The organism is Azoarcus sp. Soil_N_20, from assembly GCF_057656155.1.
In genome coordinates this window covers 361,531-416,421 of the sequence record NZ_JBDGKX010000003.1, presented here as the reverse complement: position 1 = coordinate 416,421, position 54,891 = coordinate 361,531, and the positions used below count along the sequence as shown (strand labels likewise).

58 protein-coding genes and 1 pseudogene (1 of these 59 only partly in view) are annotated in these 54,891 nt (G+C 63.8%); 28 read left to right on the top strand and 31 right to left on the bottom strand.

Translation table 11 applies throughout. The annotated features are described in order from the left end of the window. The 3 genes in view from AC3A35_RS09230 to AC3A35_RS09220 are tightly spaced (at most 28 nt apart) and all read right to left on the bottom strand, a layout consistent with a single transcriptional unit that may run on beyond the window. A protein-coding gene (locus tag AC3A35_RS09230; RefSeq protein WP_487435743.1) for an alpha/beta fold hydrolase crosses the window boundary here: on the bottom strand, window positions 1–239 show its beginning. Its footprint begins 568 nt before the window's first position; only the first 239 of its 807 coding nucleotides appear in the window; its start codon is at window positions 237–239; its stop codon lies beyond the left edge, outside the window. 5 nt (window positions 240–244) lie between these two features. Continuing rightward, window positions 245–1,549 (bottom strand): O-acetylhomoserine aminocarboxypropyltransferase, encoded by a 1,305-nt coding sequence (locus AC3A35_RS09225; RefSeq protein WP_487435742.1) that lies wholly within the window; start codon window positions 1,547–1,549, stop codon window positions 245–247. A 28-nt stretch (window positions 1,550–1,577) separates the two neighbouring features. Further along, window positions 1,578–1,793 (bottom strand): YdcH family protein, encoded by a 216-nt coding sequence (locus AC3A35_RS09220; protein WP_487435809.1) that lies wholly within the window; start codon window positions 1,791–1,793, stop codon window positions 1,578–1,580. 349 nt (window positions 1,794–2,142) lie between these two features. Between AC3A35_RS09220 and greB the strand changes: the two genes are divergently transcribed. The 15 genes from greB (at window position 2,143) to AC3A35_RS09145 (ending at window position 17,402) form a co-directional block, all read left to right on the top strand. Next, window positions 2,143–2,703 (top strand): transcription elongation factor GreB, encoded by a 561-nt coding sequence (gene greB, locus AC3A35_RS09215; protein ID WP_487435741.1) that lies wholly within the window; start codon window positions 2,143–2,145, stop codon window positions 2,701–2,703. Between the two features lie 78 nt (window positions 2,704–2,781). Further along, window positions 2,782–4,710 (top strand): molecular chaperone HtpG, encoded by a 1,929-nt coding sequence (gene htpG / locus AC3A35_RS09210; RefSeq protein ID WP_487435740.1) that lies wholly within the window; start codon window positions 2,782–2,784, stop codon window positions 4,708–4,710. 226 nt (window positions 4,711–4,936) lie between these two features. Beyond that, window positions 4,937–5,704, top strand: coding sequence for an ABC transporter ATP-binding protein (locus AC3A35_RS09205; protein WP_487435739.1), 768 nt, complete (start codon window positions 4,937–4,939; stop codon window positions 5,702–5,704). A gap of 18 nt (window positions 5,705–5,722) precedes the next feature. Then, window positions 5,723–6,445, top strand: a complete 723-nt coding sequence (locus AC3A35_RS09200) for an ABC transporter ATP-binding protein (protein ID WP_487435738.1) — start codon at window positions 5,723–5,725, stop codon at window positions 6,443–6,445. Window positions 6,446–6,479: 34 nt separating this feature from the next. Then, window positions 6,480–7,694, top strand: a complete 1,215-nt coding sequence (locus AC3A35_RS09195; protein WP_487435737.1) for an ABC transporter substrate-binding protein — start codon at window positions 6,480–6,482, stop codon at window positions 7,692–7,694. A gap of 74 nt (window positions 7,695–7,768) precedes the next feature. Next, the gene (locus AC3A35_RS09190) at window positions 7,769–8,653 is read left to right on the top strand and encodes a branched-chain amino acid ABC transporter permease (RefSeq protein ID WP_487435736.1); all 885 of its coding nucleotides are present in this window, start codon (window positions 7,769–7,771) and stop codon (window positions 8,651–8,653) included. 22 nt (window positions 8,654–8,675) lie between these two features. Then, a complete protein-coding gene (locus AC3A35_RS09185; RefSeq protein WP_487435735.1) occupies window positions 8,676–9,626 on the top strand; it encodes a branched-chain amino acid ABC transporter permease in 951 nt (316 codons plus the stop codon). Window positions 9,627–9,995: 369 nt separating this feature from the next. Continuing rightward, window positions 9,996–11,159: a PAS domain-containing sensor histidine kinase gene (locus tag AC3A35_RS09180; protein ID WP_487435734.1), complete on the top strand. Its 1,164-nt coding sequence runs from the start codon at window positions 9,996–9,998 to the stop codon at window positions 11,157–11,159. Between the two features lie 9 nt (window positions 11,160–11,168). After that, complete coding sequence (locus AC3A35_RS09175; RefSeq protein ID WP_487435733.1) at window positions 11,169–11,804, top strand: response regulator; 636 nt, start codon at window positions 11,169–11,171, stop codon at window positions 11,802–11,804. 103 nt (window positions 11,805–11,907) lie between these two features. Beyond that, on the top strand, window positions 11,908–12,630 hold the full coding sequence (locus AC3A35_RS09170; protein WP_487435732.1) for a DJ-1/PfpI family protein: 723 nt from the start codon (window positions 11,908–11,910) through the stop codon (window positions 12,628–12,630). A gap of 42 nt (window positions 12,631–12,672) precedes the next feature. Then, the gene (locus AC3A35_RS09165) at window positions 12,673–14,034 is read left to right on the top strand and encodes a CmpA/NrtA family ABC transporter substrate-binding protein (RefSeq protein WP_487435731.1); all 1,362 of its coding nucleotides are present in this window, start codon (window positions 12,673–12,675) and stop codon (window positions 14,032–14,034) included. Between the two features lie 3 nt (window positions 14,035–14,037). After that, entirely contained in the window at window positions 14,038–14,880 is an 843-nt protein-coding gene (gene ntrB / locus AC3A35_RS09160) for a nitrate ABC transporter permease (RefSeq protein ID WP_487435730.1), read from the top strand. 5 nt (window positions 14,881–14,885) lie between these two features. Further along, window positions 14,886–15,821: an ABC transporter ATP-binding protein gene (locus AC3A35_RS09155; RefSeq protein WP_487435729.1), complete on the top strand. Its 936-nt coding sequence runs from the start codon at window positions 14,886–14,888 to the stop codon at window positions 15,819–15,821. A gap of 11 nt (window positions 15,822–15,832) precedes the next feature. Then, a complete protein-coding gene (cynS, locus tag AC3A35_RS09150) occupies window positions 15,833–16,276 on the top strand; it encodes a cyanase (protein WP_487435728.1) in 444 nt (147 codons plus the stop codon). Between the two features lie 313 nt (window positions 16,277–16,589). Then, window positions 16,590–17,402: a spermine/spermidine synthase domain-containing protein gene (locus AC3A35_RS09145; protein ID WP_487435727.1), complete on the top strand. Its 813-nt coding sequence runs from the start codon at window positions 16,590–16,592 to the stop codon at window positions 17,400–17,402. Between the two features lie 22 nt (window positions 17,403–17,424). Here the strand turns inward: AC3A35_RS09145 and AC3A35_RS09140 are convergent, their stop codons facing one another. Then, window positions 17,425–18,837: a chloride channel protein gene (locus AC3A35_RS09140; protein WP_487435726.1), complete on the bottom strand. Its 1,413-nt coding sequence runs from the start codon at window positions 18,835–18,837 to the stop codon at window positions 17,425–17,427. A 228-nt stretch (window positions 18,838–19,065) separates the two neighbouring features. Here AC3A35_RS09140 and AC3A35_RS09135 point away from each other — a divergent pair, with 228 nt between their 5' ends. Beyond that, entirely contained in the window at window positions 19,066–19,578 is a 513-nt protein-coding gene (locus AC3A35_RS09135) for a MarR family winged helix-turn-helix transcriptional regulator (RefSeq protein ID WP_487435725.1), read from the top strand. Window positions 19,579–19,833: 255 nt separating this feature from the next. Continuing rightward, window positions 19,834–20,604, top strand: coding sequence for an oxygen-binding di-iron domain-containing protein (locus tag AC3A35_RS09130; protein WP_487435724.1), 771 nt, complete (start codon window positions 19,834–19,836; stop codon window positions 20,602–20,604). Between the two features lie 70 nt (window positions 20,605–20,674). Here the strand turns inward: AC3A35_RS09130 and AC3A35_RS09125 are convergent, their stop codons facing one another. Continuing rightward, window positions 20,675–21,853 carry a vWA domain-containing protein gene (locus tag AC3A35_RS09125; RefSeq protein WP_487435723.1) on the bottom strand — a complete coding sequence of 393 codons (1,179 nt, stop codon included), beginning with the start codon at window positions 21,851–21,853 and terminating at the stop codon, window positions 20,675–20,677. Between the two features lie 30 nt (window positions 21,854–21,883). After that, a complete protein-coding gene (locus tag AC3A35_RS09120; RefSeq protein WP_487435722.1) occupies window positions 21,884–22,735 on the bottom strand; it encodes an AAA family ATPase in 852 nt (283 codons plus the stop codon). A 160-nt stretch (window positions 22,736–22,895) separates the two neighbouring features. On the opposite strand from AC3A35_RS09120, the gene AC3A35_RS09115 reads away from it, so the two are divergent. Together AC3A35_RS09115 and AC3A35_RS09110 are read left to right on the top strand one after the other, a co-directional pair. Continuing rightward, entirely contained in the window at window positions 22,896–23,216 is a 321-nt protein-coding gene (locus AC3A35_RS09115) for a c-type cytochrome (RefSeq protein ID WP_487435721.1), read from the top strand. Between the two features lie 17 nt (window positions 23,217–23,233). Next, window positions 23,234–23,545: a c-type cytochrome gene (locus tag AC3A35_RS09110; protein ID WP_487435720.1), complete on the top strand. Its 312-nt coding sequence runs from the start codon at window positions 23,234–23,236 to the stop codon at window positions 23,543–23,545. A gap of 12 nt (window positions 23,546–23,557) precedes the next feature. Here AC3A35_RS09110 and AC3A35_RS09105 read toward each other — a convergent pair whose 3' ends face one another. From AC3A35_RS09105 to AC3A35_RS09050, 12 genes are all read right to left on the bottom strand, one after another. Next, window positions 23,558–23,989 carry a DUF1841 family protein gene (locus AC3A35_RS09105; protein ID WP_487435719.1) on the bottom strand — a complete coding sequence of 144 codons (432 nt, stop codon included), beginning with the start codon at window positions 23,987–23,989 and terminating at the stop codon, window positions 23,558–23,560. Between the two features lie 36 nt (window positions 23,990–24,025). Next, window positions 24,026–24,658 (bottom strand): endonuclease III, encoded by a 633-nt coding sequence (gene nth / locus AC3A35_RS09100; RefSeq protein ID WP_487435808.1) that lies wholly within the window; start codon window positions 24,656–24,658, stop codon window positions 24,026–24,028. A gap of 11 nt (window positions 24,659–24,669) precedes the next feature. Next, on the bottom strand, window positions 24,670–25,383 hold the full coding sequence (locus AC3A35_RS09095) for an electron transport complex subunit E (protein ID WP_487435718.1): 714 nt from the start codon (window positions 25,381–25,383) through the stop codon (window positions 24,670–24,672). A gap of 10 nt (window positions 25,384–25,393) precedes the next feature. After that, the gene (gene rsxG / locus AC3A35_RS09090) at window positions 25,394–26,059 is read right to left on the bottom strand and encodes an electron transport complex subunit RsxG (RefSeq protein WP_487435717.1); all 666 of its coding nucleotides are present in this window, start codon (window positions 26,057–26,059) and stop codon (window positions 25,394–25,396) included. Further along, on the bottom strand, window positions 26,056–27,057 hold the full coding sequence (locus AC3A35_RS09085) for an RnfABCDGE type electron transport complex subunit D (RefSeq protein ID WP_487435716.1): 1,002 nt from the start codon (window positions 27,055–27,057) through the stop codon (window positions 26,056–26,058). The genes rsxG and AC3A35_RS09085 overlap by 4 nt, the downstream gene beginning before the upstream one ends. A 4-nt stretch (window positions 27,058–27,061) precedes the next feature. Further along, entirely contained in the window at window positions 27,062–28,765 is a 1,704-nt protein-coding gene (gene rsxC / locus AC3A35_RS09080) for an electron transport complex subunit RsxC (RefSeq protein WP_487435715.1), read from the bottom strand. Further along, window positions 28,762–29,313: an electron transport complex subunit RsxB gene (rsxB, locus tag AC3A35_RS09075; protein ID WP_487435714.1), complete on the bottom strand. Its 552-nt coding sequence runs from the start codon at window positions 29,311–29,313 to the stop codon at window positions 28,762–28,764. The genes rsxC and rsxB overlap by 4 nt, the downstream gene beginning before the upstream one ends. Window positions 29,314–29,418: 105 nt before the next feature. Continuing rightward, complete coding sequence (rsxA, locus tag AC3A35_RS09070; RefSeq protein WP_487435713.1) at window positions 29,419–30,003, bottom strand: electron transport complex subunit RsxA; 585 nt, start codon at window positions 30,001–30,003, stop codon at window positions 29,419–29,421. 84 nt (window positions 30,004–30,087) lie between these two features. Beyond that, window positions 30,088–31,107, bottom strand: a complete 1,020-nt coding sequence (locus AC3A35_RS09065) for a quinone-dependent dihydroorotate dehydrogenase (RefSeq protein ID WP_487435712.1) — start codon at window positions 31,105–31,107, stop codon at window positions 30,088–30,090. Between the two features lie 62 nt (window positions 31,108–31,169). Further along, window positions 31,170–31,901: an arginyltransferase gene (locus tag AC3A35_RS09060; protein WP_487435711.1), complete on the bottom strand. Its 732-nt coding sequence runs from the start codon at window positions 31,899–31,901 to the stop codon at window positions 31,170–31,172. Between the two features lie 32 nt (window positions 31,902–31,933). Continuing rightward, window positions 31,934–32,641 (bottom strand): leucyl/phenylalanyl-tRNA--protein transferase, encoded by a 708-nt coding sequence (gene aat / locus AC3A35_RS09055; RefSeq protein WP_487435710.1) that lies wholly within the window; start codon window positions 32,639–32,641, stop codon window positions 31,934–31,936. Further along, window positions 32,638–33,744 carry an ABC transporter ATP-binding protein gene (locus AC3A35_RS09050; protein WP_487435709.1) on the bottom strand — a complete coding sequence of 369 codons (1,107 nt, stop codon included), beginning with the start codon at window positions 33,742–33,744 and terminating at the stop codon, window positions 32,638–32,640. Before AC3A35_RS09050 ends, aat begins: the two co-directional genes overlap by 4 nt. Before the next feature lie 122 nt (window positions 33,745–33,866). Between AC3A35_RS09050 and AC3A35_RS09045 the strand changes: the two genes are divergently transcribed. Next, on the top strand, window positions 33,867–35,531 hold the full coding sequence (locus AC3A35_RS09045; RefSeq protein ID WP_487435708.1) for an ABC transporter permease: 1,665 nt from the start codon (window positions 33,867–33,869) through the stop codon (window positions 35,529–35,531). Between the two features lie 158 nt (window positions 35,532–35,689). Here AC3A35_RS09045 and AC3A35_RS09040 read toward each other — a convergent pair whose 3' ends face one another. Continuing rightward, window positions 35,690–36,712 (bottom strand): Fe(3+) ABC transporter substrate-binding protein, encoded by a 1,023-nt coding sequence (locus tag AC3A35_RS09040; RefSeq protein ID WP_487435707.1) that lies wholly within the window; start codon window positions 36,710–36,712, stop codon window positions 35,690–35,692. Window positions 36,713–36,847: 135 nt separating this feature from the next. On the opposite strand from AC3A35_RS09040, the gene AC3A35_RS09035 reads away from it, so the two are divergent. Then, entirely contained in the window at window positions 36,848–37,201 is a 354-nt protein-coding gene (locus AC3A35_RS09035) for a DUF2325 domain-containing protein (protein ID WP_487435706.1), read from the top strand. A gap of 25 nt (window positions 37,202–37,226) precedes the next feature. On the opposite strand, the gene AC3A35_RS09030 is transcribed toward AC3A35_RS09035, so the two are convergent. The 6 genes from AC3A35_RS09030 to AC3A35_RS09005 all read right to left on the bottom strand — a co-directional run bounded on the left by AC3A35_RS09030 (window position 37,227) and on the right by AC3A35_RS09005 (window position 42,916). Next, on the bottom strand, window positions 37,227–37,769 hold the full coding sequence (locus tag AC3A35_RS09030; RefSeq protein WP_487435807.1) for a C40 family peptidase: 543 nt from the start codon (window positions 37,767–37,769) through the stop codon (window positions 37,227–37,229). Window positions 37,770–37,872: 103 nt separating this feature from the next. Beyond that, window positions 37,873–38,517, bottom strand: coding sequence for a 3'-5' exonuclease (locus AC3A35_RS09025; protein WP_487435705.1), 645 nt, complete (start codon window positions 38,515–38,517; stop codon window positions 37,873–37,875). After that, window positions 38,514–40,412, bottom strand: coding sequence for a DUF294 nucleotidyltransferase-like domain-containing protein (locus AC3A35_RS09020; protein ID WP_487435704.1), 1,899 nt, complete (start codon window positions 40,410–40,412; stop codon window positions 38,514–38,516). Before AC3A35_RS09020 ends, AC3A35_RS09025 begins: the two co-directional genes overlap by 4 nt. A 120-nt stretch (window positions 40,413–40,532) precedes the next feature. Beyond that, window positions 40,533–41,960, bottom strand: a complete 1,428-nt coding sequence (locus AC3A35_RS09015; RefSeq protein WP_487435703.1) for a PhoH family protein — start codon at window positions 41,958–41,960, stop codon at window positions 40,533–40,535. A gap of 27 nt (window positions 41,961–41,987) precedes the next feature. After that, complete coding sequence (locus tag AC3A35_RS09010; RefSeq protein ID WP_487435702.1) at window positions 41,988–42,443, bottom strand: peroxiredoxin; 456 nt, start codon at window positions 42,441–42,443, stop codon at window positions 41,988–41,990. A gap of 92 nt (window positions 42,444–42,535) precedes the next feature. Next, complete coding sequence (locus tag AC3A35_RS09005; RefSeq protein WP_487435701.1) at window positions 42,536–42,916, bottom strand: Mth938-like domain-containing protein; 381 nt, start codon at window positions 42,914–42,916, stop codon at window positions 42,536–42,538. Between the two features lie 165 nt (window positions 42,917–43,081). Here AC3A35_RS09005 and AC3A35_RS09000 point away from each other — a divergent pair, with 165 nt between their 5' ends. Next, window positions 43,082–44,380, top strand: coding sequence for a pyridoxal phosphate-dependent aminotransferase (locus AC3A35_RS09000; protein ID WP_487435700.1), 1,299 nt, complete (start codon window positions 43,082–43,084; stop codon window positions 44,378–44,380). Window positions 44,381–44,444: 64 nt separating this feature from the next. Continuing rightward, the gene (locus AC3A35_RS08995; protein ID WP_487435699.1) at window positions 44,445–45,752 is read left to right on the top strand and encodes a homoserine dehydrogenase; all 1,308 of its coding nucleotides are present in this window, start codon (window positions 44,445–44,447) and stop codon (window positions 45,750–45,752) included. Window positions 45,753–45,830: 78 nt separating this feature from the next. Here AC3A35_RS08995 and AC3A35_RS08990 read toward each other — a convergent pair whose 3' ends face one another. Genes AC3A35_RS08990 through AC3A35_RS08980 form a run of 3 tightly spaced genes read right to left on the bottom strand, consistent with a single transcriptional unit; the run spans window position 45,831 to window position 47,147 of the window. Then, entirely contained in the window at window positions 45,831–46,109 is a 279-nt protein-coding gene (locus AC3A35_RS08990) for a hypothetical protein (RefSeq protein WP_487435698.1), read from the bottom strand. An 18-nt stretch (window positions 46,110–46,127) separates the two neighbouring features. Continuing rightward, the gene (locus AC3A35_RS08985; RefSeq protein ID WP_487435697.1) at window positions 46,128–46,403 is read right to left on the bottom strand and encodes a hypothetical protein; all 276 of its coding nucleotides are present in this window, start codon (window positions 46,401–46,403) and stop codon (window positions 46,128–46,130) included. A 9-nt stretch (window positions 46,404–46,412) separates the two neighbouring features. Further along, window positions 46,413–47,147, bottom strand: coding sequence for a dinitrogenase iron-molybdenum cofactor biosynthesis protein (locus AC3A35_RS08980; protein ID WP_487435696.1), 735 nt, complete (start codon window positions 47,145–47,147; stop codon window positions 46,413–46,415). A gap of 453 nt (window positions 47,148–47,600) precedes the next feature. Between AC3A35_RS08980 and AC3A35_RS08975 the strand changes: the two genes are divergently transcribed. From AC3A35_RS08975 to AC3A35_RS08965, 3 genes are all read left to right on the top strand, one after another. Next, on the top strand, window positions 47,601–47,780 hold the full coding sequence (locus AC3A35_RS08975) for a hypothetical protein (RefSeq protein WP_487435695.1): 180 nt from the start codon (window positions 47,601–47,603) through the stop codon (window positions 47,778–47,780). Window positions 47,781–47,790: 10 nt separating this feature from the next. Beyond that, window positions 47,791–48,264: a hypothetical protein gene (locus AC3A35_RS08970; RefSeq protein ID WP_487435694.1), complete on the top strand. Its 474-nt coding sequence runs from the start codon at window positions 47,791–47,793 to the stop codon at window positions 48,262–48,264. A gap of 266 nt (window positions 48,265–48,530) precedes the next feature. Continuing rightward, entirely contained in the window at window positions 48,531–50,327 is a 1,797-nt protein-coding gene (locus AC3A35_RS08965; protein ID WP_487435693.1) for a M61 family metallopeptidase, read from the top strand. Between the two features lie 112 nt (window positions 50,328–50,439). Here the strand turns inward: AC3A35_RS08965 and AC3A35_RS08960 are convergent, their stop codons facing one another. The 3 genes from AC3A35_RS08960 to AC3A35_RS08950 all read right to left on the bottom strand — a co-directional run bounded on the left by AC3A35_RS08960 (window position 50,440) and on the right by AC3A35_RS08950 (window position 53,824). Further along, a complete protein-coding gene (locus tag AC3A35_RS08960) occupies window positions 50,440–51,828 on the bottom strand; it encodes an MATE family efflux transporter (protein WP_487435806.1) in 1,389 nt (462 codons plus the stop codon). Between the two features lie 25 nt (window positions 51,829–51,853). Further along, window positions 51,854–52,402, bottom strand: a complete 549-nt coding sequence (locus AC3A35_RS08955; RefSeq protein ID WP_487435692.1) for a hypothetical protein — start codon at window positions 52,400–52,402, stop codon at window positions 51,854–51,856. Between the two features lie 150 nt (window positions 52,403–52,552). Next, window positions 52,553–53,824 carry an O-acetylhomoserine aminocarboxypropyltransferase/cysteine synthase family protein gene (locus AC3A35_RS08950; protein WP_487435691.1) on the bottom strand — a complete coding sequence of 424 codons (1,272 nt, stop codon included), beginning with the start codon at window positions 53,822–53,824 and terminating at the stop codon, window positions 52,553–52,555. 187 nt (window positions 53,825–54,011) lie between these two features. Between AC3A35_RS08950 and parA the strand changes: the two genes are divergently transcribed. Together parA and AC3A35_RS08940 are read left to right on the top strand one after the other, a co-directional pair. Continuing rightward, window positions 54,012–54,677 (top strand): ParA family partition ATPase, encoded by a 666-nt coding sequence (gene parA, locus AC3A35_RS08945; RefSeq protein WP_487435690.1) that lies wholly within the window; start codon window positions 54,012–54,014, stop codon window positions 54,675–54,677. After that, window positions 54,674–54,891: pseudogene (locus AC3A35_RS08940) on the top strand (hypothetical protein); the annotation flags it as partial. The gene parA and the pseudogene AC3A35_RS08940, both read left to right, overlap by 4 nt.

Here is a 54,891-nt window from a genome sequence, read left to right as displayed (position 1 = left end):
AGCAGCCAGGTCGCCATGGCGTCAATGTCGCGCAGCGGCTCACCGTGCGATCCGCCATGGCCCGGCAGGTCGGGTGCCAGCACGCCATAGCCGTGGTGCGCGAGGTGGCGGGCCTGGTAATTCCAGACGCTGTGGTCGTGTCCTGCGCCGTGGATCAGGACTACGGTCGGCAGCTCGCGGTCGAAGCTGCGTCCGCCGGTGTAGATCCGGGTGAGGTGCTGATTGACGGCGATGTCCATGCCGATCACCCCTTCGACAGCTTGTCGACGGCGGCCAGCCCGCGATCGAGGTCGGTGAGCAGGTCGCCGACATTCTCCAGGCCGACTGAGAGGCGCACGGTACCTTCGCCGATTCCGGCAGCCGCGAGATCGGCGGCCGACATGCGGAAGTGGGTGGTGCTTGCCGGGTGGATGACCAGCGATTTGGCGTCGCCGACGTTGGCCAGGTGCGAGAACAGTCGGAGTGCACCGATAAACGCCTTGCCGGCCTGACGTCCGCCCTTGAGCTCGAACGACAGCACCGCACCGCAGCCGTCGGGCAGGAGCCGTTGCGCCAGCGCGTGGTCCGGATGGGAGGCGAGGGCGGGGTAGGCGATTCTGTCCACCAGCGGATGAGTGGCCAGGTGGTCGGCGACCGTGCCGGCGTTGTCAACGTGCGCGCGCATCCGCAATGGCAGGGTTTCCAGCCCTTGCAGGATCTGGAACGCGTTCATCGGCGACAGGCAGGCGCCGAAATCGCGCAGGCCTTCACGGCGGGCACGCAGCAGGAAGGCTGCGACCGGCGACTCCTCGGCGAAATCCATGCCGTGAAAGCCCTCGTAGGCTTCGGTCAGGGTCGGAAACAGCCCGGAGGCCTCCCAGTCGAAGCGGCCGCCATCGACCAGCAGCCCGCCGACGGCGACGCCGTGGCCGCCGATGAACTTGGTGGCAGAGTGCATCACCAGGTCGGCTCCCAGTTCGAACGGGCGTTGGAGGGCAGGGCTCACCAGGGTGGCGTCGACCAGCAAGGGCAGGCGGGCGGCATGGGCAATGCCGGCCACGGTCGGAATATCGAGCACGTCCAGTCCCGGGTTGCCGATCGATTCGCCGAACAGCAGCCGGGTCTCGGGGCGGATCGCGGCACGCCAGGCATCGGCATCGCGGGGATCGACGAAGGTGGTGCGGATGCCGAAGCGTGGCAGGGTGTACGCCAGCAGGTTGTGCGAGCCGCCGTAGAGCGAGCGCGAGGCGACGATGTGGCCGCCGCAGCCCATCAGAGTGGTGACGGCAAGATGGAAGGCGGCCTGACCACTGGCAACGGCCACCGCGCCAACGCCGCCTTCGAGTGCGGCAATCCGCTCTTCGAGCACGGCATTGGTGGGGTTCGAGATGCGAGAATAGACGTGGCCGGGCTGCTCCAGATTGAACAGGGCGGCAGCCTGATCGGCATCCGGAAAAACGTAACTGGTGGTGAAGTGGATCGGTGTCGCGCGCGAACCGTGCGTCGCATCGGGAGATTGCCCGGCATGGAGCGCGAGCGTTTCCCGACCGTAGAGTCCGGGTTGGGTCATGAGTGCCGTTTCTGGTAGATGGCTCGTTTCAGGCCAGGTCGTCGGGCTCGACAAGACGCTCGATGATCGAAATGCGATCCTTGAGTGCCAGCTTGCGCTTCTTCATCCGCCGGATCAGGAGCTGATCGTCGGTGGGCGCAGCAATCAGCCTGGCAATCGCCTCGTCGAGATCGCGGTGCTCTGCGCGCAACGCTTCCAGGCGCAACTGCAGACTGGTTGCGTTGTCGAAGCTGTCGTCGTTCATCCTGTCGTCGTTCATCGTGAACCCGCTCGGGTGCTGGCGCGGCTGCGCCGTTTGTCGGTGAATCCCCTTGGAGGCTGTCGGACTTGAGCGATCGTCACGAGCCGAGTGGGAAAGCGAGGACCGATTCGGCCGGTTTTGAGGCGCATAGTCATTCTATGCAACGAAAAAAACGGGCGGATATGGACCGCTTCTCCCACTGGCGCAGTAGATCAGCCTCAAGTCCGACAGCCTCCTAGGGCTATGGTATGCGGCAGGTGAGTCGATGACAATGTTGACGGGGTACAGTCGTCGGAATTTGCCCGTTCTATCCATTATCATCACCGGTTTGCCGGCATTCGGGAAGGTCATCATGAACAAGGCATTCGTCAGGGAAGCGGAAGGTGACGAGGAGGAAGACGCGCTCTCGCCCTCGCTGCGCCTGCCGCCAGGCAGCAAGAACTATATGACCCGGCGCGGCTACCTTGCCCTGCGCGAGGAGCTCGACCAGTTGTTGCGGATCGAGCGGCCCAAAATGGTCGAAACCGTAGCTTGGGCGGCGGGCAACGGGGACCGCTCGGAGAATGGCGACTATATCTATGGCAAGAAGCGCCTGCGCGAGATCGACCGGCGTATCCGTTTTCTGATCAAGCGCATCGAGAACGCGGAGGTGGTCGACCCGGCCGCGCAGCAGAACGTGGATCAGGTGTTCTTCGGTGCCACGGTGACGATCAGTGATGTCGAGGATGCCACCGGCGCCGAGCAAACCTGGCAGATCGTCGGCGTGGACGAGGCCAATGCCGCGGCCGGCATGATCAGCTGGATCTCGCCGCTGGCGCGGGCGCTGATCAAGGCGCGCGAGGGCGATATGGTGCGCTTCATGAGCCCGGCCGGCGTGCGCGAGATCGAGATTGTCGGGGTTCGCTACGACTGACTGCCGACGGGGCTTGAAAATCCGGGTCGGCGACCCAATCTGCAGCTCACACTTTTTCACCACCGGAGACGCATCGAGATGTCCAGCGCCCAGACCGCCGAAACCCTGAATTTCCAGGCCGAAGTGAAGCAACTGCTTCACCTGATGATCCACTCGCTGTACTCGAACCGCGAGATCTTCCTGCGCGAGTTGATTTCCAATGCTTCCGATGCCAGCGACAAGCTGCGCTTCGAGGCCCTCGACCAGCCCGCCCTGTTCGAAGGCGACAGCGATCTGAAGATCCGCGTCGCATTCGATGCCGAGGCGAAGACGGTCACCATCAGCGACAACGGCATCGGCATGAGCCGCGATGAGGTCGTCACCCACCTCGGCACCATCGCCAAGTCGGGCACCCGGGAATTCTTCGGCAAGCTCACCGGCGACCAGAAGAAGGACGCCAATCTGATCGGCCAGTTCGGGGTCGGCTTCTATTCCGCCTTCATCGTGGCCGACAAGGTCACCGTGCGCACCCGCCGCGCCGGGCTGCCGCTGAGCGAGGGCGTGAAGTGGGAGTGCGCGATGACCGGCGACACCGCCGGCGAATACACCGTCGAGCCGATCGAGAAGGCCGACCGCGGCACCGAGATCACCCTGCATCTGCGTGAAGGTCAGGACGACCTGCTCTCCGGCTGGAAGCTCAAGAGCCTGATCCGCAAGTACTCCGATCACATCGTGCAGCCGATCGTGATGAAGAAGGAAGAGTGGGACGAAGAGAAGAAGGCGCAGGTCGTCACCGACGAGGACGAGACCGTCAACCAGGCGAATGCGCTGTGGGCACGGTCGAAGAACGATGTCACCGACGACGAGTACAAGGCGTTCTACAAGCACGTCGGCCATGACTACGACGAGCCGCTGGCGTGGACCCATGCCCGGGTGGAAGGCCGCCAGGAATACACCCAGTTGCTGTACGTGCCATCGCATGCGCCGTTCGACATGTGGGACCGCAATGCGCGCCACGGCGTCAAGCTCTATGTGAAGCGGGTCTTCATCATGGACGATGCCGAGAAGCTGATGCCGACTTATCTGCGCTTCGTGCGCGGGGTGGTCGACTCGGCCGATCTGCCACTCAACGTGTCACGCGAGATCCTGCAGGAGTCCAAGGATATCGACGCCATCCGCCAGGGCTGCACCAAGAAGGTGCTGGCCCTGCTCGAAGGCATGGCCACCAGCGATGAGGCCGCCGACAAGGAAAAGTACGCCACCTTCTGGAAAGAGTTCGGCAAGGTACTCAAGGAGGGCGTGGGCGAAGATTTCGCCAACAAGGACAAGATTGCCGGCCTGCTGCGCTTTGCCTCCACCCATGCCGACACGCCCGATGAAGTGGTCTCGCTCGACGACTACATCGGACGCATGAAGGAAGGCCAGGACAAGATCTACTACGTCACCGCCGAAACCTTCAATGCCGCGAAGAACAGCCCCCATCTCGAGATTTTCCGCAAGAAGGGCATCGAGGTGCTGTTGCTGTCCGACCGCGTGGACGAGTGGGTGATCGGCAACCTCACCGAGTTTGCCGGCAAGGCGCTCGCATCGGTGGCCAAGGGCGGGCTCGACCTGGGCCAGCTCGAAGACGAAGCCGAGAAGAAAGAGGTCGAACAGGCCGCCGACGAGTACAAGGAACTGTTGGAGAAGATCAAGACCAGCCTCGGCGAGCGGGTCAAGGACGTCAAGGTCACCCTGCGCCTGACCGACTCGCCGGCCTGCCTGGTGGCGGACGAGCATGATCTGGGCATGAACCTCGGGCGCATCCTCAAGGCCGCGGGCCAGAACGCGCCGATGTCGAAACCGATCCTGGAGATCAATCCGCGGCATCCGGCGGTCCTGCGCCTGAAGTACGAAGACAAGAACTTCGACGATTGGGCCGCGGTGCTGTTCGACCAGGCCTTGCTCGCCGAAGGCGGCACGCTGGATGATCCGGCGAGTTTCGTCAAGCGCATCAACCAGCTGATGATGGCGATGAGCGGCAACTGACATATCGGCACGGTCCCGCGCCAGGGGCCTGTTGCAGCGGGAATATTCGAGGGGGCTGTGCGCGACACGCGGACGGCCCCCTCGGCCTTTGGCGGGGGGCGTGCGGGTAAACGATAGTTGCCCGCAAGTTCAGATGACGGAAGACTGAAGGCGGACAGAAAGAGCAGCAAACAGGCAGACCTTCGCCTGGCTCAACGCGAGCGCCGCATCATTCCCGGAAAGCACTATGGACGAGTTCATTCTCGAAACGGTCGGCCTGACCAAAGAGTTCAGGGGCTTTGTCGCAGTCTCCAATGTCGATCTCAAGGTCAGGCGCGGCGATATTCATGCGCTGATCGGTCCGAATGGGGCCGGCAAGACCACCGTGTTCAACCTGCTCACCAAGTTCCTGCCGCCGACATCGGGAAGCATCCGTTTCGAGGGGCGGGATATCACCCGGGAAGCACCGGCGGTTACCGCGCGGGGCGGACTGGTGCGCTCGTTCCAGATCTCCGCCACCTTTCCGCACCTGACGGTGATGGAAAACGTGCGCATCGGCCTGCAGCGCAAGCTCGGCACCGAGTTTCATTTCTGGCGCTCGAAGAAGTCGCTCGATGTGCTCAACGATGAAGCGATGGCGTTGCTCGAATCGGTGGATCTGAAGGATTTCGCCGATACCGTCACCGCCGAGATGCCCTACGGGCGCAAGCGTGCGCTGGAAATCGCCACCACCCTGGCACTGAACCCGAAGATGATGCTGCTCGACGAACCCACTCAGGGTATGGGCAACGAGGACATCGGTCGCGTGGTGGAGTTGATCCGCAAGGTGTCGGCCAATCGCAGCATCCTGATGGTCGAACACAACCTGTCCGTGGTCGCCAACCTTTGCGACCGCATCACCGTGCTCACCCGCGGCAGCGTCCTTGCCGAAGGCACCTATGCCGAAGTGTCGAAGAATCCCAAGGTGCTCGAAGCCTATGTCGGCTCCGATGACATGAATGACGCCCACCACTGACCCCGGTCGCCCCCGCCCATGACAAGCGCCTTCACTCCCCGCCCGGAAATATTGCGGATCCGGGATCTGCATGCGTTCTACGGTGAATCGCACATCCTCCACGGTATCGACCTGCAGGTGGCCCGCGGCGAGTGCATCACCCTGCTCGGGCGTAACGGTTCCGGTCGGTCCACCACGCTGAAATCCATTCTCGGCCTGGTCGGTCGGCGCAGCGGATCGATCATGGTCAACGGCAAGGAGGTGATTGCCGAGCCCACCCACCGCATGGCGCGCTACGGCATCGGATATGTGCCCGAGGAACGCGCGATCTTTGCCTCGCTCAGCGCCGAGGAGAACCTTCTGTTACCACCCCAGGTGGCCAGCGGCGGCATGTCGGTGGACGAGATCTACGGGATGTTCCCCAACCTGCTGGAGCGCCGCAGCAGCCCGGGCAGCAAGCTTTCGGGCGGAGAGCAGCAGATGCTGGCGATGGCGCGCGTGTTGCGTACCGGGGCAAAGCTGATGTTGCTCGACGAGATCACAGAAGGCCTGGCTCCGGTCATCGTCAAGAAGCTCGGCGAAGTCATCACCGAACTCAAGTCACGCGGTTTCACCATCGTCATGGTGGAGCAGAACTTCCGCTTCGCCGCGCCACTCGCCGACCGGCACTACGTGCTCGAACATGGCGAGATCATTGCCACCATCCCCGCGGCAGAGTTGCCGTTGAAGATGGACTGGCTGCACCAGACGCTCGGGGTTTGACTCGGGTGAATATTCAACGGGACGGAGACAGACGATGCAGATCAAGAAACTGACGACACTCGCTTGCGCAACCGCATTCGCGACCCTCTCGGGGGCGGCGAATGCGCAGATCTCGGGCAATACGGTGAAGGTCGGCGTGCTGACCGACTTGTCCGGCACCTATTCCGACCTTGCCGGTGCGGGCGCGGTCCTCGCCACGCAGATGGCGATCGACGATTTCATCGCCGAAGCCAAACCGGCGTTCAAGGTCGAGATGGTTTCCGCCGACCACCAGAACAAGGCGGACATCGCATCGAACAAGGCGCGCGAATGGTTCGAACGTGAAGGCGTCGATGCCGCCACCGAACTGGTCACCACCTCGACCGCGCTGGCCGTGATGAAAGTCGCCAAGGAGATGAACCGTGTTGCACTGATGAGTGGCCCGGCGTCCACGCCGATCACCAATGAGCAGTGCAATGACGTCACCGTGCACTACACCTACGATACCTATGCGCTGGCCAACGGCACGGCGAGGGCGGTGACCAAGCAGGGTGGCAAGACCTGGTTCTTCCTTACCGCCGATTACGCTTTCGGTCAGGCGCTGGAGAAAGACTCGTCCGCGGTCGTCACCGCCACCGGAGGCAAGGTGCTCGGTTCGGTCCGCCATCCCTTCCCGGCGTCGGACTTTTCGTCCTTCCTGCTTCAGGCCCAGGCGTCCGGCGCGCAGATCATCGGTCTGGCCAACGCCGGCGCCGACACGACCAATGCCATCAAGCAGGCGGCAGAGTTTGGAATCACCCCGAAGCAGTCGCTTGCCGGCCTGTTGATGTTCATATCCGACGTCCATTCCCTCGGCCTCAAGAACACGCAGGGCATGTACCTGACCACGGGTTTCTACTGGGATCGCGACGACGCTACCCGGGCCTGGTCGAAGCGCTTCTTCGACAAGCACAAGCGGATGCCGAGCATGGTGCAGGCCGGCCAGTATTCCTCCGTGCTGCATTACCTGCGCGCGGTCAATGCCGCCGGAAGCGATGATTCGGCCAAGGTGATGGCGCAGATGAAGAAGACGCCCATCAACGATTTCTTCGCCAAGAATGGGCAGATTCGCGATGACGGACGCATGGTCCACGACATGTATCTGGTGCAGGTGAAGAAGCCCGAGGAGTCCAAGTACCCGTGGGACTACTACCATGTCCGCCAGACCATCCCGGCCGCCGAGGCTTTCCAGCCGTTGTCGGAGTCGCGCTGCCCCCTGATCAAGAAGTGAGCCGAGCGCGGTCCATCCGGTAATCATGTCGCACCGGGGTGACGCGTCTGGTCGCCTCGGTGCGGGAGTCCCATATGGAAATATTCGGTGTTCCGAGTGCCCTGCTCGGCAGCCAGCTGCTGGTCGGGTTGATCAATGGTTCGTTCTACGCGATTCTCAGCCTCGGCCTGGCGATCATTTTCGGCCTGCTCAACATCATCAACTTCGCCCATGGTGCGCAGTACATGATGGGGGCCTTCGTGGCATGGATCGCGCTGACGAAATTCGGCATCAACTACTGGGTGTCGCTGCTGCTGGCGCCGCTCGTCATCGGTGCACTGGGAGTCGTCCTCGAGCGCACCATGCTGCGCAAACTGTACAAACTCGATCATCTGTATGGGCTGTTGCTGACCTTCGGTCTGGCGCTGATTTTCGAGGGGCTCTTTCGCGACCAGTACGGTATCTCGGGTCAATCTTACGAGGTACCCGAGCTGCTCCAGGGCGGGGTCAATCTCGGCTTCATGTTCATGCCGATCTATCGCGCCTGGATCGTGGTGGCCGCGCTGACGGTGTGTTTCGGTACCTGGTTCATGATCGAGAAGACCAAGCTCGGCGCTTATCTGCGTGCGGGGACCGAGAATCCGCAGATCGTGCAGGCGCTGGGCATCAACGTGCCGCTGCTGATTACCTTCACCTATGGCTATGGCGTTGCGCTGGCGGCGTTTGCCGGGGTCCTTGCGGCGCCCGTCTACCAGGTGAACCCGCTGATGGGTTCCAACCTGATCATCGTCGTGTTTGCGGTGGTCGTCATCGGTGGCATGGGGTCGATCATGGGCTCGATCGTCACCGGTCTCGGCCTCGGGCTGATCGAAGGCCTGACCCGGGTGTTCTATCCGGAAGGTTCGGCGGTGGTGGTCTTCATCATCATGGTGATTGTGCTGCTGGTCCGTCCGGCGGGCCTGTTCGGCAAGGCAGTCTGAGGCGAATCCGAGGAAGATGCACATGAACAACAGTTCGATGATTGCCCGCGCCACCCCGATCCTGTTCGGCGTGCTGTTTCTGATCGGTCTGGTTGCGCCGTTCGCGGTGTATCCCACCTTTCTGATGAAGGTCCTGTGCTTCGGCCTGTTTGCCTGCGCCTTCAACCTCCTTCTCGGATTTGCCGGCCTGCTGTCCTTCGGTCATGCGGCCTTTCTGGGTACCGCGGGATACGTGTGTGGCATGCTGACGCGCGATGTCGGCGTCACCCCCGAGATCGGCATCCTCGGTGGGACGCTGGCGGCCGGAATGCTGGGTTGGGTCTTTGGCGTGCTGGCGATCAGACGCACCGGCATCTACTTTGCGATGATCACCCTCGCGCTGTCGCAGATGGTCTACTTCGTGGTGCTGCAGGTCAGGGCGACCGGCGGCGAGGACGGCCTGCAGGGCGTACCGCGGGGAAACCTGTTCGGGATCATCGATCTGTCGAACAATCTGTCGATGTACTATCTGGTGTTCACGGTGTTCTGCATCGGCTTCTTCATCATCTACCGCACCATCAACTCGCCTTTTGGCGAGATTCTCAAGGCGATCCGCGAGAACGAGCCGCGCGCCATATCGCTGGGCTACGATGTGGCGAAGTTCAAGTTGCTCGCGTTCATCATTTCGGCCTCGCTCGCCGGCATGGCCGGCGCCACCAAGACCCTGGTATTCCAGCTTGCCTCGTTGACCGATGTGCACTGGCACATGTCGGGCGAGGTGGTGCTGATGACCTTGCTCGGTGGCCTGGGTACGGTCTTCGGCCCGCTGATCGGCGCCGCCACGGTTGTGTCGCTCCAGACCGAGCTTGCGGATTCGGTCGGATCCTGGGTCACGGTGATCATGGGGGTAATCTTCGTGCTGTGCGTCCTGTTGTTCCGCCGTGGCATTGTCGGCGAGCTGCAGGCACTCATCCAGCGTGCCGGGATCCGCTGAAGGCGGCGAACGGCCGTGGAGCCACGCGCTGCCGCCGCCGCGCGGTGCCACGGGAGGGTGAAAACGGGCAGGGTGCAGGACGAAAAAAGGGGGGGCGAGCCGGACGTTGCGGGTCGCCCCCTTGTTTTTGCCGGACATGGGCTGGCCTGCATCGCGCTTCCGGGTAGGGGCGAGCGTGGACTGTGCCCGCCGCCGCGGTGGCACGCGGCCGTGCCACGGTAGTGCATCGGGGGCGAGCGTGCACACTCATGGTGCATGGGCGACGTGCTCGGCATCACGGTCCTCGCCGGATTCGACGTGGTGACGCCGACAGCGGACGACGGCACGCTGCTTGCGTGATCATCGCCTCCGGTCATTGCTGTCAGCACGATGTTCGCAAACCTTCACCAGCTTTCCCATCACGCCGCATGGCGTCGCCAGCTCGAGATGCTGCTCGAGTCGGCGGGCGAGGGCATCTACGGAATCGATCTGGGCGGACGCTGCATCTTCATCAACGGTGCCGGCGCCGGCCTGCTCGGGTATGCCGCAGATGAAATGCTCGGTCGCAACATGCATTACCTGATCCATCATTCCCATTCGGACGAACGCCTGATGCCGGTTCATGATTGCCGCATCTTCAATGCGTTCCGGGAAGGGCGCGGCTGTCGGGTCGATGACGAGGTGCTGTGGCGCAGGGACGGAACCTGCTTCGATGCGGAGTATGCCTCCTATCCGATCCGCGACGGTGATGCGGTCGTGGGCGCCGTGGTGACTTTTTCCGACATCACCGAGCGCAAGGCAACCGAGCGCGCGCTGCAACTGGCCCATGCCGGGCTGGAGCGCCGCGTCGCCGAACGAACGGCCGAGCTGTCGTCGGCGAACCTGCAGCTGCGCCAGGCACGCGATGGCTTGCGCCGGCTGTCTGCACACATGAACTCGGTGCGCGAGGAGGAGCGCGCGCACATTGCACGCGACATCCACGACGATCTCGGCGCCTCCCTGACCGCGATGCAACTCGAGCTCAACTGGCTGCGCCAGCGCCTGCTCGATCGGCGCGACGCGGTCGCCCACATCGACGCCGCCCTCGATATCGGCGCCACGGCGATGGGGGCCGTGCATCGCATCCTCAATGATCTGCGCCCCGGCGTCCTCGACCATCTCGGCCTGTGGGCCGCACTCGAGTGTCTGCTGCAGGATGTCGAATCCCGCGGTGGTCCGCATTGCAGCTTTGTCTGTCCGCAGACGCTCGAATATTGTCGGCTCGGCCGTGACGCGGAGATCGCCGTGTATCGCATCGTGCAGGAGGTCCTTACCAATGTGCAGCGCCACGCCGCCGCCAGCTGCATCGCGCTGCAGGTGCGCGCCCTCGGACGCGAGCTGGTGCTGGAGGTGGAGGACGATGGTCGCGGCATGCACGTACCTGCCCAGCCGACCAGCTTCGGCCTGCTCGGCATGCGCGAACGCGCGCATGCGATCGGGGGCGAGCTGTCGATCTCCAGCGAACCGGGCAGCGGCACCGTGGTGCGCTTGCGCCTGCCCGACGCGCTGGCCTGAGGCGAAACGATGATCCGGATATTGATTGTCGATGACCACATGATCATCCGCCGCGGGCTGATGCAGATCCTGACCAGCGACGCTCGCGTCGGCGATGTCGCCGAAGCCGCTGATGGGCCGGCCGCATTGCGGCTCCTGCGCGCGTCGACGGTGGACGTGGTGCTGCTCGATATTGCGCTCGGCGAGCGTGACGGGCTCGACGTGCTGAAGGCGATCCGCAGCGAGTTCCCGGCGGTCGGCGTGATCATGCTGTCGGTGTATCCGGAAACGCAGTTCGGAGTGCGTTCCATCCGTGCCGGTGCCAGTGCCTATCTCAACAAGGGATGCTCACCCGAGATGCTGTTCGAGGCGGTGGTCAAGGTCGCCGGTGGCGGCATCTTCATCACCGCGGTCATTGCCGAACTGCTGGCCCGCAACGTGCGCGCCGACGAGAGCCGACCGCTGCATGAGTTGTTGTCGGACCGCGAGTTTCAGGTGCTCAAGCTGCTTGCGCAGGGGCGCTCGGTGTCGGAAATCGCCGAACAGCTCTCGCTGTCGGCCAATACCATCTCCACCTATCGCGGCCGGGTGTTCGAGAAGCTGGGGGTACGCTCCATGGTCGAACTGCTGGCCTATGCAGCGCGGCAGGATCTGCTGCCGATGTAGTTTTCGGTGAGCGGCCTTGCCGGGGGCTCGACGGGCGACCACATCGTGTAGTGCCAGCACTACACCAGGATCACGACAATCGCGATGGTGGCCGGATGCCGCAGTGCGCAATATTGACCTCGTCAGCCAGCCAAACGAGGCCACCATGTTGCGCAAGCCGGGTTTCAGATTGGGCGTGTATGTGTTCAAGGATGCCGAAGTCATCGACTATGCGGCCCCCTGCGGCGTGCTTTCGGTTGCACGGCGCCTCGACCCCGAAATCGATGTGTTCCTGGTGGCCGAGAGCGGTCGTGCGGTCCAGACCCAGGCCGGCATCACCGTGGTGCCGAACTATGCCTTTGCCGATCGTCCGGCGCTGGACGCCTTCCTGATCCCGGGCGGCTTCGGCACCCGGCAGGAAATGCACAATCGCAATCTGCACGCCTACATCCGCAGTCTCGCCCCCGATTGCCTCTTGACCAGCGTATGCACCGGGTCGTGGATTTACGCGCGCATGGGCCTGCTCGACGGCCTGCCCGCTACCAACCGCAAGGAGCCGGACCGCATCGAAGCCTCCCACCTGGGCAAGACGCCGATCGACCGCTTGGCCGAACTGGCGCCGGCCTGCAGGGTGAGCAGGGCGCGGGTGGTCGATGCCGGGCGGATCGTGACCGCGGGGGGGATCAGCTCGGGCATGGAGCTGGGCCTGCACCTGCTGCGGCGTGCCGGCTACGACGAGGCTTTCATCCAGGACGTGGCCCGGGTGATGGAGTACCACCGTGCCTACGCACTCTACGAACACGACATCGAGTACACGTCGCCCCCGAGCGCATCGCTCGCTGCATGAACTTCCTTTCAACCCGCCCGTATCCCTTCCAAGGAGCCTGAAATGTCCGCTTTTCGCAATGCCTTCGACCCCAGGGTGAAGCTGCAGCGCGGCGCTTGCAGTTGCGGCCGCCACAGCAGCCAGTCGGCCCACGACCTCGACGAGGCGATTGAGATGCGCCAGATGCAGGACCGGGTGGTGGAGGGCGCGGTGATGCGGGCCTTGTTTCCACGCGACGAGGTGCGGCGCGGCTTTCTGAAGGCGGTCGGGGCCGGTACCGCGCTGGCCGCGATCTCGACCCTGTTTCCGCTCGGGCTGGCAAAGGAGGCATTCGCCCAGGGCGCGGGCAAACTGGAGAAGAGCAGGCTCAAGGTCGGCTTCATCCCCATCACCTGCGCCACCCCCATCATCATGGCGCATCCGCTGGGCTTCTACGCCAAGTACGGTCTCGACGTGGAGGTGGTGAAGACCGCGGGCTGGGCGGTGATCCGCGACAAGGCGCTGGCCAGGGAATACGACGCCGCCCACATGTTGTCGCCGATGCCGCTGGCGATCTCGACCGGCTCCGGATCGAACCCGATTCCGTGGACCGTGCCGGCGATCGAGAACATCAACGGCCAGGCGATCACGCTCGCGATCAAGCACAAGGACCGGCGCGACCCGAAGGACTGGAAGGGCTTCAAGTTTGCGGTGCCCTTCGACTACTCGATGCACAACTACCTGTTGCGCTATTACCTTGCCGAGCACGGCATCGATCCCGATCGCGACGTGCAGATCCGCTCGGTGCCGCCGCCGGAGATGGTCGCCAACCTGCGCGCGGACAATATCGACGGGTTCCTCGCCCCCGATCCGGTCAACCAGCGCGCGGTGTACGACGGGGTGGGCTTCATCCACATCCTGTCCAAGGAGATCTGGGATGGGCATCCGTGCTGCGCGTTCTCGGCGAGCCAGGACTTCGTCAGCGGCAACCCCAACACCTACCACGCGCTGCTGAAGTCCATCCTCGACGCCACCGCCTATGCGCGCAAGGCGGAGAACCGTAAGGAGATCGCCGCCGCGATCGCGCCGGCGAACTATCTCAACCAGCCGGTGACGGTGGTGGAGCAGGTGCTGACCGGGACTTACGCGGATGGCCTGGGCAACGTGAAGAAGGATCTGAATCGGATCGACTTCGACCCCTTCCCGTACGACACATTTGCGCTGTGGATCCTGACCCAGATGAAGCGCTGGGGCCAGCTCAAGGGCGAGGTGGATTACGCGGCAGTCGCGAAGGACGTGTTCCTCGCCACCGATGCCGCCCGCCTGATGAAAGAACTGGGGATGCCGGTACCGGATGCGGCCAAACCGATCGTGGTGATGGGCAAGACCTTCGATCCGAAGCAGCCGACAGCCTATGTCGACAGCTTTGCGATCCGTCGGAGCTGAGCGATGAAGCCGTCCCGGCCGTGGCTGGCGCCCTTGCTGTCGGCGATCTTCTTCGCGCTCTTCGTCGGCGTCTGGCATCTGGCCACGCTGCCGACCTCTGCCGAGGTTCAGGTCGATCCGGAGTACGCCGCCCTGGTCGGACAGGCCGCTGCCACCGGCGCCAAGTCGGCGATGCCGACCCCGGGCGAGGTCGGGGCCAAGCTGTGGGAACACTTTCGTGATCCGTTCTACGACAAGGGCACCAACGACAAGGGCATCGGTACCCAGCTCGCGTTCTCGATCGGACGCGTGCTGCTGGGTTTCATTCTGGCGGCACTGGTTGCGGTGCCGCTGGGCTTCGTGATCGGCATGTCGCCGCTGGTGTACAAGGCGCTCGACCCGTTCATCCAGGTGTTGAAGCCGATCTCGCCGCTGGCCTGGATGCCGCTTGCGCTGTACACGATCAAGGATTCCGACATCTCGGCGATCTTCGTCATCTTCATCTGCTCGCTGTGGCCGATGCTGGTGAACACCGCGTTCGGCGTCGCCAACGTGCGCCGCGACTGGCTCAATGTCGCCCGCACGCTCGAGGTGTCACGGCTGCGAACGGCCTTTCAGGTCATCCTGCCGGCCGCGGCGCCGACGATCATGACCGGCATGCGGATCTCGGTCGGCATTGCCTGGCTGGTGATCGTGGCCGCCGAGATGCTGGTCGGTGGCACCGGCATCGGCTACTTCGTGTGGAACGAATGGAACAACCTGTCGATCGCCAACATCATCAGCGCGATCCTGCTGATCGGCTTGGTGGGCATGCTGCTCGACACCCTCCTGGCGCGGCTTGCACGTGCCGTCACCTACCGCGAGTGAGCCATATGGTGCAGTCCTTTCTCAAGGTCGAGGCGCTCGCCAAGCGCTTTCCCGGCCCGGCCGGCAAACCCGGCGTAACCGTGTTCGAGAATATCCATTTCGGGATCGAAAAAGGCGAGTTCGTCTGCATCATCGGTCACTCGGGCTGCGGCAAGACCACGATCCTGAACATACTTGCCGGCCTCGACGAGGCCAGCGACGGTCTGGTCGTCATGGACGGGCGCGAGGTGCGCGGCCCCGCGCTGGACCGCGGCGTGGTGTTCCAGGGCCACGCCCTGCTGCCGTGGCTGTCCGCGCTCGGAAACGTGGCGTTCGGCGTACGCTCGCGCTGGCCCGGGTGGAGCGCGAAGGAGGTCGACGCGCACAGCACCCGCTATCTGGAGATGGTCGGTCTCGGTTCGGCGCTGCACAAGAAGCAGGCCGAACTCTCCGGCGGCATGAAGCAGCGGGTCGGCATTGCACGCGCCTTCGCGATCCAGCCCAAGATGTTGCTGCTCGACGAACCGTTCGGGGCGCTCGATGCGCTGACCCGGGGCACGATCCAGGACGAGTTGCTCGCCATCGTGCAGGCCACCCACCAGACCGTGTTCATGATCACGCATGACGTGGATGAGGCCATCCTGCTGGCAGACAAGGTGTTGCTGATGAGTAACGGCCCCTGCGCGCGGATTGCCGAGATCGTCGACATCACGATGCGCCGGGAGCGCACGCGCAACACCATCCATCACGACCCGCAGTACTACCGCATCCGTAACCACCTCGTCGATTTCCTGGTCAACCGATCGAAGGGTTACGCCGACGACCAGATGCCCGACCACGATCCACGCGAGCCGCCGCTCGTTCGGCCCGGGCTGGAGGGCGGCGCAGAGATTGTGCCGCTGCCGGCCGGCGCGGCACCGGCTTCCGCATCCGTTCATCCCCTCAAGAACCTCAGCGCCTGAAGGAGACTGCCATGACCCGTACCGAAGTGACCGCCCTGATCCTTGAGTCCAAGCTCAAGCACAAGCTCAGTTGGGCGCAGATGGCCGAGATCGTCGGCCTGAGCAAGGAGTGGACCACGGCCGCGCTGCTCGGCCAGATGAGCCTGAACGAAACCCAGGCGAAGGCGGTGGGCGCGGCACTCGAACTGCCCGAGGATGCGATCCTGCAGTTGCAGGTCGTGCCCTACAAGGGCTCCTTGCCCACCGCGGTGCCGACCGATCCGCTGATCTATCGCTTCTACGAACTCATCAACGTGTATGGCACCACGTTCAAGGAGCTGATCCACGAGGAGTTCGGCGACGGCATCATGAGTGCGATCGACTTCAGGATGGATCTTCAGCGCGAACCGCATCCGGCGGGCGATCGCGTCAGCATCACCATGAGCGGCAAGTTCCTGCCCTACAAGACCTATTGAAGACGTGCGCCCGGAGGCAGCAGCGGCGTGTTGCTCCGGCCCGACCGTGTCCGGGCCCGACAAGCACATCTTTGCTGGTCAGCGCCACGCTTCATGACCTATCCTCCCGACTCGCCGTTTCTTTGATCGCAGCGCCGAAGGCTGCGAAGACGGTAAGCACCGAGTGGCCGGATGCGGCGGCGTGTTCCGCGGCAACCGGCTTGGCGGGCAAGGGGATGGAGGGTCGGGTTTGTCGGGAAAACAGTTTGAACAGAGGGCGCGGCAGACGCGCCTATTCGAGATGCCGAGTCCGTTTCCGGACGAGCCGGGCACCTTGAAGTTGCTCGAACCCGAGTTCAGCGATGGGGACCTGCTGCGCGAGCAACTGGTGGCGGCCGAGTATGGAAAGCCCTTCGTGCTCGAGCACGATGGCGTGCGCTCGCTCTATTTCGGCAGCCTGCGCTTCCAGCAAAGTGCAATGCGGGTCGAGGCCCCGCATGCACTCGATGTCGCCTACACCCAGGGCATGATGGCCTTCATGCTGTTCAATCCGCGCCCCCGATCTCTGACCCTGCTCGGCCTTGGCGGTGGATCGCTGGCGAAGTTCTGCTATCGGCATCTGCCGGCAAGCACGATCACGGCGGTCGAGATCGACCCGGAGGTAATTGCATTTCGCGAGGCGTTCTGTCTGCCGCCGGATGACGCACGCTTTCGCATCGAGTGCGCGGATGCGGTCGAGCATGTCGCCAACTGCGCGGAGCGCGCTGACGTGGTGCTGGTCGATGTGTTCGACGAGCATGGTGTGGCGGCGGCGCTGGCCGACTCGTCGTTCTATACCGATGCGTTTCGCATGTTGTCGGGCAACGGCATCCTGGTGATGAACATCGCCGGCGACAAGCGCGCCTACGCGCGTCACGTGGATCTCGTCGGCGCCGCATTCGAGGATCGGGTCATCGCCATGTCGGTGCGTGAAGATGGCAATTATCTGCTGTTTGCGTTTCGCAACCCCGAATTCTCACCGCGCTGGAAATGGATGAAATCGATTGCGCGCGAGTTGCAGGGGCGTACCGGCCTGGACTTCCCGCGCTTTGCGCAGCAGCTCGAGCGCGGTCAGGCGCTGCGGCTGGTGCAGCGCATGAGCGCCTGAGGTCTCCGTTTCATGTCCGCGTTCACCCGGGAAGTGGCGTGCCTTCTTCCACCGCTTTCCGATGCGGGTGCGCCTTTTGTTCGGCATCGCGCAGCAGGGCATGGGCGATCGCATGATAGAGGGGTACAGGTGCGACCGATCGGGAAACACCGTGCGCGACTACCGCGGTGGCCATCAGGGGTAGCAGCATCTGGTGATTGGCGGTCATCTCCATCACGATGACCAGCGAGGTGATTGGTGCCTGGGTCATTGCTGCCAGGAAGGCGACCATGCCGAGCACCAGAATCGCCTCGTGTTGTTCTTCGGGAAGAAAGAGGGCGAGGTCGGCGCCCAGGCCGGCGCCGACCGCGAGCGCCGGTGCAAAGATGCCGCCCGGGATGCGCGCCACGAATGCCAGCCAGATCACGAGCAGTTTCGCGACCATGAAATAGGCCGGTAGGGCAGCTGATCCCTCCAGCGCCGCTTTCGATTCCGCATAGCCGGTGCCGTAGGTCATCCCGCCGGTCAACAGGCCGATGAGGGCAGTGGCGAGACCACAGTACGCGGCAAAGGTGACCGGCCGTGTCTGCGCAAACTCGCCGACCCGCCCGGGAAGCCCACGCGAGGACGCGATCAACACCCGTGAGAACCCGCCGCCGAGCAAGCCGCCGAGGATTCCGCACAAGACGATCGGCCATACGCCGCCGGGCCAGCTGATCACCGCCGGGGTACGTCCGAAATAGGTGTAGTTGCCAAGTACCGCGAGCGACATAAGACCCGCGAAGATCACTGCGATCAAGGTCGTGCTGTTGGCGCGGAAGGCCCGGTGGCGACACATCTCCTCGATTGCGAACATGATGCCGCCCAGCGGCGTATTGAACGCGGCAGCAATTCCCGCACCGCTCCCGGCCACGATGAGGTCGCGGCTCGATGCGATGCGGCCGTGGCGGCGCCCGGCGAGCATGTGCATGGCCGACGCGCCAACCTGCACCGACGGCCCCTCGCGGCCGATCGATGCTCCCGAGAGCAAGCCGCCCAGGGTCAGGAACACCTTGGCGATCGCGAGGCGGAAGGACACGAACTGGCGGCGCAGGAGCGCATCGTCGGTCAACGACGCTGCAATTGCCTGGGGAATGCCGCTGCCTTCGGTGCCGGGAAAGAAGCGCCGCGACAGCCAGGCCATTGCCGCGAACCCGGCCGGGGCCACCATCAGCGTCAGCCAGGGACTTGCCCTCATCAGCGACTGATGGAACGCGATCGAGACTTCCGCGCCGATGGCAAACCCGATTGCGATCAATCCTGCCAGCAGGGCTGCACCGACCAGCAGCAGGCGTTTGTGCCAGCGCGCAATCGAAAGCCACGGCAGCGCATAACGGCGACCGCCGCGGGCGATGTGTCGGAGGGTGCGATGAGGAATGTTGGAGGGCTGGTCCGGGTCGGGATCGGTAGAAGGCATGGGCAAGCAGGCGTCGGGGCGGGTCGGGTGGTGAGGCGGGTTTGCAGCCGGGAATTTTCTCAGTGGCGGAATGCGTTCATGTCGTGTTCGTGCAAACCTTGATTTTCAGGGCTCGAAAGGTGAATGTGCGCGGCTTTCGTACGATATGGTTACGATACGCGAGAGCAGTCGTATCAGCGAATTTTTTGACAAGTATTGTTTGAGAAAATATAGTCGGAGCCCATGCAGATGCCCCAGTCACAAAGCGACACAAAAAACGCAGCAGAGAAAAATGCCAAGGTAACGCCATTGTCGGTGTTGCAGCGCTTCAGGGTGCTGATCCGGACCGCACAGCGGCACTCGCAGTGGATCGAACGCCAGAGCGGGGTGACCGGCGCGCAGCTGTGGGCGTTGCAGGAATTGAGCGAGGCACCGGGTCTGCGTGTCGGCGAACTGGCCAATCGGATGGCGCTGCACCAGTCCACGGCGTCCAACATGATCGATCGCCTCGAGACCGGCGGCTCGATCCGCAAGGAGCGCACCAGTGCCGACCAGCGGGTGGTCCGACTGTACCTGACCGAAGCGGGCGCGGCGCTGCTGGCCCGGGCGCCGTCTCCTGCGCGTGGCGTGCTGCCCGAGGCTTTGCGTCTGCTCGAACAGGACGATCTTGCCAAATTGCAGACTGAACTCGACCGCCTGCTCAAACAGATCAAGCATCTCGATGAAGGCTTCGGCATGCAGCCGCTTCCCTTCACCGAGTAATCCATACCCGGGCCGGCGGGTCTTCCGGCCAACCGTTTCGCACTTGTGCGGACAGCAGCTTGAGGGCGACCCACGTGGTCGCCCTTTTTTTCATGGATCGCACTCTGGCTGGTCGTTATCCGCATGGCATCAGGCTTGTCTTTTTGATCGACATCAAGGATTGCTCGCATAGCCGGGACGGTCGGTAGCGACTGCGGTAGAGTTTGTCTCTTGTTGCCTGCCGTGGCGGGCATCCATTCTCGGGACATGCGGATCATGGCAGTTGAGCTCTACAACGACGGCAAGCATATCTGTCTGGCCTTTTACGACCTCGTCAATGAAGAGGCGGATCACGCCGTGCAGTGCAACCAGTTCCTGATCGTCGACGGTGATCATGGCGCACTGGTCGATCCCGGTGGGAACATGACCTACAACGGTTTGCTGATGGGAATGCAGCGCTATTTTCCGTCACGCAATCTCGACTACATTCTGGCCTCGCATGCCGATCCGGATATCATCGCGTCGCTCAATAAATGGATGGTGACGACAAACTGCAGGATATTGATCTCCAAGCTGTGGGCGCGCTTCCTGCCGCATTTCACGACAGGCCGTGACTATTCCGACCGCATTATCGGCATTCCGGACGAAGGCATGATCGTGCCGCTGGGCGCATGCAAACTCAAGGCCGTACCGGCGCATTTCATGCATTCGGAGGGCAATTTCCAGTTCTACGACCCGGTATCCCGAATCCTGTTCACCGGTGACATGGGGGCGTCCCTGATCGATCACGACGTGGCAATGAAGCCGGTCAAGAATTTCGACGATCACATTCCCTTCATGATCGGCTTTCACCGCCGCTACATGATCTCGAACAAGATCTGCCGCTTCTGGGTGAACATGGTGCGCGAACTGGATGTCGAAATGATCGTGCCGCAGCATGGGGCGCGCTTCGAAGGCAAGGCGATGGTCAATCGCTTCCTGGACTGGATCGAGAACCTGCAGTGCGGTGTCGACATCATGACCCAGGACAATTACCGCGCGCCCTGATCTGCACCCGCAAGACAGCCGCGTATTGCTGCCGGCGTGCTGCCGACAATCGTAGCGCGGGTCGGTGGTGTCAATGCTTTTTGGACAGTGACTGCATCGCGCGGGTGAGTCCGTCCAGTGTCATCGGGAACATTCGCCCGCCCATCAACTGACGTATCAGCTCGATCGACTGGCGGTAGGTCCACAGACGCTCCGGCTCCGGGTTGAGCCAGGTTGCCGCGGGATAGGCCTCGAGCAGACGGCGAAGCCAGGCCGCGCCGGGCTCGGCGTTCATATGTTCGATCGAGCCATGCTGATGAAGAATCTCGTACGGGCTCATGGTGGCATCGCCAACGAACACGAGCTTGTAGTCGGGACCGTAGCGGTGAATGACATCGACCAGCGGGATGCGCTCGGCGTGTCGGCGGGTGCCGTCGCGCCACACGGATTCGTAGACGCAGTTGTGAAAGTAAAAGTACTCCAGGTGCTTGAACTCGGTGCGGCTGGCGGAAAACAGCTCCTCACAGACTCTTACGTGGTCGTCCATCGAACCGCCGACATCGAGAAACAGCAACACTTTCACCGCATTGTGGCGCTCGGGCCGCATCATCAGGTCCAGCCACCCGGCGTTGCGTGCCGTGGCTGCTATTGTTCCTTCCAGATCGAGCTCCTCGGCCGCCCCTTCACGGGCAAAACGGCGCAGGCGACGCAGCGCAACCTTGATGTTGCGGGTGCCGAGTTCAACCGAGTCATCCAGATTGCGGAACTCGCGCCGATCCCAGACTTTCACCGCGGTGCGGTTTCCCGCCGACTCTCCGCCGACCCGGATTCCCTCCGGATGGGTGCCGTTGTTGCCGAAGGGCGAACTGCCACCGGTACCTATCCATCTTGATCCGCCCTGATGGCGGCCCTTCTGCTCCTCGAGGCGTTTGCGAAATTCATCCATCAGTTTGTCCCAGCCCAGCTTTTCCAGGCGGGCCTGCTCCTCGGGCGTGAGGTGCTTCTTCATCGCCGCCCGCAACCAATCCTCCGGCAAGTCGAGGTCGAGCCCGGGCAGGGCAGTGACCCCGTTGAAGTACGCGCCGAACGCGCCGTCGAAGCGGTCATACAGCGCCTCGTCCTTGATCAGGCAGGTTCTCGACCACAGGTAGAAATCATCCAGGGAGTGGCCGCAGACGCCGGCGCGCAGGCCTTCGAGCAGACTGAGAAACTCGCGGGTGGATACGGGGAGCTTGCTTGCCTTCAGATGGAGAAAAAAATCTATCAGCATATCTTCTTGGCCTTGAGCATTACGAAACCCTCAGCGGTTCTGACGCGCCATGTGAATCAGGCGTTCGAACAGATGAAGATCCTGTTCGTTCTTGAGCAGCGCGCCGGCGAGCGGCGGAACGATGGCCTTGTTGTCCTTCGAGCGCAGCGCCTCAGGAGGAATGTCCTCGGCCAGCAGCAGCTTGAGCCAGTCGATAAGCTCGGAAGTCGAAGGCTTCTTTTTCAGCCCGGGGATATCGCGCAGGCCGAAAAAGACTTCCATCGCCTCGGTCAGCAGAGCCTTCCGGATGCCCGGGAAATGGACATCGACAATGCGCTGCATGGTATCGCGGTCGGGAAAGCGGATGTAATGGAAGAAGCACCGGCGCAGGAAGGCGTCAGGCAGTTCCTTTTCGTTGTTGGAGGTGATGAACACGATCGGGCGATGGACCGCGCGTACTGTTTCCCGGGTTTCGTAGACGTGGAACTCCATGCGATCGAGTTCGCGCAACAAGTCGTTGGGAAACTCGATATCGGCCTTGTCCACTTCGTCGATCAGAACGACGGTCGGTGATTCGGCCGCAAACGCCTGCCACAGCACGCCCCTGACGATGTAGTTGCCGATGTCCTTGACCTTGTCGTCGCCAAGCTGGGAATCACGCAGGCGCGACACTGCATCGTATTCATAGAGGCCCTGCTGCGCCTTCGTGGTCGACTTGATGTGCCACTGCAGCAGCGGCAACCCGAGTGCTGCGGCCACTTCTTCGGCCAGCATCGTCTTGCCGGTGCCCGGTTCGCCCTTGATCAGCAGCGGACGCTGCAGGCGGATGGCTGCATTTACGGCGAGCATCAGGTCCGGGGTGGCAATATACTGCGCACTGCCTTCGAATCGGGGTTGTGACATCGGGGAATCCTCTGATTAATTTTTTCCGATTATAGGGCTAGGGTTGCCGGAAAACGGCGAAAGTGGTCAGGGGGTTGCATCGCCCCTGCGTTTTTCAATCGGGCAGCACGTTTCCCATCGACTGCCCCGAGACATAGCAGTCCTTCACAGAGGAGACACCATGCAGGGACGACATCTGCTTCTGGCCACCGTCATGGCGGCATCAGGTTTTTCGGTGCAGGCTACCGGCGGTGATGCCGAGGTGGCAAAAGGCAAGATATCCGCGTGTATCGGCTGCCATGGTATTCCGGGCTATCGGACCAGCTTTCCCGACGTGTACTCGGTGCCCAAGCTTGGCGGGCAGCACCCCGAGTACATCGTTCGCGCCCTGCAGGCCTACAAGGCCGGCGAACGTACCCATCCAAGCATGCAGGGGATAGCGGCGTCGCTATCCGACCAGGATATGGCCGACCTGGCCGCCTACTACGGAGGTGTGCGATGAGGGCGGGTGTACGGTACATGGTTGTCCTCACCCTGGCCGCGGTGGCCTTTGCAAGCGGCCTCGCGCAAGCCGGCGATAAAGATCGGGGCAAGGAAAAAGCGGCGGTGTGTGCCGCTTGTCATGGGTCGGACGGCAATAGTCCGACGCCGGAGTTTCCACGTATCGGCGGCCAGCACGAGGATTACCTGCTGCGGGCCCTGCTCGACTACAAGAACGGGCAGCGCAAGAATCCGATCATGGCGGCGCAGGTCGAAAATCTCTCGAAACAGGATCTTGCCGATCTGGCTGCGTGGTTTGCAAGCCAGCCCGGGTTGTTCCTCAAGCGCTGACGCAACAGGAGGTCAGGACAGCCCGGCGCGTCGCCGTACGCAGGCAAGGTAGGCCTGCCCGTCCGGCGGCGCATTGTTGCGCTGCGCATCGAAGATGGTCTCGCCGAGGCATTCGAGCACATCGTGCAATGCGGCGTGGCGCTCGCCATGACGCGCGCAGGCGGCGTCGAAGGCGGCGCGAAGGCCAGGCGGCTGGTCGATCGACAATTGCTCCTCGATCGCCAAATGCAGGGACAGGTGCAGGAAGGGATTGACCTGTCCGTCCTCCGGCGCGAAGTCGCGCTCGACCGATTCCGGGTCCTCCACCACGGCGTGGTACTCGGGGTGGTTCTGCAGGATGTCGGCGGCGATGGTCTCGAGCGGGGTCAGGATTTCCCTCGTCCGATGCTTGCGCCATGCCTCGATGAAGAAATTGCGAACCTGATCGCGGGACGGATTGAACATGAGATTCCCTGTTGTGAGGTGAGGGCCGGTTCCGGCTCAGGCCGTCTTGTCGCGCCAGGTGCACAGGTCGCGTACGCAGCAGTCCGCACAGGCCGGCTTGCGTGCCGTGCACACGTAACGCCCATGGAGAATCAGCCAGTGGTGGGCGTCGAGAAGGTATTCCTTTGGCACCCGGCGCATCAGGGCCTGCTCGACCGCAATCACGTCCTTCCCCGGTGCCAGGCCGGTGCGATTGGACAGACGGAAGATATGCGTGTCGACGGCCATGACCGGCTCGCGGAAGATGGTGTTGAGGACCACGTTGGCGGTCTTGCGTCCGACCCCCGGAAGGGCTTCGAGTGCCGCACGGTCGCGCGGTACTTCGCCGCCATGGCGCTCGAGCAGCATGCGCGACAGCGCCACCGTGTTTTTCGCCTTGTTGCGAAACAGACCGATGGTCTTGATGTGCTCGGCGACTGCGTCCTCGCCGAGGGTGAGCATCGCTTCGGGTGTCGGTGCGACGGCAAAGAGCTTGCGGGTGGCAAGGTTGACGCTCTTGTCGGTCGCTTGCGCCGACAGCACCACAGCGACCAGCAGCTGATAGGCGGAGTCGTATTCCAGTTCGGTCCGGGGTGCCGGGTTGGCCGCCGAGAGGCGCCGGAAGAACTCCCGGATCGCCTCGCGTTTCATCATCGCCATCCTCAGCCGGGCGCCGCTGCGGCGTCCGGCTCGGCCTTGCCGGTCGTCGGCGCGGACACTGGCGGAACGAGGCGGGCGCGGGCAGCCATACGGGTATTGATGGCGTTGTAGGCCGCGATCAGGCAGCCGAGGGCAAAGAAGGCGCCCGGCGGCAGGATGGCAATCAGAAAACCCGGATAATCGTCGCCGAAAACGTTCAGCGCCGAAGCGTCGGGAAAGATCATCTCGATCCCGGAGAACAGGGTTCCGGCGCCGATCAACTCACGGATTCCGCCCAGCAGCGCCAGCACCCAGACCAGACCGATCCCCATCACCACACCATCGATCGTCGACGACAGGACGTCGTTTTTTGCCGCAAATGCCTCGACCCGCGCGAGCACGATGCAATTGGTGACGATCAGCGGGATGAAGATGCCCAGCACGAGGTACAGGCTGTGCAGGTAGGCATTGAAAACAAGGTCGACCATCGTCACCAGTGCGGCAATGATCAGGATGAACACGGGGATGCGGATTTCGTAGGGAATGAAGTTGCGCAGTCCGGCCACCGCGAGATTGGCCAGCGCCATGACCAGGATGGTGGCCAAGCCGAGGCTGACCGCGTTCACCATGCTGGTACTGATGGCGAGAATCGGACACAGGCCGAGCAGCTGGGCCAGCCCGGGGTTCTGCTTCCACAGCCCGTTGTAGGCGCTTTCGCGCAGAGCCTGAATGTTCATCGTCGTTCCCCTACAAACTGGTGCCGGCAGCGGCGGCATACAGCGCATCACCGTGCTCGACCGCATAGCCGACCGCGCGACCCACCGCGCGGGTCACTGCGCGCGCACTGATGGTGGCACCGGTGCGGTAATCGAATGCGCCACCATCCTTGCGCACGGTCCATTGCGCGGCATCGACCTGAGACCATGAAATGTCATTGAACTGGCCAACCCAGGGTTTGATCTTGTTGCGATCCTTCTTCGGGTCGATGTAGTCACCGAGCCCGGGCGTTTCCTTGTGCGCGGTAACCCGCACCCCGCCCACGCTGCCGTCCGCAGCGACCGCAACGATGAGCTCGATGCGGCCGCCGTAACCGTCGCTCGCGGTTGCCTCGAGCACCAGCGCTACCGGCACGCCCCCTTTACGTGCACGCCACACACGTTTGCTGCCATCGGCGCCGAGCGCGGCCGCCGAACCGATCGCGATCGCATCATCGAGCAGCAGGTTGTCGTAGCGCTCCATGGGCAGGACTTCGTTGATCAGGCGCATCTGCTCTTCCTGCGCCGATGCCTCGATCGCGTGCCGGGTGGTGTCATAGGTGAACGCCATCACCGCGGTGAACAGCAGGGTGAACACGATCATGATCGCCGCGGTGCGCAGCGAGGTGCGCACGGCCGAGTAACGGGCGCTGGTCATTGACCTCCTCCCCGATGCCCGAACACGGTGGGTTGGGTCTTCATGTCGATCAGCGGGACGCAGATGTTCATCAGGAGCACCGCAAAGGCGATACCTTCCGGATAGGCGCCGAACGCGCGAATCAGATAGGCGATCAGTCCGACCCCGGCGGCAAAGATCAGTTTACCGCGCGGTGTGGTGGCGCCCGAGACCGGATCGGTGACGATGAAAAATGCCGCCAGCATCGCGCCGCCGCTGGCCAGGTGAAACAACGGGGAGGCGAACTGATCGGGATGGAGCAGCCAGAAGATGCCGGCGGTCACGGTCAGTCCGGCGACAAAGCCGGCGGGCAGATGCCAGGTAATGGTACGGGTTGCGAACAGGAACAGGCCGCCCAGCAGATAGCCCCCGGCAATCCACTCCCAGCCGCGACCGCCGGCCATACCGAAGGTGTCTGTCTGCAGCAGGGTGGCGACGGTCGCGTCGCCGCGCAGTCCGGTGCGCAGCGCATCGAGAGCGGTGGCACCGGTGACTCCGTCGAGGTCGCGGGCGCTGCCGAGTATGAGATTCAACTGGGCCGCGAAATCGACCGTCCCGGCGGCCGGCCATTGCGACATCAGCGAGGGATAGGCGACGATCATCGTGCAGTAGGCTGCCATCGCCGGATTGAACGGGTTCTGCCCGAGCCCGCCATACAGATGCTTGACCGCGACGATTGCAACCAGCACGGCGAGAACGGTAAGCCACCACGGCACGATCGGGGGGAAGGTCAGCACGACGAGCCACGCGGTGACCACAGCGGAGAGGTCGGTCACCGCGATCGCGACCGGACGCTTGCGCAGCATCAGCATCAGGGCTTCGGCCACCACGGCGGTGACCGTGGCGAGTGCGAGGTTGACCAGAATGCCGGCGCCGATCTGCCACACGTAGGCGGCAATCCCGGGAACGAGGGCAAGCAGCACGGTAAACATGACGCGCTGCACGCTCGCCGGTTTGCGGATGTAGGGTGAGTGGATCATCGGCTCAGGCGGTGGATTCGGGCGAACGATCGGAGGGGGGCTTGGAATCGCCGATCACCGGAGCGGTGGCCAGCTTATTTTGCCGTCGCGCTTCGATCTCCGCGATCTCGGCTTCGGTTTCGGGGCTCAGGCCTTCCGTGTTGCGCGGCTGGACGGTCTCCTTTTGCGCCTTGGAACGGGCGAGGGCGGCGGCGATCAGGGCTTTTTTCGGATCGCCGTCGGCGTTTGCCGCTGCGACCGGCAGCGGCTCCGCGGCCGAACCGGTATCGGTGAGCTTGGCCCGGGTTTCGGCGGCCTTTGCGGCCAGCTTGGCGGCTTTCTCTTCCTTCTCGCGTTCCTGGCGGTAGTTGCGGAACTCGAAGCGCTCCCGAGCCTGATCGGCGGCCGACTTCTCGCGTTCGCGGGCCCAGATCTCGCTCTTGGCGAAACGGTAGTAGTCGACCAGCGGGATGTGCGACGGGCACACATAGGCGCAACAGCCGCACTCGATGCAGTCGAACAGATTGTATTCCTGGGCCTTGCCGAAGTTCTTCGCGCGGCTGAACCAGTACAGCTCGAACGGCTGGAGCTCGGCCGGGCAGGCACGCGCGCATTCGCCGCAGCGGATGCAGGGCTGCTCGGGCTGCGGCGGCGGAAACAGCCGGGGCGAGGCTGAAATGATGCAGTTGGTGCCCTTGACCACGGGGACGTCGACGCGCGGGAGGACAAAACCCATCATCGGCCCGCCCATCAGGGTGCGGTCGGTGTCGGGGCGGGGGGCACACAGCGTGAGCAGGTGAGCGATCGGCGTGCCGATCAGGACCTCGAAGTTGCCGGGGTGTTCGACATTGCCGGTGAGGGTGACGATGCGCGATACCAAGGGCTCGCCATGCGCAAGTGCTCGATATACGGCATGGGCCGTGCCGACGTTGAAGCACTGGATACCGAACTCGCCGGCCAGTTTGCCGTACGGAATCTCGACCCCGGTCAGTACCCGGATCAACTGCTTTTCCCCGCCGGCGGGGTAAAGCGAGGGTACCGGCATCACCGTCACTTCGCCGTCGATCGCCTGCGCCGCCGCCTGCATGGCGGCGATGGCCTGCGGTTTGTTGTCCTCGACGCCGACGACCAGTCGACGTGCGCCGATCAGTTCGCGCAGGATCGCCGCGCCGGCAAGAATGTCCGCCGCGCGTTCACGCATCAGGCGGTCGTCGCACGTGATCCACGGCTCGCATTCGGCACCGTTGAGAATCAGGGTTTCGATGCCGCTGCCCTTGCCCAGCTTGACATGGCTGGGGAAGGTTGCGCCCCCGAGGCCGACGATGCCGCAATCGCGCAGTTGGGCCAGGGCCTGTTCCCGGGTGGAATTGTGATAGTCGAATCCCTTGTGCTCGACCCAGCGCTCCTCGCCATCGGGTTCGATCACGATGCAGCGCGTGTCCAGGCCCGAGGGGTGGGCGAGCGGGTGCAGACCCACTTCGGTGACGGTGCCCGAGGTCGGCGCGTGAACCGCGGTACCGAGATTGCCCTCGGGTTCGCCGATGCGTTGGCCCTTGAGCACCTTGTCGCCGACATGCACGATGCAGCGCGCGGTCGCACGCGTACTCTGGCGCAAGGGTACGACCAGCCAGGCCGGCAGCGGCGCCGAGCGGATCGGCGTCTCTGCCGACTCGTTCTTGTGCGCGTCGGGTTTGATACCGCCGCGGAAGCCGAACAGACGCGCGATCATGCAGCCTTCCTGATTTCGATCACGGGGTATTTCCACTTCCAGGTCTGGACCGTTTCAGGTACCGGCACCATCGAGATGCAGTCCACCGGGCACGGCGCCAGGCAAAGCTCGCAGCCGGTGCACAACGGATCGACAACGGTGTGCATTTGCTTGGCTGCGCCGACGATGGCGTCGACCGGGCAGGCCTGGATGCACAGCGTGCACCCGATGCAGGTGAGTTCGTCGATGAGGGCGACCGACTTGGGCTTCTCGACCCCGTGTTCTTCGGACAGGGGTTTGAACTCGCGGCCAAGGAGGTCGGCCAGCTTGCGAATGCCTTCCTCGCCGCCCGGCGGGCACTGATTGATGTCGGCCTCGCCCTTGGCAATCGCCTCGGCATAGGGTTTGCAACCGGGATAACTGCATTGCCCGCACTGCGTTTGCGGCAGGATGGCGTCGATTTTCTCGACCAGCGGATCGCCTTCCACCTTGAAACGGATGGCGGCGTAACCCAGTGCTGCGCCGAGCACCAGGGCGATCCCGGTCATGATGAGGAGGGCGGTGATCATGGGTGGTTTAACGAATCCGGAGGCGCAAGGATAGACCGCGCCGCGCGCTCGGGGTTTGCGTCAGGTCAGCCAGTGAGACTGCAAGGTTGGGTGCAGGTGTGGGCATCAGTTAAAACGATCCAGCCCGGCAAACCCCATGAAAGCCAGGCTCATGAAGCCCGCAGTGATCATGGCGATGGCGGTTCCCCTGAAGGGCAGCGGTACGTCGGCGCCGTCGAGCCGCTCGCGGATGCCGGCAAACAGCACCAGCGCCAGGGTGAAGCCGACCGAGGAGCCGAAGCCGAACAGCAAGGATTCGAGCAAGTTGTGATTGAGTCCGACATTGAGCAGCGGCACGCCGAGCACCGCGCAGTTGGTGGTGATCAGCGGCAGGTAGATGCCGAGCACCTGATGCAGCAAGGGACTGGTCTTCTGGATCACGAGTTCGGTCATCTGCACGATGGCCGCGATCACCACGATGAACGAGAGCGTACGCAGATAGGCCAGATCGTTGGGGGCCAGAAGGTAGTGATCGATCAGGTAACTGGTGCCGGAACCGAGGGTGAGGACGAAGGTGGTGGCGGCACCCATGCCGACGGCGGTCTCGAGCTTTCTGGATACGCCCATAAAGGGGCACAGGCCGAGAATGCGGACGAAAACCACGTTGTTGACCAGGACTGCGCCGATGACGACGAAAATATAGCTGCTCATGATCCGATGGCCGGGATTAACCGGCGGATTATCCCCTTCCGCACCGCGCCACTCAAGCCTGAGCGGGTTATGGGTTTATCACTTTCATGCGATCGGTGTTCGGGACGTTGCGCGTACACACTCGCGCACCAGGGCGGGGCCGCGATAGATCAGGCCGCTGTATACCTGCACCAGACTCGCTCCCGCCTCGATCTTGGCTTTTGCGCCGCGACCGTCGAGTACGCCGCCAGCGGCGATGATCGGCAGCTCGCCACCGAGGGCGCCGGCGAGCTGGCGGACGACCGCGGTGGAGGCCTCGAACACCGGCGCCCCGGACAGGCCACCCTGTTGTTCCGCGTAGCGCACCCCCTGGACCTTGTCGCGCGAGATGGTGGTGTTGGTCGCGATCACGCCGTCGATGCGGTGCCGGCGCAGGGCGTCGGCAATATTGACCACCTGATCGGGTTTGAGGTCGGGCGCGATCTTCAAGGTCAGCGGAACATAGCGACCATGGGTGTCGGCAAGGCGGGTCTGGGCGGTCTTCAGGCGGCCGAGGAGGTCGTCCAGTTCGGACTCGCCCTGGAGCTGACGCAGATCCTTGGTGTTCGGGGACGAAATATTGACCGTGACGTAGCTCGCCAGCGGGTACACCTTGTCGAGGCAGAGCAAATAATCGTCCGCGGCACGTTCGATCGGGGTGTCGAAGTTCTTGCCGATGTTGATGCCGAGGATGCCCTTGTAGCGGACGGTCCCGACATTGGCGATGAGCGCATCGACCCCATGGTTGTTGAACCCCATGCGGTTGATGATGCCCTTGACCTCGGGCAGGCGGAACATCCGCGGGCGCGGGTTACCCGGCTGAGGGCGCGGGGTGACCGTGCCGATCTCGATGAAACCGAAACCCATGCGGGCGAGGCCGTCGATGGCTTCGCCATTCTTGTCGAGCCCGGCGCCGAGGCCGATGCGGTTGGGGAAGCTCAACCCCATCACCGCCACCGGATCGGCGGGTTCCGGCCGACCGGTCGGCAACACGCGGCCGGCGATGTTGAGTGAGGCGAGGGTGAACTCGTGTGCGGTTTCCGCGTCGAGCGAAAACAGGAAAGGGCGGGCGATGTCGTAGAGCATGGGGCCGGATTGTAGCGACTCGGCGGGCGCGGCGCGATGCGGGGATCCGCAGCGCGGCGGATTCAGTACGATTGCTGCGGATCGAAAACGCTCCACTCCCCCTGCCGGTAGGCCTCGATCGGCCGGAAGCGCGCCTTGTAAGCCATCTTCTGGCTCTCCGCGATCCAGTAGCCGAGATAGAGATAGGGGAGTTGCAAACGCCTGCAGGCCTCGATCTGCCACAGCACGCCATAGGTGCCGAAGGCGCTGCGCGCGGCGTCCGGATCGTAGAAGGTGTACACGCTGGACAAACCGTCGGTCAGCCGGTCGATGACGCTGACCATGCGCAATGCATCGGCATCGCGGAACTCGACGATCCGGGTGTCGACATGACTCTGCAGCAGGAAGTGGGTGTACTGCTCGCGATTGTCGAGATCCATGCCGCCACCGGCATGACGCGAGGCCTGATAGCGTTGATAGAGCAGGTAATGCTCTTCGGAGAACTCGAGCGGGCATTCGCGGGCTTCGAGGGCCGAGTGCCGGGCCCACGCGCGCCGCTGGCTGCGGTCCGGCGTAAAGTGATTCACCCCGATCCGGACCGGGACACAGGAATGACAATGATCGCAGTGGGGCCGATAGGTGAATACGCCGCTGCGACGAAAGCCGCGGCGCACCAGATCACTGTACACCTGGGGGTCGATCAGGTGGCCGGGCGTGGCAACCTGCGATCGTGCCATGCGGTCGGGCAGGTAGGAGCAGGCGTAGGGCGCCGTGGCATAGAACTGGATCAGTGCGTATGGATAATCCTGCTTCATGGTTGTCGGCCCATTGCCCGCTATTCTGTGTACTAGTTCCAGTCGATCGCATTCGCCAGGTCCTGCGGCCAGCGTCCGCAGGTTCCGTCGTGCCGGGTCCAGCGGTTCAGGTCGGCACCGAATTCGCTGCGGGCGAGTTCTCGAGCACCCATCGACAGCAAGTGCGGCGTGGTCATCTGACAATCGATCACGGCGAAATCCAATCGTTCGAGGACCCGCGCCAAGTGCGCCAGTGCAACTTTCGAGGCGTCGGTTTCGCGCGAAAACATCGATTCACCGAAGAATGCACGTCCCACCGCCATGCCGTAAAGACCGCCCACAAGTTTGTCTTCTCGCCAGCATTCGACGCTGTGCGCGTATCCAAGTTCATACATCCGGCAGTAGGCCGCCTGCATCCGGGGCGTGATCCAGGTTCCGGCATCGGCCTCCCGCGGCGCGGCGCATTCCGCCATCACCTCGGCAAAGGCCGTGTCGATGCGGATCTCGAAGCGCCGTTGCCTGAGGACCTTGCGCAACGACCGGCTGATCCGGATCTGGGCCGGTATCAGCACCAGACGTGGATCCGGACTCCACCACAGGATGGGCTCGTTGCCGCTGAACCAGGGGAAGATGCCGCGGCGGTAGGCTGCCAGCAACCAGTCCGGCGTGAGTTCTCCGCCTGCCGCGAGCAGGCCGTTGGGGTCGACGAGCGCCCGTTCGAGCGGTGGGAAACCCGGTTCGCCCTCAAGCCAGGGGATCATCCGGGCAACTGGACGAGTTGCAGGGCGCCGGCCTCGGCTTCGCTGCCCTGGAAGGTCACGACGTGGTCCACCACCAGACGGATACCGATGCGCTCGCCGATTGCGTGGTTATGATGACTCGGTACCAGTGACAGCACCTTCGCGCCGCTCGCCAGTTTCAGCGTGTACAGGATGTCGGCGCCGCGGAATGCCTTGTGCACGACTTCGGCGCGCATCGGGCTCGCATCGTCGTGGACCACGTCGTCCGGGCGCAGCAGCACATCGACGCTGCAGTTGCGCTCGCAGGCTGCACACCCGATTTCGCACTCCACCGGGACTTCGGTCTTTAGGGTGCCGACTTCGACCTGGACCTCCCGATTGCTCAATACCATGCCCGGCAAGAAAACGCCCTGGCCGATGAAATCGGCCACGAAACGGTTCTGCGGCCGATGATAGAGGTTGTATGGGGTGTCCCACTGCTGGATCCGGCCTTCGTGCATGATGCCGATCTCGTCGGCAACGGCGAAGGCCTCGTGCTGGTCGTGGGTGACAAGGATGGCGGTCGTGTTCGTCGCCTTGATGATGTCGCGTACTTCGTAGGAGAGACGCTCGCGCAGTTCGACGTCGAGGTTGGAGAAAGGCTCGTCGAGCAGCAGCAGACTGGGCGCGGGGGCCAGGGCGCGGGCGAGGGCGATGCGTTGTTGCTGGCCGCCTGACATCTCGTGCGGGTATTTGTCGCCCTGGGTGCCGAGCCCGACCAGTCGGAGCAACTCGGTGACCCGCGCCTGTTTGTGGTCCCGGTCCGCGTTGCGCAGGCCGAAGGCGATGTTCCCGGCAACGGTCAGATGGGGAAACAGGGCATAGTCCTGAAACACCATGCCGATCCGTCGTCGTTCCGGCGGCAGGTGCCGGCCCTTGCCGCTGACGATCACGCCATCGAGCAGGATCTCGCCTGCCGACACCGGTTCGAAACCGGCAATACAGCGCAGTACGGTGGTCTTGCCGCAGCCGGACGGGCCGAGGAGGCAGCCGATGCTGCCTTGCTCGAGCCTGAGCGAGAGCCCGCGTACCACCCGGTTGCCCGCGTACGCCAGATCGATATCTACCAGTTGCAGATGGGACATGGTTGATCGGTAATGTGCAGGTTGCCCGATTATTGCACTGCGGCGATCCAAATGCGATCAATTATAATTCTGCGCGACAGGCCGACAAACAGCCGTTTGTGGCACAGGACATCGGGAGCAGGATGAATTCAAGCGGAAGGTTTGCGCGCCTGTGGCAGCGCATTTCGTTTCTGACCGCGATCGCGGTCGTGGTGGCCATCTTCATTGCGGCCCCCGTCCTGTCGGTATTTTCCAATGTCTTTGTCGGCGGCACCACCGCGACCTGGTCACATCTGGCCGACACCGTGCTTGCCGAGTTTGTGCGCAACACGGTCATCCTGTGCATCGGGGTCGGCGTGGGCGTGGCGTCGATCGGGGTGACCACCGCCTGGCTCACGACCATGCACGAGTTTCCGGGACGGCGGGTTTTCGAGTGGGCGCTGATTCTGCCGCTCGCGGTACCCGCCTATGTCATGGCCTATGTGTATACCGATTTTCTCCAGTTTGTCGGTCCGGTCCAGACCGGGCTGCGCGAGACGTTTGGCTGGACCCGCGCGGACTACTGGTTCCCCGACGTGCGTACCGTGGGTGGCGCGGTCGTCATGTTCATGTTCGTGCTTTACCCCTATGTGTACATGATCGCGCGCACCGCCTTTCTCGAGCGCGCCGGAGGCATGCTCGAGGCGGGGCGGTCGCTGGGGCTCGGGCCGTGGGCGTGCTTTTTCCGCGTGTCGCTGCCGCTTGCCCGGCCGGCGGTGATCGCGGGCACCGCGCTGGCGCTGATGGAAACCCTGGCGGATTTCGGCACCGTGTCCTATTTCGGGGTGCAGACCTTCACCACCGGCATTTATCGCGCCTGGTTCTCGCTCGGCGATCGCATCGCGGCCGCCCAGCTCTCGGCGGCCCTGTTGCTGTTCGTCGTGGCGGTGCTGGCGCTGGAGAAAGCGAGCCGTGGCCGGGCGCGCTTCAACAACACCTCGCGCAACCTGGGGAGCGCGATTCGCCACCGACTGTCACCGCTGGCCGGAACAGCGGCGGCGATCTCGTGCTTCCTGCCGCTGTTTTTCGGGTTTCTGCTGCCGGCGTGGCTGCTGCTGAAAATGGCGTTCGGCGAGGGGGATGCGCAATTCGGCCCCCGCTTCCTGGATCTGGCACGGAACAGCTTCGTGCTCGCGGCGGTAACGGCCATCCTGGCGGTGATGCTGGCCTTGCTGCTCGGCTATGCGGCGCGTCTCGCACGCTCGCGTCTGCCGCAGATCCTGAACCGGATCGTCGGACTCGGCTATGCCGTGCCCGGATCGGTGATTGCGGTGGGGGTGCTGATTCCGGTCACCCGGCTCGACAACTGGCTGGTCGGCTGGTGGGAGAGCACGTTCGGGGTGAATCCGGGGCTGATCCTGACCGGCGGCATCGCGGCACTCGTCTACGCCTATCTGGCGCGCTTCCTGACCGTGGCATTGCACACCGTCGAATCGTCGCTGGGCAAGATCACGCCCAGTATGGACGATGCATCACGCAGTCTGGGCTTTGGCAAGTGGCCGACCCTGCTCCGGGTGCACATCCCGATCCTGCGCGGCAGTCTGTTGACCGCCGCACTGCTGGTGTTCGTCGATGTCATGAAGGAACTGCCGGCCACGTTGGTGATGCGTCCCTTCAATTTCGATACCCTTGCGACCCAGGCCCACACGCTGGCATCGGACGAACGCCTGACCGAAGCATCCACCGCCGCGTTGACGATCGTCGCTGTCGGCCTGCTGCCGATGTTCGTGATCTCGCGTCAGATCCTCAAGGGGCGTCGGCAGGGCTGAACGCCGACGGCCCGCTCCGTCGCTGACCCTGTGTGGGGTCCGCGAACCGGTAGAAAGTCGCGTCGCGCGCGCAGCACGGCGTGGACTACAGACTCCGGAATGCAAACAGCCCGCCACGCGTGCAAGGCGTGGCGGGCTGTTCGGGCACGAGGAGCGGATCAGCGATAACCGGCGCGATCAAAAATCTTCTGCGCCTCGCCCACCGTCTGCGCGAGCTTGCCGATGGGCAGGGTGTCGGCCTTGAACGGGCCAAGCTTTTCGAGTGCCGGGTTGGTCACCTTCACGCTTGCCACCACCGGCCATTCGTTGTTGCCGTTGGCGAAGTAGGCCTGCGCCTCATCCGATGCAAGGTACTCGAGGAACTTGACCGCCGCGCCCTTGTTCGGCGCCGTCTTCAGCATGCCGGCGCCGGAGACGTTGATGTGGGTGCCCCAGGTCTGCTGGTTCGGCCACACCGCCACCACGTTGGCCACCACAGCTTGGTCTTCGGGCTTGGTCGAATTCATCAGGCGCGCGAGGTAATAGCTGTTGGCAATGGCAATGCCGCATTCACCTGCCGCAACCGCCTTGATCTGATCGGTGTCGCCGCCTTTGGGCGCGCGCGCAAAATTGGCGACCACACCCTTTGCCCATTCTTCGGTCTTTTCCGCGCCGTTGTGCTGGACCAAGGCAGCGCCCAGCGACAGATTGTAGGGGTGGCTGCCGGAGCGGGTGCACACCTTGCCCTTCAGCTCGGGAGCGGCGAGTCCTTCATAGGTTTGCGCCTGCTCCGCCTTCACCAGGTCCTTGTTGTAGACGATGACGCGGGCCCGGGTCGAATAGGAGAACCAGTTCTCGGCACGCAGGTGTGCCGGAATCCGCTGTTCCAGCACGGCGGATTTGACCGGCGCGAAGATGCCCATCTGGTCGGCATGGGCAAGACGAGAGGCGTCCACGGTGATGAACAGGTCGGCCGGGCTGTTTGCGCCTTCGTTGCGGATGCGCTCGAGCAGTTCATCCTCCTTGGCTTCGATACGGTTGACCTTGATACCGGTCTGTTTGGTGAAGTTGCCGTAAAGCGCGTCGTCGGTTTGATAGTGACGGGCAGAGTAGATGTTCAGTTCGGTGTCTGCAGCCAGGGCGGCGGTACCGTGCAGGCCGAAGCCGGCGAGAAGGGCGGTTGCGAGGGCCTTCTTGATCATGGATGAACTGCCTATTAGGAGAATTAAAGGAAGAGTGCAATCGGTTGCGAGATAATAACGAGATCAATTCGCAGTTGCAAATGGATCGTAATGCGTTCACTATGGATGCGAATCAATCGCATTAAGGAGATATGCATGAACGCACTGATCGTCGGCGCCGATCGCCTCGGCAATATTCCGGACGTACTGCAACAGTTCGGCATCCGGATTGCGGCCCATGTCAGCGGAAGAGACAGCAGCCATCAGCGGCGCAGCGCGCCGCTACCGGCAGGAATCGAGATGGTGATTCTGTTTACCGATTTTCTCGGCCACAACGTGATGCAGCGATTCCGGGAGGCGGCAAGCCGCGAGGGGGTCAGTGTCGTATGTTGCCGGAGATCGGTATGTGCGCTGCAGCAGGCGCTGGGGAAACGAACCGCCAGGGAGGATTGCAGTACCTGCGGGGTGTGCCCGGATGCCGTCGCACCCTTACGGCGCGGTCGGCACTGAGCACGGATCTGCCACCGGGTGTGTTCTAGCGCACAGGGGCTGCGGTGATGGTGACCGGGTTGGTTTCATCGACCAGTCGACGACCACCATTGAAGCGCTTTGCCCAGTAGCTGGCGCTCATGTCTTCCACCCTCACCCCACCCCCACTCGAGGGCGAATGCAGGAACCGCCCGTCGCCCAGGTAGATACCGACGTGGGAAAAGGCGCGGCGCATGGTGTTGAAGAAAACCAGATCGCCCGGTTTCAGTTCCTGCTTGCCCACCTTGTCGCCCTGGCGTGCCATTTCGCGCGCAGTCCGCGGCAGGTCGAGTCCCAGCGCGTTGCGGAACACGGACTGCACCAGCCCGCTGCAGTCGAGGCCGGTTTCGGGAGAGGTGCCGCCGAAGCGATAGCGAATTCCGAGGTAGCTCATGCCCTCGTTCACGAGGTTCTGAGCGGACGAGGTGTAACGCTCGACGAAATCGGCCGGATCGTTTCCGAACGCGGCGGTCTCCTGCGCGGTGGCCGGTGCCGAAAGGGCAAGAAGACTTGCCAGCAACAGTGCGAAAGAGTTGGCCGGGATACGCATCGGCGCGACTATACGCACCGGTCACCCCACTGTAAACCACGGATTATCCGAACTTATTGAGCCGACGGTGGGATTTCGGGCTGATTTCGGAAGCCCGGAATTGTCATATCGGACGATTTAGCTGACGTCTCGAACGTTCGAGGTCGGCGAGTGCGCGGGCAGTGCCGGCGCCGCTTGCAAGCGAACGTCCCTGCGCGGCAAGCAGGAGCTGGGCAATTACCCACGCATCTCCAAGGGCGTGGTGGCGCTGGAAAGTCTCGATATCGAACGAACGCATCCAGTCGGCCAGACGTGCGGTATGGTCGATACGCTCGGGGAAAAGTCCGGGCAGCAGGATGTAAAGATCGAGCCACAGAACGTCCGGCGTGAATCCGAGGTGCTGTTCGAGCGCGCGCTCGAGCATCGTGCGGTTGAAGGCCGCGTTGTACACCACCAGCGGGCCCTTGCCGGCGAAAGAGAGCAGATTGGCGAGGGTGACGGCGGGGTCGGTCTCGAGCGTCGCGTAATAGCTTTCGGCGGGGGAGATCAGCCCTTCGTCGACGGCGATGGCGGCGACCGACAGCAGTTTGTCGTGATCCAGGTTGAGGCCGGTCGCCTCGGTATTGATCACCGTATAGCGCGTTTCGAAATGCGGCCGGTTCGGGTCGCATTCGGGCAAGGCCTTCCACTGTGCAATCGACTCCCGGACCACGGCGTCGAGCCCTCCGGCGTCGTTGCGACCGGAGATGAGTTTCGCGATCCAGTTCATAGCTGATAGTCGAGCTTGAGCCGAAGCTGAAGCTTGCGCGCCTGGCGGAACGCCTCCTTGAGAATGCGGCGATCGAGTTCGTTGAGGCTGTCCGGGTTGACCTTGTTGTCGTCCTTGGTGCCGTGCTCGGTCTCAAGGTGCTGGGAACGCAAACGCAGCAGCTGGATGAAATGGAAGCCATCGATGATGGCGGCGACCTCCTCGGGGGGAACCCCCATCCTGACGGCTGCGCGGCGCAGCCGCTGCACGGTGCTGCTCGACTCGACGCCGGTACGTAGCGCGAGAATCCGGGCGACATCGACAAACAGCCGGGCGCCTGATTTCTTCAGATCGATGGTGCCGTCGTCGTCGACGATGAAATCGCGGATACGGCCAAGCGGCGGGGCAACCTGCAGGGCGTTGCTGGCCATCATGCGCTGGAAGGCGGAGTTGGCCTTGGCGCTCTTGTTGAGCCAGGCGCGCAACTGGTCACCCAGGCGCTCGTTGCCGTACAACACCCGGAAGTCGAAAAAGATCGAGGCATTGAGCAGTGCCTGCGGGTCGGGTTCGCGAATCCAGCTGCCGAAGCGCCCGCGCCATTCGTCCAGCGTCAGGCACAGCTCGGGATTGCTGGCCATGATATTGCCCGTGCACAGCGGGAATCCGCAGGCGGCCAGACTTTCGTTGACCTCGCGCGCAAAGGCGATCAGGCGTTTGCGCACCGGTCCGCGCTCCTGCAACTCCGGACATAGCCAGATCAGGCCGTTGTCCTGGTCGGTGGACAGGGTCTGTTCGTGGCGGCCCTCCGAGCCGAACGCCATCCAGGCGAAATCGACTTCGCGCAGATCATGATGCTCTAGCGCGAGGTCGATGATGCGGCGCGTCAGAGCGTCGTTGAGGGCGGAAATGAACTGGGTCAGCTGTTCGGCGCCGATCCCCTGGGCGATCAGATTGAGGGCCAGCTGGCGGATGTCCCTGCTCGCGTGGCGCAGTGCCTCGATGTCGTTGGCGCTCTCGATCCCGGCACGGAGCTGGCGCAGGCTGATCCGCTGCAGCGAGAACAGGTCGCGCTCGGACACCACCCCCTGGAGCTTGCCTTCACTGTCGATCACCAGCATGTGGCGGACGCCGTGGGTCGCCATTTCGAGCGCCGCATCGTAGGCGGACGCGGAGCCCGGCAGTTGATGCGGGTTGGCGGTCATGACGTCGCTGATCGGGCGGGTGAGGTCGAAACCCGGCAACAACAGGCGGGGAAGGATGTCGCTTTGGGTCAGGATCCCGACCGGACGTTGTTCGGTATCGACCACCACCATGCAGCCAATGCGCAACGCGGCCATTTTCTCGAGTGCGGTCCGGGTGACGGTGTCGGGCGCGACGAAGATGGGCCCTTTCTTGACCAACTGGGCGAGCGGCGTGGTCATCGTCTGCTGTTCGGCGGCACGTTGCGAGAACGTCGTCTGCAGTTGTTGTCGCGACTGGTTCAGCAGGCTGGCGATGTACTGGGTGCAGAACAGATGGAACACCCGGCTCATCTGCATCAGCTGCATGAAGTCGTCGGCACCGATCTGGAAGCAGAAACTGTCATCCACGGCCACGTAAGCATTGGTGGACGGGCGATTGGCCGAAATTGCGCCGATCGGGAAGCATTCGCCCGGTCCCATCGTCATGCTGGCGTATTCGGTGACGGTCGTCGCGCCGGTCTGGCGAGACTGAATCTTGCCGCGCTGGATGATGTAAAAATGGCGTGCCTGACCCATCTCCGGGGTCAGGATCTCGCTACCGCGCGGGTGAAAGGCGAGTACCGCCCGCTCCGCCAGAAATGCCAGCGCTTCCGGTTCCATCCCATTGAAGGGCGAGAAGCGCTTGAGGAAAACCGAACTGGCACCCATCAGCATGTCGGGAGCTGAGACAGTCATGGCATATCGACCAAATGGCAACCCGTGAATTATAGGCGCGACAGCGATATACCGGGCTGATCTGACTCAAGCTTTCGCCGAAGCAGGGGCCGCGATGGCCCCCTTGCCGCCGGGTCGTGCCTACAGGACTTCTGCCGCGTGGTCTGCCAGACGGGAGCGCTCGCCGCGCTGCAGGGTGATGTGCCCGGAGTGCTCCCAGCCCTTGAAGCGGTCCACCGCAAAGGTGAGGCCAGACGACCCCTCGGTGAGGTAAGGCGTGTCGATCTGGGCAATATTGCCCAGACAGACCACCTTGGTTCCCGGTCCGGCACGCGTGATCAGGGTCTTCATCTGCTTCGGCGTCAGGTTCTGCGCTTCGTCGATGATCAGGAACTTGTTGATGAAAGTCCGCCCCCGCATGAAGTTCAGGCTCTTGATCTTGATCCGGCTGCGGATCAGGTCGCGGGTGGCGGCCCGTCCCCAGTCGCCGCCTTCGCCGGTGGTGCCGTTGAGGACGTCGAGGTTGTCCTCGAGAGCCCCCATCCAGGGCGCCATCTTTTCCTCTTCGGTGCCGGGCAGGAAGCCGATGTCTTCACCCACCGGTACGGTGACCCGGGTCATGATGATCTCGGAGTAGCGCTTGGTCTCGAGCACCTGGGTCAACCCGGCGGCTAGGGTCAGCAGGGTCTTGCCGGTGCCGGCCTGGCCGAGCAGGGTGACAAAGTCGATTTCCGGATTCATCAGCAGGTTGAGGGCGAAATTCTGCTCGCGATTGCGCGCGGTGATTCCCCAGATATTGTTCTTGTGATGGCTGTAGTCGGTGAGCGTCTCCAGCACCACCACGCGGCCGTTGCGCTCCTTGACCCAGGCTTCGAGCGGCGTGTCGCTATCCTGGTAGAGGAATTCGTTGACCAGCAGATCGGCAGTCAGCGGGCCCTTGAGGCGATAGTAGGTGTGGCCGTCGTTCTTCCACGACTCCATGCCCTTGGCGTGGGTTTCCCAGAAGTCGGTGGGCAGTTCCTGGGTCCCGGTGTACAGCAGGTCGGTGTCCTCGAGCACCTTGTCGTTGAAGTAATCCTGCGCTTCCAGGCCGAGTGCCCGGGCCTTGATGCGCATGTTGATGTCTTTCGATACCAGGATCACCGACCGCCCGGGTTCCTTCTCGGCCAGATGCATGACCACGGCCAGAATCTGGTTGTCGCCCTTGGCCGTGGGCAGCGCTGCGGGCAGGACGACATTGATCGCCTCGGTCTGGAGGAAGAGCTTGCCGGTCGCGAGCTCGTGCGAAGGCGCGGTGAGCACGATGCCGGCTTCGATCCCCTCGGGCGAAGAGGAGACGATCTCGTCCATCATCCGGCTTGCCTGGCGGGCGTTGCGCGCCACTTCCGACATGCCCTTCTTGTTGTTGTCGAGTTCCTCCAGGGTCATGATCGGCACGAAAATGTCGTGTTCCTCGAACCGGTAGAGGCTGGTAGGGTCGTGCATCAGCACATTGGTGTCGAGCACGAAGAGCTTGGTCTTCGGGGTGGCGCGGCGGCGGGTCGTCTTCTTGGCTTGGGCTGCTGGCATGTGCGCGGACCTTTCTGGGTGGATCGATCAGAGTGACTGGACGAAGGCGAGCACTTCCTCGGCATGGTCGGGTACCTTCACCCCGCGCCACTCGCGCGCCACCGAGCCGTCGGCGGCGATCACGAAGGTGCTGCGCTCGATGCCGCGCACCTGCTTGCCGTACATGTTCTTCATCTTGATCACGCCGAAGGCGTTGCAGGCGGCTTCATCGACGTCGGACAGCAGATCGAAGGGCAGTTCGAGCTTGGCCTTGAAGCCCTCGTGTGATTTCAGGCTATCGCGCGAAATCCCGAAAATCTCGCAACCGGCGGCAACGAAGGCGCCATGATGGGCGCCGAAGTCACGGGTCTCGTTGGTGCAGCCAGGGGTGTTGTCCTTGGGATAGAAATACAGCACGACCTTCTTGCCGCGCAGTGCCGAAAGGGTCACGGTGCGACCGCCGGTGGCCGGCAGGCTGAATTCGGGAAGAGGCGAATCGGGCATGGTGTCTCCTGTTATGCGCATCTGTGCTCAGCGTACCGGACGAGTGCCGTCGCTGACAATTACAGCGCGATGACATCGCGCCTCGCGGGGGCTCATTCCACCGGATCGAACAGCAGGGCAGCGCCCACCGAGCGTCCCTCGCCGACGAGCACGTTGTAGGTGCGGCAGGCCGCAGCCAGGTCCATCACCTCGAAGCCGACGCGGCCGTCGATCAGGGGGCGCAACAGGGCAGGAGGCGGGAAGCGCTGACGCTTGCCGGTGCCGATCAGCAGGATCTCCACGCCGAGGGCACACGCCTCGTCGAGATGTTCCGCGGTAAGGGCCGCGAAGCCGCCCGGCGCCCAGCCGGAAACGATCCGGTCGGCGGTGAGCAGCAGGTTGCCGTCATGGCGGACCTTGTTGATAAGGACGTGATCGACGCCGTAGCCGGTCACGGTATTGATGCTGGCGGGCTGGTCTAGATGGAGCTTCATCGCAGGTTGGTCGCTCGGTCGGGATCGGGGCAAATTGCCGCGCTGCGGCGGCGGCGCTAAGATAGCAATCTTTTCGCCATTTACGCGAGCGGGACGCGTTCCGCCGCCGATGGTGGGCCGACGCCCCGCGGTGGATTGAGGGCAAGACAACAAAGGATCGACAACATGAAAGCGGCGACGACACTGAATCTGGCAATGGCTCCCACGGAACCTGTGGTCAAGGCCGAGGCCGCCGCCGCGCGTCCGATCCGCAAGTCGGCCAAGCTTGCCGACGTCTGTTACGACATCCGCGGCCCGGTGCTGGTTCGCGCCAAGCAGATGGAGGACGAAGGGCACAAGATCATCAAGCTGAACATCGGCAACCTCGCCGCGTTCGGCTTCGATGCGCCCGAAGAAATCCAGATGGACATGATCCGCAACCTGCCGAACTCGGCGGGCTATACCGATTCCAAAGGCATCTTTTCCGCACGCAAGGCGGTGATGCACTACACCCAGCAGAAAAATATCAAGGGTGTGGACATCGAAGATATCTACTTAGGAAACGGTGTTTCGGAGCTCATCGTGCTGGCGATGAACGCGCTGCTCAACGCCGGTGACGAAGTGCTGGTTCCGGCGCCGGACTATCCGTTGTGGACCGCCGCGGTGAGCCTGTCCGGCGGTCGTCCGGTGCATTACCTGTGTGACGAGGCGGCAGGCTGGCTGCCCGATATTGCCGACATGCGTGCAAAGATCACGCCCAACACGCGTGCGATCGTCGTCATCAATCCGAATAACCCCACCGGTGCGGTGTATCCCGACGCCGTGCTCAAGGATATCGTTGCACTCGCCCGCGAGTTCGACCTGATCCTGTATGCCGACGAGGTGTACGACAAGGTGCTGTACGACGGCATCACCCACACCTCGCTCGCCGCGCTGTCGGAAGACGTGCTCACCATCGTCTTCAACGGCCTGTCCAAGAACTACCGTTCCTGCGGTTATCGCGCCGGCTGGATGGTGGTGTGTGGCGACAAGCGGCACGCCCAAGACTACATCGAGGGCCTCAACATGCTGGCCTCTATGCGGCTGTGCGCCAACGTGCCGGGACAGTACGCGATCCAGACCGCGCTCGGTGGCTATCAGAGCATCGACGATCTGGTCTCCGAAGGCGGGCGCATGCGGCGTCAACGCGATCTCGCCTGGGAGCTGCTCAATGCCATTCCCGGGGTCAGCTGCGTCAAGCCCAAGGCGACGCTGTACATGTTCCCGCGCCTCGATCCGAAGATCTACCCGATCGTGGACGATCAAGCCTTCATCGCCGAGCTGCTCGAGGAGGAGCGCGTGTTGCTGGTGCAGGGTACCGGCTTCAACTGGCCGCATCCGGACCACTTCCGCCTCGTCTTTCTGCCGCACGAAGACGACTTGCGCGATGCGATCGGGCGCATCGCCCGTTTCCTGGAACACTACCGCAAGCGCCACGGCGCCTGAGGCCGACCACCCGGCGCTTGCGCCGGGCGATTCCCCAACTCAACGACCAACACGGAAGTACTGAATGAAACCGATCAACGTGGGCCTGCTGGGCATCGGTACCGTCGGCGGCGGCACCTTCACCGTCCTCAAACGCAACGAAGAAGAAATCACCCGGCGCGCCGGACGGCCGATCCGCATTACCACGGTGGCGGACAAGAACCTCGAGCTGGCGCGCAGCGTTGCCGGCGAGGGAGTCCGGCTGACCGATGATGCGTTCTCGGTGGTGACCGATCCCGAAATCGACATCGTGGTCGAGCTGATCGGCGGCTACGGTGTGGCCCGCGAACTGGTGCTCAAGGCAATCGAGAACGGCAAGCATGTGGTCACCGCCAACAAGGCACTGCTCGCGGTCCATGGCAACGAGATCTTCGCCGCGGCGCAGAAGCAGGGCGTGATGGTCGCGTTCGAGGCCGCGGTGGCCGGCGGCATCCCGATCATCAAGGCGCTGCGCGAAGGGCTGTCGGCCAACCGCATTCAGTGGCTCGCAGGCATCATCAACGGCACGACCAACTTCATCCTGTCCGAAATGCGCGACAAGGGCCTGCCTTTTGCCGACGTGCTCAAGGAAGCGCAGGCGCTGGGCTATGCCGAAGCGGATCCGACCTTCGATATCGAAGGGGTGGACGCCGCGCACAAGGCGACGATCATGAGCGCGATCGCGTTCGGCATCCCGATGCAGTTCGACAAGGCCTACATCGAGGGCATCACCAAACTCGAGTCGGCCGACATCGACTACGCGGAACAACTCGGCTATCGGATCAAGCTGCTCGGCATTGCCAAGAAGCGCGACGACGGCGTCGAACTGCGGGTGCATCCGACCCTGATCCCGGCGAAGCGCCTGATCGCCAACGTCGAAGGCGCGATGAACGCGGTGCTGGTGCAGGCCGATGCGGTGGGCGCCACGCTCTACTACGGCAAGGGCGCCGGCGCAGAGCCGACCGCCAGCGCGGTGATCGCCGACCTCGTCGATATCACCCGCCTGCACACCGCCGACCCCGAGCACCGGGTGCCGCACCTGGCCTTCCAGCCCGACCAGGTGCACGACATCGCGGTGCTGCCGATCGAGGAGGTGATCACCTCCTACTACCTGCGCATGCGGGTCGACGACAAGCCGGGCGTGCTCGCCGACATCACCCGCATCCTCGCCGACAGCGACATCTCGATCGACGCGATGATCCAGAAGGAGCCGGCCGAGGGCGAATCGCAGACCGACATCATCATGCTCACCCACCAGACGGTCGAGAAGAATGCCAACGCGGCGATCGCAAAGATCGAGGCGCTGGCGGTGATCAGCGGCAAGGTCAAGCGGATCCGCCTCGAGACCCTGTGAACCCGGGCGGATGGCGGCAATGCGCCGTCCGCCCGGCGCCGCCGCGCCGCTCGCAAGACCGGGCGGCGGGCGCCCGGTTCAAGACGCGGGCGATCTGAGCACCCGCTCCAGATCCCGCGCGGCAAGTCCGACGCTGGTGGTGGCGTTGCCATCACCTGTGCTCCACCACATCGTTACCCAGGCTCGACCGTCCGCGTCGAAGCGTTCGATCTCACAGACCGATCCGATCATGAACTCGAACATCTCCCGTTCGTCATCGTCGATATCGGCGCCGATGTCGATGTTGATGACCCGGATCTCGTCGCCGACCGCGATCGGCTGACCGTGTCGGTCGGTATGTGCGTCAGTGGCGTGCATGAAATCCTCCTTCCGTGATCATGACGTCGGGTGTCCGGCTGCCATGGCCTCGACCGCTGCGGTCAGGGCCGGCACGATCCGGGCGCCGTCGTGACGGGCCAGCAGACGGGCGGCATCCTCGACCAGGCCGTGCGCCTCGTCGGCCTTGGCGCCCTGCCTGAGTTCGGCGGCAAAGCGGCCAAGGGTGCCGGCCACCAGACGGGTGATGCGACCGTTCTCGCCGGTCACCTTGGAGCTGGCGATGGCATTGCCGATCAGGTCCGCGATGATGCGGTGATAGTCCTTGTCTGCCATGGGCGTCTCTCATTCGTCGACGGTGACGGCGCTGTAGTTCTTCAGCCGCTGGCCGGCGCCGACACCGAGGATCTTGGCCAGCCACGGCGGCGGCGACTGGATCATCATGTGCTGGAATTCGGCCAGCACTTCGGCCGCGGCGCCGCCCTCGATACGCTTGATCGGGTAGATGCCGCCCTTGATCACTTTCGCTGCCGCCGGTCCGCCGACCGAGACCACGTAGAGCACATGACAGTCCGAGATGAGCTGAACCCGGAACCCGTTCTTGTCTTCGGCAAAATCGGCCTCCAGCGCATCGCGGACGCCGACCAGGCGGATCTCCGCGGGCGACACCTGGTACACCAGGTAGCGGATACAGGAACCGAAATGGCCGTTGAGGGCTTCGCCGCTGTCCGAGGCCAGCGCGACCCGGACCGAACCCGGCATGTCGCCGTCGGCAAACGGCTGCGGTTCGGCCAGGGCGTCGCCCTCGATGTCGCCCCACAGGATGCGCACCGCGAGTTTCATCGCTTCGAGGCCGATGCCGATGTCCTCGCCGTCCTCTTCGCCGTCCGCGCTGGCGAACGCGGTTTTGAGGTCGGTCACGGTGATGGTTCGCAGGTCGTCGACGTCAATCTGTTCGTTGCCGATGCGGTTCTGCAGGACGTCGATCAGTTGCGGCAGGGATATGCCGGGCATGGCGCGCGCCGCCAGGGCCACACGCAGGGCGGCATCGCGGGTGATCGGAGCTGGACTCTGTTGCATGGGCGAAACTCCTCTAGTGGGGATTCATGCTGACAAAGCACGATGGGTGCCAGCCCCGGCGCTGCTGCAACTCCACGCCAAGCCGCTGTTTTCGTGAGTTTTATTCAGCCGGTGCGAACGGCGCACAGGGTGACGGCGTGTCGTAGCCTCGACAATACCTACGCCCGACCCGACGGACTGCGGCCGCGTGGGCACAAGGGACGCGCCGGATGTGCTGCGGTCACGGCGCGGTGCCGTGGCTTCGGCGCGGCCATGATCGGAGGTGGCCGCTGGCTATCCGCAGCTCATCAACACAGGGCGACGGTGGGGCCCATGACCTCGGTCAATTACGTCACCGGTGAATGGGGGCAGACTGCATCGACACCGTAACCGGCGGTCGCGACAACACCCGGCGATCGAAGCTGACCGTTTCAGTTCCTCCCGTGCATTGCCCGTCCATGAGCGTTTGCCAGCATGATTTTCAAGAGCGCGATCTTTGTTGTCATCCTGCTGCTGATCGCAGTACTCGCGGTGCGCGGCTACCGAAGTGCGGTCAAGCGCTTCGAGGCCGACAGGGCCGAAGTGGAAGGGGAGCGTCTGTCCGTGTCAACACCCGTGCCGGATGCGCAGCGCGGCGCCATCCGCAAACCCTGACGAGATACTCATGCGAACGAAGCTGATTGTGGTTCTCCTGCTCTCGGGCCTGCTTGCCCTCCCGGCGCTGGCCGAGGGGCGGTCCTGCCCCGATCTCGCCACCGCGGTGCAGGTTGCGGTGTGTCCGTCCGACGAAGAGCTCAAGTACACCTATGTGGGCTATTGCGGCGACAACGCCCGCCTCTACGGTCGCGATGGGGACACCTGCGAGAGCTTCGAGCACTATCGCAAGGCGAAGAACATCGCCCTGTGGGAATCGGCCGACGGGGCGTTCAACGCCTATCTGTCATGCGAAACCCCGGCGGAAACCATCCGCGGCGCGAAACCGGTGCGGATGACAACCGAGCGCAAGGGCACGCTGACCCGGTTGCTCTGCAGCTACACCGCGGACATCGGTTTCGTCCATCGCACCAAGGCGCTGTGCAAGGTGGAAGGGGTCGGCGACTGCAATGGGCCGGGGGGCTGTCAAGCGAGCTGCGACTAGGAGCACCGATCAAGGACGGCGTTCGCCGATGGCGGTCGCAGCGGTCACGCTGCTTCGACCTCCCGATGGCAGTCCCTGTCGGTCGCCGGTCGGCGGTTTTGGGCCCATGTTTATCCCCGTCCGCCGTGGGCGAAGCTGTGGACAACTTGTGGGCCAGTCGCCAGGGGCCTTGAAGCGACAGGGTTTTGCCGTGCTGCACGGAAAATAGGCAACATGTCGCAAAGCGCCTAAAATCGCGGCTTCCCCCGCATCCGGTCCTGCCCGACATGTCCGCTCCGATCCGCTACTTCATCCGCCCGCTGCGCCCCGAGGCCCACCTGTTCGAGGTCAGCTGCACGGTCAGCGATCCCGACCCCGCCGGTCAGCGCTTCAGCCTGCCGGCATGGATACCGGGGAGCTACATGATTCGCGAGTTTTCCCGCCACATCGTCAGTATCCGCGCCGAGTCCGCGGACGAGCCGGTCCGCATGGACAAGCTCGACAAGCACAGCTGGCAGGCCGCCCCGCTGGCCGCCGGCAAGGCGCTCACGGTGCATTGCGAGGTCTATGCCTGGGATCTGTCGGTGCGCGCGGCCCACCTCGACCGGACCCATGGCTTCTTCAACGGCACCAGCGTGTTCCTGGCCGTGGAGGGGCGAACGGATCGCGCCTGTCTGGTCGAGATCGCCCGCCCGGAAGGAACGCGCTACCTCAACTGGAAAGTGGCGACCGCACTGCCGCGCGCTAGTGGCGAACTGGGCGCCGCGCGGGCGTACGGTTTCGGCCTGTACCGCGCGTCGAACTACGACGAACTGATCGACCACCCGGTCGAGATGGGTAATTTCACGCTGCAGAGCTTCGACGCCGGACAGGTGCGTCACGACATCGTGCTGACCGGACAGCACGATTGCGACACCGCACGCCTCGCCGGCGACCTGGCCCGGATCTGCCAGTGGCAGATCGATCTGTTCGGCGCGCCGCCGCCCATGGACTACTACGCCTTCCTCACCCAGGTGGTGGGGGATGGCTACGGTGGCCTCGAGCACCGCGCCTCGACGGCGCTGCTCGCAAGCCGGGCCGATCTGCCGTGGCCGGGGATGCGCGGGCTCAGCGATGGTTACAAGGCCTTTCTCGGCCTGTGCAGCCATGAGTACTTCCACACCTGGAACGTGAAGCGGATCAAACCTGCCGCGTTCACGCCCTACGATCTGGCAACCGAGAACTACACTGCCCTGTTGTGGGCGTTCGAAGGCTTCACCTCCTATTACGACGATCTTGCACTGGTGCGATCCGGTGTCGTCACCCCCGCCGACTACCTCGCCCTGCTGGGCAAGACCGCGTCGAACGTGCTTCGTGGCCCGGGACGCCATCGCCAGAGTGTGGCGGAATCGTCCTTCGATGCATGGACCAAGTACTACCGTCAGGACGAGAATTCGCCCAACGTCATTGTCAGCTACTACACCAAAGGGGCGTTGATCGCGCTCGCACTCGACCTCCAGTTGCGGGCCGCGACCGCCGGAAAGCGCAGCCTGGACGACGTCATGCGGTTACTGTGGCAGCGCCATGGGCAGACCGGTATCGGGGTGGTGGAGGACGCCATTTTCGCGGCGGTCGATGCGGTCGGCGGCAGCGAGTGCGGCGCGCGGCTTGCCCGCTGGCTGCGCAAGACGGTGAACGGTACCGACGACGTGCCGCTGGCGCGCCTGGTCAAACCCTTCGGTGTCGAACTGGGCATCGAGCCGGCAGGGCAGGGAACGACCCTCGGGGTCAAGCTCGCCACCGGCAACGCTGAGACCAGAATCGCCACGGCATACGACGACGGACCCGCGCAGCGCGCCGGACTGTCTGCCGGCGATATGCTGCTGGCAATCGACGGTCTCAGGGTCGGTACGGCGAACATCGATGCACTGCTGGCACGGCGCAAGCCCGGCGAGCGGGTCGAGATCCACGCCTTCCGCCGTGACGAGCTGATGTCCTTCGATGTCGAACTCGCCGCGCCGGCCCACGATGTGGTGAAGCTGAGCGTGAATGACAAGGCGGCAACGGCGGCGCGCCTGCTGCGCAAGGGCTGGCTCGGGCACTGATTGCGGCGGGCGTCGACCCGCGGTGTCGGCGTGCCCCGCGCCGGGGCGAGGCGGGGGTGATCACCGCCCTCGCGCGATCAGCCGCGCGCAGGCTCGATCCGCTCGCGACCGCTCAGCGCGTCGGCCGCTCATTCTGCTGCCGGCGCCGACTCACCCAGCGCAGCAAGGCGCCGAACAGCACCGAAGCGAGCACGGTCGCGAGCACCCCTGCTTCCCAGAACCCCGCTACGGTGGGCGCCTTGATTCGCCACGGAGCAAGGAAGCTCAGCCAATAGCCGAGGCCCAGGCCGATGCCCCAGAAACACAGGGTATGCAGCAGCATCGGCACCAGCGTGACCTTGTAGCCACGCAAGGCGTGCGAGGCCACGGTCTGGACCGAGTCGAACAACTGGTAGACACAGATGAACACCACCAGCCCGAGCGCGACCGCGCGCACGGCCGGGTCGCCCGACGACAGGCCGATCACCGGCTCGCGGACCAGCCACAGGATGAGGCCGATCAGGGTCGATGTCGCTGCGGTCAGGATCATGCTCACCCTGACCGTGGCGCGCGCGCGGGCCCAGTCGCGGGCGCCGGCCGCCTGGCCCACCAGTACCAGGCACGCAATCGACATCGCCAGCGGCAGCATGTAGATCAGTGCGGCGAGGTTGGCGACCACGCGGTGGCCGGCAACCGCTTCCGCACCGAGGCGGGCGACGAAGAGCGCGATCAGCGTGAATGAGGTGATCTCGATGAAGGTCGAGAACCCCATCGGAATGCCCAGGCGGAGCAGGGTGCCGATCTCGCGCGCGCGTGGCGGCTGCCAGTCGGAGAACAGGCGATAGGGGCGGTAGCCCGGGTTGCGCAGCAGGTAGATCGCGCCGCAGCTCAGCCCCAGCCAGCTCACCGTAGCGGTCGATATGCCACAGCCGAGCGCGCCCAGTGGCGCCAGCCACAGCTGTCCGTTGACCAGTGCCCACGCCAGCGGGACATGGGTCGAGGTCGCGATCAAGCTGATCACCATCAGTGCCCGCGGCCTCCCGACCGCATTGTTGAAGGCGTAAAAGGTGCGATAGAGCAGTACCGCGGGCAGGCCGACGGCAGTGGCGGCGAGGTAGTCGCCGGCCTTCTCGGCGACCTCCGGCGGGACCTTGGCCAGGGTCAGCAGGAACTCGGGAAAGGCAAGCAGAAGTGTGCCCGGCACGGCCAGCATCAGCGCCAGCCAGAAACCCTGTTGCAGCGAATGGGCGATTTCATGGGTGCGCCCGGCGCCGACATGGTGGGCGACCGTGGGCGCCACCGCCTGCAGGACACCGACCAGCAGCATGACCACCGAGATGTAGAGTCCGCTGCCGACCGCAATGGCGGCAAGATCGACGGTTCCGTAACGCCCGGCGATCACGGTGTCGGCCACCATCATGCCCATCGACAGCAACTGGGCGATCAGCACCGGCCAGGCGTGGTGCAGCAGGCGACGGGCGATCGTGGAGAACGGTTCCGTCGGACTCACCGCCTGTCGAATGGCGCCCGCAGGTGATTGGCGCAGCTCAGTCGTGGGTGCGTCCAAGCTTGTTCCGCCAGTAGCGCCAGGCCAGGAACCCGAACAGCACGGCCATGATCAGCCAGAAACCGATGCCCTGCCAGAACGCGATCGGGTCGGTGGCGAGAAAATAGTCGCGGGGCGGACGGACAAAATGAACCCGCCCCTCGATCAGGCCGCGCGCAGCGGAGCCCAGGGCCGCCAGCACCGGCGAGAACCACACCAGCAGACCGCCGCCGATGATGCACTTGTCCACCAGCGGCGAACGGCGTCGGCGCGGCAGATACACGCTATCCACGCCGAACCAGATCGCGAGCAGGAAGCCGATTGCCGCAACCAGTGGCGCGACCGCCAGGGCGGCACCGAGTGCGGTGGCGCCGAGCAGGAACAGACTGCCTTCGAGCGCAAGAATCCGTATCCACAGCGGTTCGAGGTTGGTGAATAACCAGATTGACACCGGGGTGGCCATCAACGACAGGATCAGACAGATACTTGCGCGACGTCGCGCAGTGTCGCCGGCGAGGTCGGTATCGCGGGCCTGGAGCAGAAGCGGCATGTCGGGGCGCCCGGATGACGGGCGAAGCAGGGTGAAGCGCGAGTCTACTACGGCTGCGCGGGGTGCAGATCACTATATGAGGCTTCACTGAATCAGGGCGTTCGCAACGCATGAAGATCGCGTCGCAAGCGCCCCGATCCGGGCTCCCGGTCACACGGCGGCGAGCGCCTGCTCGAGATCGGCAAGGATGTCGTCGATATGCTCGATGCCGATCGACAGCCGCACCATGTCGGGCGACACGCCAGCCCGGGCGAGCTCGGCCGGCGCAAGCTGACGGTGCGTGGTCGAGGCCGGATGGCAGGCGAGCGACTTCGCATCGCCGATGTTCACCAGACGGGTCACCAGCTTCAGTGCATCCTGGAAGCGCGCACCACCTTCGAGCCCGCCCGGAACGCCGAAAGACAGGATGCCCGATGCGCGACCACCCATGTATTTCTCCACCAGTGCATAGTCGGCATGATCCTCCAGCCCGGCATAGTTCACCCACGACACCTTCGGGTGCTGCTTCAGGAAGCCGGCAACCGCCACCGCATTGGCGCAAATGCGGTCCATGCGCAGGGCGATGGTCTCGATGCCCTGCAGGATCAGGAAAGCGTTGAAGGGCGACAGCGCCGCACCCATGTTGCGCAGCGGCACGACGCGCGCGCGGGCGATGTAGGCCGCGGCACCGAGCGCTTCGGTGTACACCACGCCGTGGTAGGACACGTCGGGCTCGTTGAGTCGACGGAAGCGCTCCTTGTGCTCCGCCCACGGGAATTTGCCCGAGTCGACGATGACCCCGCCGATCGAATTGCCGTGACCGCCGAGATACTTGGTCAGCGAATGGACCACGATGTCGGCACCGTGCTCGAACGGGCGGCACAGGTAGGGCGAGGGCACCGTGTTATCCACGATCAGCGGCACCCCGGCCCGGTGGGCGATCTCTGCCAGACGCTCGAAGTCGGTGATGTTGCCCAGTGGATTGCCCACCGATTCGCAGAAGATCGCCTTCGTGCGGCTGTCGATCAGCGCCCCGAAGGCCTCCGGGTCGCGGTAGTCGGCAAAGCGGACTTCGATTCCGAGCTGCGGAAAGGTATGGGCGAACAGGTTGTAGGTGCCGCCGTACAGTGTGGCCGCCGAAATGATGTTGTCGCCGGCCTCGGCGATGGTCTGGATCGAATAGGCGATGGCGGACATCCCGGATGCGACCGCGAGGGCGCCGATCCCGCCTTCCATGGCCGCGACCCGCTGTTCCAGCACCGCGGTGGTCGGATTCATGATCCGGGTGTAGATGTTGCCGGCAACTTTCAGGTCGAACAGGTCGGCGCCATGCTGGGTGTCGTCGAAGGCGTAGGATGTGGTCTGATAGATCGGTACCGCAACGGCCTTGGTGGTCGGATCGGGCGAATAGCCGCCATGTACGGCAAGGGTTTCGATTTTCATGCAGATGTTCCCGGCTGGAATAATCGGGCGAGTATATCCAGAGCGCGATCGATATCGAAAGACTTGTTGTGCGGGGGCGGGGCTTGTATTGCGGGAATCCGCCGGGGAGAATAATAAAGTATTACTAAATGCGGAATGGGGGTGGCGCTTGTCGCAATGCCAATGACATTCAGATAGGGGGAGAGCAATGAAACAGTGCAGGATCATCGCCCTGTTGTCGCAAAAGGGCGGCGTGGGCAAGACCACGGTGACCATGCAACTGGCCGAGGGGCTGGCCGGCAGTGGGTATCGGATCACGGTCTGCGACCTCGATCCGCAGGAAAGCGCGGCACGCTGGGCCGCTGCAGCGGACGCCGCGGAACCCTTTCCGGCGACCGTGGAACGTGCGCGCGGCAACCTGCGGGAACTCGGTGCGCAGTTCGACGCGTGCGCGCGACGGGCAGACATGATCCTGCTCGACTGTCCGCCCTCGATCGAGCATCCGCACGCGCTTGCCGCGCTTGAACTGGCCGATCTCATTCTGATCCCGGTAGTGCCCAGTCCGACCGATCTGTGGTCCACGCGCGCGGTCGAGCGTCTGGTGGTCGCGACCATGGCTCGTCGGCCGTCGCTGCGTGCCGCCTTGCTGCCCAACCGGGTGCAGCGCACCGCACTGGCCGCAGACGTGCTCGAGGTGTTGCGCGAGTTCTCGTTGCCGGTGATCGGTGCAAGCCTGGGGCAACGCAATGCCTATGCCCAGAGCGCAGTGCAGGGCGGATCGGTATATCGGCTGGGTCGGGCGGCCGATCAGGCGCGCGAGGAAGTTGACCGGCTGCTTGCAGCAGTTCTTGAATTGACAGGAGAAACGAAGTGACAACGAGCAAGAAGACCCAATCCGCGCTGCGCGCCACGCTCAAGCAGGAGGACGCCGCAGTGGCCGGGCGTCTGCCCGAGGTGGCAGCGGCGCCGGCGCCCGCGAGCGCGCCAGCCGCGAAAGCCCGAACCAGGACGCCCGCCACCGCGAAGCCCGCCACCGCGAAGCCCGCCACCGCGAAGCCCGCCACCGCGAAGCCCGCCACCGCGAAGCC

Bases quoted from the DNA above. Each gene is read 5' to 3' on its own strand.
- AC3A35_RS09225 (WP_487435742.1), bottom strand. From the start codon at position 1,549: ATGACCCAACCCGGACTCTACGGTCGGGAAACGCTCGCGCTCCATGCC.
- AC3A35_RS09220 (WP_487435809.1), bottom strand. From the start codon at position 1,793: ATGAACGACGACAGCTTCGACAACGCAACCAGTCTGCAGTTGCGCCTG.
- greB (WP_487435741.1), top strand. From the start codon at position 2,143: ATGAACAAGGCATTCGTCAGGGAAGCGGAAGGTGACGAGGAGGAAGAC.
- htpG (WP_487435740.1), top strand. From the start codon at position 2,782: ATGTCCAGCGCCCAGACCGCCGAAACCCTGAATTTCCAGGCCGAAGTG.
- AC3A35_RS09205 (WP_487435739.1), top strand. From the start codon at position 4,937: ATGGACGAGTTCATTCTCGAAACGGTCGGCCTGACCAAAGAGTTCAGG.
- AC3A35_RS09200 (WP_487435738.1), top strand. From the start codon at position 5,723: ATGACAAGCGCCTTCACTCCCCGCCCGGAAATATTGCGGATCCGGGAT.
- AC3A35_RS09195 (WP_487435737.1), top strand. From the start codon at position 6,480: ATGCAGATCAAGAAACTGACGACACTCGCTTGCGCAACCGCATTCGCG.
- AC3A35_RS09190 (WP_487435736.1), top strand. From the start codon at position 7,769: ATGGAAATATTCGGTGTTCCGAGTGCCCTGCTCGGCAGCCAGCTGCTG.
- AC3A35_RS09185 (WP_487435735.1), top strand. From the start codon at position 8,676: ATGAACAACAGTTCGATGATTGCCCGCGCCACCCCGATCCTGTTCGGC.
- AC3A35_RS09180 (WP_487435734.1), top strand. From the start codon at position 9,996: ATGTTCGCAAACCTTCACCAGCTTTCCCATCACGCCGCATGGCGTCGC.
- AC3A35_RS09175 (WP_487435733.1), top strand. From the start codon at position 11,169: ATGATCCGGATATTGATTGTCGATGACCACATGATCATCCGCCGCGGG.
- AC3A35_RS09165 (WP_487435731.1), top strand. From the start codon at position 12,673: ATGTCCGCTTTTCGCAATGCCTTCGACCCCAGGGTGAAGCTGCAGCGC.
- ntrB (WP_487435730.1), top strand. From the start codon at position 14,038: ATGAAGCCGTCCCGGCCGTGGCTGGCGCCCTTGCTGTCGGCGATCTTC.
- AC3A35_RS09155 (WP_487435729.1), top strand. From the start codon at position 14,886: ATGGTGCAGTCCTTTCTCAAGGTCGAGGCGCTCGCCAAGCGCTTTCCC.
- cynS (WP_487435728.1), top strand. From the start codon at position 15,833: ATGACCCGTACCGAAGTGACCGCCCTGATCCTTGAGTCCAAGCTCAAG.
- AC3A35_RS09140 (WP_487435726.1), bottom strand. From the start codon at position 18,837: ATGCCTTCTACCGATCCCGACCCGGACCAGCCCTCCAACATTCCTCAT.
- AC3A35_RS09135 (WP_487435725.1), top strand. From the start codon at position 19,066: ATGCCCCAGTCACAAAGCGACACAAAAAACGCAGCAGAGAAAAATGCC.
- AC3A35_RS09130 (WP_487435724.1), top strand. From the start codon at position 19,834: ATGGCAGTTGAGCTCTACAACGACGGCAAGCATATCTGTCTGGCCTTT.
- AC3A35_RS09125 (WP_487435723.1), bottom strand. From the start codon at position 21,853: ATGCTGATAGATTTTTTTCTCCATCTGAAGGCAAGCAAGCTCCCCGTA.
- AC3A35_RS09120 (WP_487435722.1), bottom strand. From the start codon at position 22,735: ATGTCACAACCCCGATTCGAAGGCAGTGCGCAGTATATTGCCACCCCG.
- AC3A35_RS09115 (WP_487435721.1), top strand. From the start codon at position 22,896: ATGCAGGGACGACATCTGCTTCTGGCCACCGTCATGGCGGCATCAGGT.
- AC3A35_RS09110 (WP_487435720.1), top strand. From the start codon at position 23,234: ATGGTTGTCCTCACCCTGGCCGCGGTGGCCTTTGCAAGCGGCCTCGCG.
- AC3A35_RS09105 (WP_487435719.1), bottom strand. From the start codon at position 23,989: ATGTTCAATCCGTCCCGCGATCAGGTTCGCAATTTCTTCATCGAGGCA.
- nth (WP_487435808.1), bottom strand. From the start codon at position 24,658: ATGAAACGCGAGGCGATCCGGGAGTTCTTCCGGCGCCTCTCGGCGGCC.
- AC3A35_RS09095 (WP_487435718.1), bottom strand. From the start codon at position 25,383: ATGAACATTCAGGCTCTGCGCGAAAGCGCCTACAACGGGCTGTGGAAG.
- rsxG (WP_487435717.1), bottom strand. From the start codon at position 26,059: ATGACCAGCGCCCGTTACTCGGCCGTGCGCACCTCGCTGCGCACCGCG.
- AC3A35_RS09085 (WP_487435716.1), bottom strand. From the start codon at position 27,057: ATGATCCACTCACCCTACATCCGCAAACCGGCGAGCGTGCAGCGCGTC.
- rsxC (WP_487435715.1), bottom strand. From the start codon at position 28,765: ATGATCGCGCGTCTGTTCGGCTTCCGCGGCGGTATCAAACCCGACGCG.
- rsxB (WP_487435714.1), bottom strand. From the start codon at position 29,313: ATGATCACCGCCCTCCTCATCATGACCGGGATCGCCCTGGTGCTCGGC.
- rsxA (WP_487435713.1), bottom strand. From the start codon at position 30,003: ATGAGCAGCTATATTTTCGTCGTCATCGGCGCAGTCCTGGTCAACAAC.
- AC3A35_RS09065 (WP_487435712.1), bottom strand. From the start codon at position 31,107: ATGCTCTACGACATCGCCCGCCCTTTCCTGTTTTCGCTCGACGCGGAA.
- AC3A35_RS09060 (WP_487435711.1), bottom strand. From the start codon at position 31,901: ATGAAGCAGGATTATCCATACGCACTGATCCAGTTCTATGCCACGGCG.
- aat (WP_487435710.1), bottom strand. From the start codon at position 32,641: ATGATCCCCTGGCTTGAGGGCGAACCGGGTTTCCCACCGCTCGAACGG.
- AC3A35_RS09050 (WP_487435709.1), bottom strand. From the start codon at position 33,744: ATGTCCCATCTGCAACTGGTAGATATCGATCTGGCGTACGCGGGCAAC.
- AC3A35_RS09045 (WP_487435708.1), top strand. From the start codon at position 33,867: ATGAATTCAAGCGGAAGGTTTGCGCGCCTGTGGCAGCGCATTTCGTTT.
- AC3A35_RS09040 (WP_487435707.1), bottom strand. From the start codon at position 36,712: ATGATCAAGAAGGCCCTCGCAACCGCCCTTCTCGCCGGCTTCGGCCTG.
- AC3A35_RS09035 (WP_487435706.1), top strand. From the start codon at position 36,848: ATGAACGCACTGATCGTCGGCGCCGATCGCCTCGGCAATATTCCGGAC.
- AC3A35_RS09030 (WP_487435807.1), bottom strand. From the start codon at position 37,769: ATGCGTATCCCGGCCAACTCTTTCGCACTGTTGCTGGCAAGTCTTCTT.
- AC3A35_RS09025 (WP_487435705.1), bottom strand. From the start codon at position 38,517: ATGAACTGGATCGCGAAACTCATCTCCGGTCGCAACGACGCCGGAGGG.
- AC3A35_RS09020 (WP_487435704.1), bottom strand. From the start codon at position 40,412: ATGACTGTCTCAGCTCCCGACATGCTGATGGGTGCCAGTTCGGTTTTC.
- AC3A35_RS09015 (WP_487435703.1), bottom strand. From the start codon at position 41,960: ATGCCAGCAGCCCAAGCCAAGAAGACGACCCGCCGCCGCGCCACCCCG.
- AC3A35_RS09010 (WP_487435702.1), bottom strand. From the start codon at position 42,443: ATGCCCGATTCGCCTCTTCCCGAATTCAGCCTGCCGGCCACCGGCGGT.
- AC3A35_RS09005 (WP_487435701.1), bottom strand. From the start codon at position 42,916: ATGAAGCTCCATCTAGACCAGCCCGCCAGCATCAATACCGTGACCGGC.
- AC3A35_RS09000 (WP_487435700.1), top strand. From the start codon at position 43,082: ATGAAAGCGGCGACGACACTGAATCTGGCAATGGCTCCCACGGAACCT.
- AC3A35_RS08995 (WP_487435699.1), top strand. From the start codon at position 44,445: ATGAAACCGATCAACGTGGGCCTGCTGGGCATCGGTACCGTCGGCGGC.
- AC3A35_RS08990 (WP_487435698.1), bottom strand. From the start codon at position 46,109: ATGCACGCCACTGACGCACATACCGACCGACACGGTCAGCCGATCGCG.
- AC3A35_RS08985 (WP_487435697.1), bottom strand. From the start codon at position 46,403: ATGGCAGACAAGGACTATCACCGCATCATCGCGGACCTGATCGGCAAT.
- AC3A35_RS08980 (WP_487435696.1), bottom strand. From the start codon at position 47,147: ATGCAACAGAGTCCAGCTCCGATCACCCGCGATGCCGCCCTGCGTGTG.
- AC3A35_RS08975 (WP_487435695.1), top strand. From the start codon at position 47,601: ATGATTTTCAAGAGCGCGATCTTTGTTGTCATCCTGCTGCTGATCGCA.
- AC3A35_RS08970 (WP_487435694.1), top strand. From the start codon at position 47,791: ATGCGAACGAAGCTGATTGTGGTTCTCCTGCTCTCGGGCCTGCTTGCC.
- AC3A35_RS08965 (WP_487435693.1), top strand. From the start codon at position 48,531: ATGTCCGCTCCGATCCGCTACTTCATCCGCCCGCTGCGCCCCGAGGCC.
- AC3A35_RS08955 (WP_487435692.1), bottom strand. From the start codon at position 52,402: ATGCCGCTTCTGCTCCAGGCCCGCGATACCGACCTCGCCGGCGACACT.
- AC3A35_RS08950 (WP_487435691.1), bottom strand. From the start codon at position 53,824: ATGAAAATCGAAACCCTTGCCGTACATGGCGGCTATTCGCCCGATCCG.
- parA (WP_487435690.1), top strand. From the start codon at position 54,012: ATGAAACAGTGCAGGATCATCGCCCTGTTGTCGCAAAAGGGCGGCGTG.